The organism is Nonomuraea sp. NPDC003754, from assembly GCF_053605785.1.
The window spans coordinates 1-57,671 of record NZ_JBSGJX010000026.1 but is presented as its reverse complement, the minus strand read 5'-3'; the positions used below and the strand labels follow the sequence as shown (position 1 = coordinate 57,671).

The window sequence follows — 57,671 nt, the reverse complement described above, 5'->3', positions numbered from 1 at the left end:
GCGGCTCGCATCCCGGCGGCACCGCCAACTACCTGGTAGGGCTCGGGCCCACCGCCTATCTGGAGATCATCGGGCCCGATCCCGAGGTGCCGGGCGCCCGGCCGAGGGCGTTCGGGCTGGAGACGCTGACCGAGGCACGGCTGGCCGCGTGGGCGATCCGCGCCGACGACATCGACCGCACGGTGGCGCTGGCCCGCGAGCGCGGGTACGACCCGGGCGAGGTGCAGCCGCTGTCGCGCCGCACACCCGACGGGACGTTGCTGGAGTGGCGGCTGACCCGCTTCGACTCTCCCGCGGCCGTCCGGCCGGTGCCGTTCCTCATCGACTGGGGGACGACGCGGCACCCCGCGGCCTCCGGGCTGCCCCAGCTCACGCTGCTGTCGTTCACGGCCGTCACGCCCGACGTCGCGGCCCTGCGAGCCGAGCTCGAGGCGGTGGGCGCGGCCGTCGAGGTGGAGGAAGGACCGGCGGCCGGGCTGCGGGCCGTCCTGGACACCCCCGAGGGAAAGGTGACGCTGGCGTGAGCGGCCTGCGCGAGTACCTGTCTCAGAAGCGGGCCGCGCTGCCGGCCAGGCGGGCGGCGCAGGGCGGACCGGTGCCGCTGCGGGCGAGCGTCACCGCCGAGGGCCGCAGCGGGGTGCGCAGGATCAGGATCAGGGACTTCCAGATCCTCAGCGACAGCGGGCCCGACTTCGCGGGATACGACCTCGGGCCCGGCTCTCCCGAGCTGCAGGCCGGGGTGCTCGGCAGCTGCGTGACCCACATCTTCCTGATCAAGGCGGCCGAGCTGGAGGTGCCGCTCGACGCGCTGTCGGTGGAGGTGGAGGCGGAATACGATCCGCGCGCCCAGGCGCCCGGCACCACCGACGTCCCGGTGTACCCGCAGAACTTCCGCTACGAGGTGCGGATCGACTCGCCCGCCTCCGACGACGACCTCGCGCGGCTGCACGCCGAGGTGGAGCGGGTGTGCCCGATCCTCAACCTGATCCGCCACCCGCAGGAGATCAAGGGACAGGTGGTGCGGGCGGGCTAACTCCCGCCGGGACGGTTGTCGGCGACCCAGTCGTCGATGATCTCCCACTGGTCGTAGAGCCACCTGATGCGGTCCTGGCGTGACGCGGGGATCTCGGCGGCCGGGACGCGCCACCAGCGCGCCCTGATGCGGGCGCTCACCGGCAGCCGGTGCCACACGTCGCCGATCGTGACGAGGTCGTCCAGCCCGGTGTGCGCGACGAACACCACGTCGGCCGCCGGGCACGCCTCGATCGCGGCGATCGCCCCGCCCGGCCGGGGCGGCAGCAGGTGGTCGAGGGCGGCGGCCCGCTTCGCCTCCTCCGTCAGGCCCTTCTCCTCCAGCCGCCTGATCGCCAGACGGCGGCGGCGCGGGGTGAAGTTGCCGCCCTCGGGGAAGATCACCAGAGCGTCGTCGGCGTCCATGGTGGCCGCCAGGCGCCGGATCTCGTCGATGATCCCGAGCGAGCCCCTCCTGCCGGGGACGAAGGCGTTGGGCAGGCGGTTGACGACCACGTCGAGCGACGGGTCGAACTGCAGGGCCGCCTTCATGACGATCCTCGGCCGCCGCCGGTAGCGGTCGAGCAGGTGGTGGACCAGGAGGAAGGAGTCGCCGGGGCCAGCGTGTCGCGACAGCACGATCACCGGGCCGGTCGGCCGTAGGTCGCCGGGGGGCTCGTCGATCTCCACGCGCAGCCGGAAGACGCGCACCGCCACGCCGTACAGGCGGGACAGGAACCAGTGGATGAGCTGGTAGTGGCGCTCCTGGTGGCGGTCACGGTGCAGGCGCCCGCCGAAGCCGGCCGCCACCCACAACCCCAGGCACGCCACCAGCACCCCGCACTCCAGCACCAGCCACGACACCCCGAACCACAGGAAGCGGACCCCGCGCCGCTGCGGCGGCGGCAGCCGCAGAGAGGCGGCGGCGACCACCGCCAGCCACAGGGGCAGCGTGACGACGGCCGCCACGGCCAGCACGATCAGCAGGGGCACCAGCACGAGCCTGCGGACGAAACGAGGAGGCACACCTCATCCGACCACGCCCGCCAGGTAGCGGGAAGAGGCGGTGTAGGCCCGCTCGATGGAGCGGGAGATCTGCGACAGATCCCGGTAACGCAAGGGGGAGACGGGGGCGTCGAGGCCCGTGGGCAGCACGTGCACCTCCACCGAGCTGGGCAGCGCGGCCATCTCCTCGGCGAAGCGGTGCCTGCGCGCGATCTCGAAGGCCACCATCCCCACCTCCCACGGCCGCCTGGGCGCCGCCAGCGGCCGCTCGATCCTGCCGACCTGCAACACGAACACCCTGCCCGCGCCCAGCCGGACGGCCCTGCCGACGGGAATGCTGTGCACCAGCCCGCCGTCGACGTAGTGCTCGTCGCCGATCCGCACGGGCGGCAGCAGCCCGGGGACGGCGCAGCTGGCCAGCACGGCCTCCACCAGCGGCCCTTCGGCGAACCAGTGGGCGCTGGCCCGCTCGATCGAGGCCGCCACGCACTGGAAGGGGACGGGCAGCTCCTCGATGAGCGCCACGCCGACCAGATCGGTCAGCAGCCGCCGGAGCGGCGCGATCGGGTGCACGTGCGTGCCGGTCCTGGCGAGCGTGGACAGCTGCCGCATCCACGAGCCCGAGAACGCGGTGCGCGCGACGTCGGAGCGCCACAGCCGGGTCAGCCGCTCGACGGCGTCGGACGGCGAGGCGGACAGCAGCACGCCGTTGAGCGCGCCCACCGACGTGCCGACGACCAGGTCGGGCCGGATCCCCGCCTCGTCGAGCGCCCGGAGCATGCCCACCTCGTGCGCCCCGAGCACCCCACCGCCGCCGAGCACGAACGCTGTCCTCACAACCCCGTATCATCGCCTAGCCTGGCTGCCTCTGGCCGCACCGGGCCGGGGTCCGTAGAGTTCTCGGGAGGAGGGTGGCGTCCGCATGCTGAAGCTGCTTGTCGTACTACTGCTGATCATCCTGGTGGTGCTCGTGCTCATGATGATCAGACGGCGTCCCGCGCCGCCCGCGCGGCCGCCCAAGGACAGCCCTCGCGAGATACTCAAGCGCCGCTACGCCGCGGGCGAGATCGACGAGGACGAGTACCTCCGCCGGATGTCGGGCCTCAACCAGGACTGGTGAGTCACGCCGGCGCAGGACCGCCCGGCCGGCGGCCCTGCCAGGCGATCACGCGATCAGGGAATCAGCAGCAGCTTGCCCGTCGTACGGCGGGCCTGCAGGTCCTCGTGCGCCCGCGCCGCCTCGGCCAGCGGGTAGCGCTCGGAGACGTTGATCCTCAGCTCGCCCGCCGCCAGCCAGCCGAACAGGTCGGCCGCCCGCCACAGCAGCTCGTCCCGCTCGGCGATGAAGTGGACGAGCGACGGCCTGGTCAGGTACAGCGAGCCGTTCCTGTTGAGCGCCTGCGGGTCCATCGGCGGCACCGGGCCGCTGGCCCCGCCGTACAGCACCATGAGGCCGCGCGGGCGCAGCGCGGCCAGGCCGCCGTCGAAGGTGGTGGCGCCCACCCCGTCGTAGACGACGTCCACGCCGCGCGGCACGGCCGCGCGTACGGCGTCGGCGAAGCCGTCGTAGCGGAACACCTCGTCGGCGCCGGCCTCCCTGGCCAGCTTCTCCTTGGCGTCGGAGGAGACGGTGGCGAGCACCGTGGCGCCCTTCAGTTTGCCGAGCTGGGTCAGCAGCTGCCCCATGCCGCCGGCCGCCGCGTGCACGAGGATGACGTCACCCGGCTTCACCTCGTGCACCGAGTGCGTCAGGAAGTGCGCGGTCAGGCCCTGCAGCAGCGAGGCCGCCGCCAGCTCGGCCGGCACGCCGTCGGGCACGGGCACCACCCTGGAGGCCGGCACCACGGCCTTCTCGGCGTAGCTGCCCAGCACGTTCACCCACGCGACGGTGTCGCCGACGGCGACGTCGTCCACCCCTTCGCCGACGGCGGCGACGGTGCCCGCCCCCTCGGAGCCGATCGGCGACGGCAGGTCAAGGGGGTAGGTGCCGGTGCGGTGGTAGACGTCGATGAAGTTGACGCCGCTCGCGGCGACGTCGATCAGCACCTCGCCGGGGCCGGGTGAGGGGTCGGGGTGTTCGGCGTACTGGAGGACCTCGGGGCCGCCCTGGGCGTTGATCACAATGGCATGCATGGCTCCAGTCTCCACCTGGCGCCGCCGTAACCTTCGTGCAGGGTCCTGTCGCGCGAGACCGCCACCAGCGCGCCCCGGCAGGCCTCCAGCGCGTGTTCCAGGAGGTCGGGGGGTCTAGGGCTGCTGCTTGAGGCCGCGCATCTCGAAGTCGTCGTAGACCATCTTGAGCGGGTTGTCGCTGCCCTTCGGCACGCGGGCGAACAGCCCGATGTCGCCGGTCGGCAGGCCGGCCGGGTCGTCGACCTGGTGGACCCGCTCCCCGTTGACCCACATGGACAGCCGCATGGCGCCGCCTTCGTCCTCGCAGGCGACCTGGATGTGGTTCTTGTCCCTCGGGTTGAACCCGTCGAGCTTGACCGGGGCGGCCATGTTGCCGCCCGCCGAGTCGACGATGCGCCGGATCCTGGCGTGGCCCGAGGTGTCGAGGGTGAACTCGTAGTAGGTGCCGTCGCCGTCGCCCTGGCCCCTGCACCACAGGCCGAACTCGCCGGCGCCGGACCTGGCCTTGGCCGTCACCCCGACGACCAGCGTGGAGGGCATCATCGGCGTGGGCGAGGCCGAGGGCTCGGGGGAGGCGGGCTTCTCGGTGGCGAACGGCACCGGAGCCGTCGCCCAGCGCTCCTCGTTGTACTCGCCGGCGTCGAGACCGTAGGTGAAGTCGGAGGTGATGTAGCCCTGGCTGTTGTCGGCCTCGCTGTCGTAGGTGCCGTTCCAGCCGCTCGAGGTCGAGGTGAAGTCGTCGGAGAAGAGCATGGGCAGCTCCGGCGGGCCGCCGGGCAGCATCGTCCACACGCCCACCCCCGCCGCCGCCACCAGCGCCACCGCCGCGACGGCGATGCCCGCCAGGACCCTGGCCTTCTTCGCGCCGGTCCGAGGAGGGGGGTGGAGGGCGGTGCCGCCCTCCTGCCAGGCCACCCGCACGGTCTGCACGACCTGCTCGGGGGCCGCCTGGCGGCCGATCAGGTGGTCGAGGATCTGCTGCGCCGTCGGGCGGGCCGCCGGATCCTTCGCCAGGGCGGCCACCACCAGCTCACGCAGGCCGGGCTCGAGCCCGTCGAGAGCGGGCTCGGTGTTGAGCACCTGGTAGATGATCGCGGGCAGCGTCTCGCCGGGGAACGGCGCGCGTCCCGTGGCCGCGAACGCCATCAGGCAGCCCCACGAGAACACGTCGCACGCCGGCGAGACGGGTTCGCCGCGCAGCACCTCGGGCGCCATGTAGCGGGGCGTGCCGATCAGCTCGCCGGTGCCGGTCACGCCGCCGATCTCGTCGAGCGCCCTGGCGATGCCGAAGTCGATCACGCGCGGGCCGACGGGCGACAGCAGCACGTTGGACGGCTTGAGGTCGCGGTGCACGACGCCCGCCGTGTGGATGGCGATGAGCGCGGTAGCCACGCTCACCGCCAGCGCGTCGAGGCTCGAACCGCGCAGCGGGCCCGACTGCCTGACCGCCTCCTCCAGGTTCGGCCCGGGGACGTACTCGGTCACCACGTAGAGCTGGTCGCCGTCGAGCGCCGCCTCCAGCACCGCGGCCGTGCAGAACCTGCGCACCCTGAGCGCCGCGTCGGCCTCCCGGCGGAAGCGCATCCTGAACTGCTCGTGCTGGCTGAGCTCCGGATTGATCACCTTGATCGCGACGCGCTGCCCCGAAGAATCCTCGGCCAGGTGGACCGTGCCCATGCCGCCCCTGCCGAGCACGTTCAACAGCCTGTAGCGTCCGATCTGGTTCACGACCGGTCAGCTTAGCGACATCACGCGCAGATCGGGCAGTCCCGCGGAAGGCGAGACGACCAGCACCCGGCAACCCGCGGCGGTGGCGGCGGCGATCCCCGTCGGGCTGTCCTCCACGGCGACGCAGCGGCGCGGGTCGGCCGCCAGGAGCCGGGCCGCCTCCAGGTACGGGTCGGGGTGCGGCTTGCCGCGCGCGGTCTCCCCGGCGGCGACCACGACCGCGAACCTGTGGCCGAGCGACGGCAGCACCAGCTCCACGATCGACCGCGGGGAGGCGCTGACCAGCGCCGTGGGGACGGCCTCGGTGGCGAGTGCCCGCAGGAGCTCGGCGGCGCCGGGGATGACCCGCACCCCCCGCCTGATGCGGTCGGCGAACGACTCGGTCAGCCGCTCGGCGACCGCGTCGACCGTTTCCCGGTCGGCCGCCGGCACCAGGTGCGCGGCCGTGTCCTCGACCGTGCGGCCGTGGACGTACGGCGTGTCCGCGGGGCCCAGGACGCGCCCCAGCGAGGCGGCGACGTCGACCGTGGCCTCCCACCACAGGCCCTCGGTGTCGACGAGCGTGCCGTCCATGTCGAACAGGACGGCTTCGAAGGGAAGGGGCGCGCGCGGCGTGGAGTCAGACGGCACCCGCGGGATCCTTCGCAGAGGTCGGAGTCGGTGTGGCGGTGCTGCGCGGCGCCAGAAGGACGGGCCGCTCGACCAGGCGGACGGTCACGCGCGTGCCCGGCGCCAGCCGTGCCGCCTCGTGCCCGGGGACGTCGGCGAGGACCTCGCCGCCCTCCACGGACAGCCGCAGCCTGACGGACGCGCCGCGGAAGGAGGCGGCGACCACCTCGGCCCGCCCCTCCTCGGAGGGGGTGACGAGCACCGCCTCGGGTCTGATGAGGACGTCCACGTCGGTGCCCTCCGCGCCTGCCGCGATCGGCAGGAGCTGGCCGAACACCGTCACCCTGTCGCCCGAGACGCGTCCCGGCAGGTGGTTCATGGTGCCGACGAACTCGGCCACGAACGGCGTGGCCGGCCGGTCGTAGACCTCCGCGGGCGTGCCGCACTGCTCCAGGCGCCCGCTCCTGAGCACGGCGACGCGATCGGCGATCGACAGCGCCTCCTCCTGGTCGTGCGTCACGAAGATCGTGGTGATGCCCAGGTCGAGCTGCAGGCGGCGGATCTCCTCCCTGAGGGCGACGCGGACCTTGGCGTCCAGCGCCGACAGCGGCTCGTCGAGCAGCAGCAGGCGCGGCGACAGCGCCAGCGCGCGGGCCAGGGCGACCCGCTGCTGCTGGCCGCCGGACAGCTGGTGCGGGTAGCGGTCGGCGTGCGAGGGCAGGCCGACCAGCTCCAGCAGCTCCAGCGCGCGCTGCCGGCGTGCCGCCTGCGGCGTCTTGCGGACCCTCAGGCCGAAGGCGACGTTCTCGGCCACGTTCAGGTTGGGGAACAGCGAGTAGGACTGGAACACCATGCCCGCGTCGCGCTTGTTGGCCGGCACGCCGGTGATGTCCTTGCCGTCCACCAGCACCGCGCCCGCGTCCGGATGCTCGAACCCGGCCACGCAACGCAGCGCGGTCGTCTTGCCGCAGCCCGACGGGCCGAGCAGGGCGACCAGCTCGCCCGGCTCGATGGTGAGGTCGAGACCGTCGAGGGCGACCGTCTTGCCGAAGACCCGGCGCAGGCCCTGGAACTCAAGCCGAGCGGTCACGGCTTCCTCCCGAGATAGTGAGCAGCAGCAGCCAGGTGAGCAGGAGGCTGAGCACCGAGGCGGCGACGGACAGCTGGCCCTTGGAGCCCGAGATCGTGACGATCCAGACGGCGAACGGCTGGTAGCCGAGGATGCTGGCCACCGTGTACTCGCCGAGGACCAGGGCGAGCGTGAGGAACGAGGCGCTGGCCAGCGCCGAGCGCAGGTTGGGGACGATCACCCGGAACATCACGTGCGGCCACGACGCCCCCAGGTTGCGGGCCGCCTCGACCAGCGTCCGCACGTCCATCGTGCGCAGCCCCGCGTCGAGGGAGCGGTAGACGAACGGCAGGACGAGGACGACGTAGACGAACACCAGCACCAGCGGGAAGTCCTGGTTCTGGATCGCGATCAGCGTGCCCCAGAACGGCGTGGGCGCCAGCACGTCGCCGCCGACCTGGAGGGACCTGCTGACCCCTGCCACGAGCGTGATCGGCGGTACGACCAGCGGCAGTGTGCAGATCACCTCCATGACCGGGCGCAGCCGGGGGGCGGCCAGCCGTACCGTGATCATGGCGGGGAGCGTGAGCAGCAGCACCAGCACGATGGTGGCCAGGGCGAGCCCGAGGGACAGCAGCAGGCTCGTCAGGAAGCCCTCGGCCGTCCACAGCTCCGCGTAGGGGGCCAACGAGAGGCCGGTGCTCTGGTTGTGGACCGTGTACCAGAACGACGCGGCGAGCGGGACGAGGAAGTACAGGGCGGCCAGCGCGAGGACGACCCCCCGCCACAGACGGGGACGGTCCCGGCGGCGGGAGGCGGCGGGCGCGCTCTCGGGGACCGGCGCGACGGGCGCGAGCGCGGTCACGGCGTCCACCTCACTGGAGCCATCGGGTACTCCTTCTCTGCAGCGGCAGGTAGACCGCCATGACCAGCGCCGCGACCAGGACCATGTCGAGGCTGAGCGCCAGGCCGACGTTCTCGAAGCCGGTCTGCACGTCACCGGAGAGAGCCGCGGCGATCTTCAGGGTGACCAGCGGCAGCACGGTGCCCGCGCCCATCGCCGAGGCGGTGGCGTAGGCGGCGAACGCCGACCCGAACAGCAGCACCACGCCGCCGAGCAGGCCGGGGGTCAGCACCGGCAGGGCCACGTACCGCCAGTATTGCCAGGACGTGGCGCCGTTGTTGGCGGCGGCCTCGCGCCACTGCGGGCGCAGGCCGTCCAGCGCGGGCGCGATGACCAGCACCATGAGCGGCACGGAGAAGTACAGGTAGACCAGCACCAGGCCCCAGAAGGTGAACAGCGTGCCGGACGGCAGGCCGAACAGGCCGCTGACCACGCCCGCGTTGCCGAGCGTGGCCACCCAGAAGAAGGCCAGCGGCACGCCGCCGAAGTTGGCCAGCACACCGGAGGCGGTCAGCACGGCCTCGCGCAGCGCCCGTGACCGGGAGGTGACCACGGCCTGGGCGAGAAAGGTGCCGAGCACCGCGCCCAGCACCGCCACCACCGCCGACAGCTTCACGCTGTTGCCGAGCGCGAGCAGGTAGCCGCCCTGCGTGGTGAGCGCCAGGTTGCCGAGCCCCGGCGCGCCCTCGACGGTGAAGGCCCCCGCCACCATCGCGATGGCGGGGATCCCGAAGGCGAGCGCGACGAACGCCAGCAACGGCAGCGCGCCGAGAACGCGCGCCATCAGCCGGCCACAGCCGCGTCCCAGGTCTTGGCCAGGTCCTCCTTGGCCTTGTTGACCTGGGCCTCGGTCGGGAACTTCGGCTCACCCTGGACCGGCGGCAGCTTCTCGGCCAGTGCCTTGTCGATGGTGCCGTCGGCGGTCATCACGGGCATCAGCACGGGACGGGCGCCGCCCTTGAGCCACAGGTTCTGGCCCTCGGGGCTGTAGAGGAACTCCATCCACAGCCGCGCCGCGGCCGGGTGCGGGGCGTCCTTGTTGACGGCCTGCACGTAGTACTGCGCGTAGATGCCGTCGGACGGCACCGCCACCTGGAAGTCGAGACCCTTCGGCAGGAACTGCTCCCGGTATCCGGCGTTCAGGTAGTCCCAGTCGATGCTGATGGGCGTCTCGCCCTTCTCGACCGTGGCGGGCGTGGACTCGACCGGGTTGTAGTTGCCGACGTCCTTCAGCTTCTTGAAGAACTGCACGCCGGGGCCGATGTCGTCGAGCGAGCCGCCGTTGGCCAGCGAGGCCGCCCAGACGCCGGCGAAGGCCGAGCCCGACTTGTTCGGGTTGCCGTTCAGCGCGACCTTGCCCTTGTACTCGGGCTTGAGGAGATCGGCGTACGTCTTGGGGCACGTGGTGATCTTCTTGGCGTCACAGCCGATCGAGACGAAGCCGCCATAGTCGTTGACCCACAGGCCGTTCGGCTCCTTCTGGCCTTCGGGGATCTTGTCCCAGCTCTGCACCTTGTAGGGCGCGAACAGGCCCTCCTTGGCGCCGCTGAAGCCGAATGACTGGCCGAGGTCCAGCACGTCGGGCGCGCGGTCCTGACCCTTGCGGGTCTTCACCGCGTTGATCTCGTCGGCGCTGGAGGCGTCGGGGTTCTCGCTCTCGATCTTGATGCCGTACTTTTCCTGAAATTTCCTGATGATCTCGCCGTAGTTGGCCCAATCGGGCGGCAGGGCGATGACGTGCAGGTTGCCCTCCTTCTTGGCCGCCTCGACAAGCTTGTCGAGACCGCCGAAGTCGGCGGCAGAGGTCGCCGTCGCGGCGTTCACCCCACCCGTCGTCGTCTGCGGCTGGGTGGTCGGAGCGGCGCCGCACGCCGCTGTCACTACCGTTAGAGCTGCGATCAAGCCTGCGATGCGAGGTGCGGACACGTCGCCTCCACTCTCTGGGGTGTGGCTAAAAGGTAGGGGAACTTGTACAAACAAGGCCAGACCCAGTTAGTCGCATAAACGTTGCTATTTCATGAACAGGAGGGGTCGTGAATGGCCGCGCGCTATGAAAAGATCGCCGCTGAGCTGCGTGACGAGATCCTGGCCGGTGTTCACCTGGTAGGGTCCCAGCTGCCCTCGGAGGCCGAGCTCGCTGCGCGCTATTCGGCCGCCAGGGGCACCGTACGGCAGGCCGTGGCGATCCTCGCCGCCGAGGGTCTGATCGGCTCGCGGCAGGGGGCGCGACGCATCGTGCTCGGCGGCGAGCGCAGCCAGAGCTTCGCCGAGTTGCACAGCTTCGCCCAGTGGGCCAGGTCCAAGGGGCACGCGGTGGGCGGCCAGGTGCTCGCCCAGCGCCGGCGCAGGGCGGCGCCGGCCGAGTCGGTCAGGCTCGGCAGCGCCGAGGTGCTCGAGGTGCTCAGGCTGCGCACCCTGGAGGGCGAGCCCGTCCTGCTGGAGCGGACCGTCTACGCCTCGTGGATCGCCTCCGCCGTCGAGGGGCTGCCGAGCGACTGCGAGTCGGTCACGCAGGCGCTGTACGACAGGGTCGGCCTGGTCTTCGCCTACGGCGAGCACCTCATCGACGCGATCGCCGCAGGCACCGAGGACGCCCGCCTGCTCGGCGTGCGGCGCGGCAGCCCGCTGCTGCGCCAGCGCCGGATCACCACCACACAGGAGGGCCGCCCGGTGGAACTGTCGGACGACCGCTACCGGGCCGGCAGTGTCGCCTTCAGCATCCGGAACTCGATCGGCGCCAACCCGCTCACGCGGCTTGCACTCCCATGACATCGAACATATGCTCGATATAGCGCCCGACTTCCCCCGGGTGGCTCAGCAGCAGACCCAGAGCCACGGGGAGAAGAAGCGTCTTGAGCAGACTCTACGGCGATCCGATAGAGGTGTGGACCAGGGAGGGCCAGCCGACCCAGTTCGTCTGGCGCGATCGGCTCTACCTCGTCCGTCGCGTCCTCGACCAGTGGGTGGTGGCCCGTGAATGGTGGAAGACCGGCGAGGCCGACCCCGGCGAGCGCCAGTTCTGGCGGGTCGAGGCCAGCCCCGGGCGTGAGCGCGGCTCCTACGAGCTGCGTTTCGACACCGCCAGCGGAGGCTGGCTGCTGCTGAGGGCGTGGGACTGATGCTCTCCTTCCCGCACCTGCACGTGAGCTCCGCCTACTCGATGCGGTACGGCACCGCCTTCCCCCAGGCCCTGGTGCGACGGGCGGCCGAGCACGGGATGGACATCCTCGCGCTGACCGACCGCGACGGGCTCTACGGGGCGCTCAAGCACGCCCAGGCCTGCATGGACGCCAGGATCTCGCCGGTGTTCGGCGTCGACTTCTCCCTCGACGTCTCGCCCGGCGCGGCCGGAGGGCAGGCGTTCGACCCCGTCCCGCCGCGCGACCGCGCCGCCTACGGGCCGCTGCCCGGCGCCTACCAGCCCGCCTCGCGTTCAGGGAGCCGCGGGCCGGGCGACGGCCGTTCCGCCTCCGGTCCGCGGGAGGCGCGCCCGCGGACCGGGCCCGACGCCGAGGACAGGGTCACCGTCCTGGCCCGCTCCGGCGGGTGGTCCCGGCTGTGCCGCCTGGTCACCGCCGCCCACCACGCAGGCGAGCGGGGCGAGCCGAGGGTGACCCGCGACCTGGTCGCCGCCTGGGCCGCGGGCGCCGGCACCACCCCTGGCACCGGCACCATCCCTGGCACCGGCACCATCCCTGGTGCCGGGCAGCCGGCCGCCGGGCTGTCGCCCGCACCGGCGAGGCGTCAGGGCGGCAGGGAGCGAGGCGGGGCGTTCGGTCCCGACGACGGGCTCGTCGTGCTGCTCGGCCCGAGATCCGACGTGGGCCGCGCGGTGGCCGCCAGACGCGACGAGCAGGCCAGGGCGCTGCTGGGCCTCTGGCGCTCCCAGGTGCGCGGCGTGGTGATCGAGCTGGTCGACCAGTACGGCTACCGCGACGCCACCACCGCCGTCCGCATGCTCTCCCTCGCCGAGGAGTTCGGCGTGCCGGCCGTCCTCACGAACGCGGTCAGGTATCTCGACCCCGCCGACCACCAGGTGGGCGACGTGCTCGACGCGGCGCGCCAGCTCGTCCCCCTCCACCCCCGGCACCTGGAGCGGAGCACCTCCCACGCCTACCTCAAGAGCGGCGACGAGATGCGCAGGGTCGCCCACAAGATCTGCGGCGGCGACCAGTCGCGCGCCAACCGGCTTCTGCACACCACGCGCGCGCTCGCCGAGGCGTGCGTGATCGACCCCAGGCGGCTGCTCGCCCTCCGCAGCGACCCGCCCGACCTGCACCTGCCCGAGATCGGCAGGGACCCGGTCCCCCTGCTGCGCCATCGCTGCGAGGACGGGCTCGACGACCGGGGCCTGCGCGGCTCGAGGCAGGCCCGCGACCGCCTCGAGGCCGAGCTGGCCGTCATCGAGAAGAAGCGGCTGTCCGGATACTTCATGGCGGTCGTCGGCATCACCGACCGGATCAGGCACATGGGCATCCGCTGCGCCATCCGCGGCTCCGGCGCGGGCAGCCTGGTCAACTACCTCATCGGCATCGGCGAGGTGAACCCGCTCCACCACGGCCTGCTCATGGAGCGCTTCCTGTCGGAGGGTCGCGTCGGCCTGCCCGACATCGACGTCGACGTGGAGTCCGCCCGCCGCCTCGACTGCTACAAGGCGATCTACGACATGTACGGCGAGGCGCGCGTGGCCTGCGTGTCCATGATGGAGACCTACCGGGCCCGCAGCGCCCTGCGCGACGTGGGCGGCGCGATGGGACTGCCGCCGCACGAGGTCGACGCCATCGCCAAGGCGTTCCCGCACATCCGCGCCCGCCAGATCACCGCCTCGCTGAAGGACCTGCCGGAGCTGCGCGAGAGCCGGCTCGACGAGGCCGGGCTCGGCAGGGTGTTCGAGCTGGCGGAGAAGCTCGACGGGCTGCCCAGGCACATCGCGCTGCACCCGTGCGGGGTGCTGGTCGGCAACGCCGGCCTGCGCGACCGCACCCCCGTGGAGCGCAGCGCGCTCGACTTCCCGATGTCGCAGTTCGACAAGGACGACGTGGAGGAGGCGGGGCTGCTCAAGCTCGACGTGCTCGGCGTGCGGATGCAGTCGGCGATGGCCTACACGCTGACCGAGATCAAGCGGGTCGACGACGTGGACATCGAGCTCGACGCCGTGCCGCAGGACGACGAGCCGACCTACGACATGATCTGCGCGAGCCGTACGCTCGGCTGCTTCCAGATCGAGTCGCCCGGGCAGCGCGAGCTGGTCGCCAAGCTGGAGCCGCGCACGATGAACGACCTGATCGTCGACATCTCGCTGTTCCGGCCCGGCCCCGTCAACTCCGACATGGTCACGCCCTACCTGGAGTCCCGGCACGGCTGGCGGGCCGCCACCTACCCGCATCCCCGCCTGCGCGAGGCTCTCGCCGAGACCAACGGGGTCGTCGTCTTCCACGAGCAGGTCCTGAAGATCATCGACGTGATGACCGGCGCGGGCCTGTCCGAGGCGGAGAAGGTACGGCGCAGCCTCGGCGACCCCGTCCTGCGCGAGGCGGCACGGCGGTGGTTCCTCGCCAACGTGCTGCCCGGCTACGACCGGGCGACGGTGGAACGGGCCTGGCAGGTGCTCGACGCCTTCGGCGCCTTCGGCTTCTGCAAGGCGCACGCGGCCGCGTTCGCGCTGCCCACCTACCAGTCGGCCTGGCTCAAACGGCACCACGCGGCGGCCTTCTTCGCGGGGGTGCTCACCCACGAGCCCGGCATGTACCCGCAGCGGGTGATCATCGACGAGGCCAGGCAGTGCGGGGTGACGATCCTTCCCCTCGACGTCAACAAGTCGGCCAAGCACTGGACCGTCGAACGCGTCGGCCCCCCGCCGCTGCGTGTCAGCGTCCGGCCCGCCGCTCTGGAGGGCGCGCGGGACGAGGCGCGGGACGGCGTTTCAGGCGGAGTTTCGGGCGGCGTTTCGGGCGGTTTTCTGGATGGCGCGCTGGATGGCGCGCTTGGTGGCGAGCTCGGTGGTGCGGCCGGCTACCGGCGGCGGGTGCGCGACTTCCGGCCCGACCAGCTCGGTCGCGGGTACGGCCTGCGCGTGCCGTTCTCGGCGGTCAGAGGGGTGAGCGAGGCGGAGGTCGACCGGATGGTGGCCGGGCAGCCCTACACCTCGCTCGCCGACTTCTGGGACAGGGCCAGGCCCTCGCGTCCCGTCGTCGAACGGATCGTCCAGGTGGGCGGGTTCGACGCCCTCCACTCGCTACGGCCGGGCGGCCCGCGCTGGCGGCCGGGGGAGCTGACGAGACGTGACCTGATCGCCCAGGTGGGGGTGCTGGAGCGGGCCTCGGTCTCGGGCGTCAAGGCGAGTCCCCGGCCGCCCAAGGGCTACACACCTTCCCCGGGCTCGGGCTTCTCGGGTTCCGGCCGCTCGGCAGGCTCGGGCTCAGGCTTCCCGGGCTCCCCGGACCCGGGCTTCTCGGACTCGGGCTTCTCAGGCACGGGCTTCTCGGGCACGGGTTTCTCGGGGCGGGCAGGAACCGACGGAAGCAGGGCGACGTCCGACGGAAGCCGGGCGACGACCGACGGAAGCCGGGCGACGTCCGATGGAAGCCGGGCGACGTCGTCCTCGGCGGCGCGGCAGGGAAGACCGTCACGCCACAGGGGAAGGCCCTCGCCAAGGGCCGGTACGACCAGACCCACCCCGGCCGAGGACTCCCCGAAGAACGGCCCCCGGCTGGACGGGGCGGTGGCCGAAGGGCAGCCCCGGGCGGGAGAGCCGCTGGCCGTACAGCTGCCCCTGGGGTTCGCCGAGCACATCCAGCCCGGCGAGCTCCCGGAGATGACCGAGACCGAGATGGTCGAGGCGGAGCTGGAGATCCTCGGCATCGACATCAGCCGCCACGTGATGAGCTTCCACGACGAACTGCTCGACGCCATCGGAGTGGTGCGCTCCAAGGACCTGCTCGCCCAGCGCAACGGCGCCGAGGTGCTGGTGGCCGGGGTCAAGGTGGCCACGCAGACCCCTGCGGTGCGCTCGGGGCAGCGGGTCATCTTCACCACCCTCGACGACTCCACGGGCCCCGTCGACCTGACCTTCTTCGAGTCGGTGCAGGGCAGGTGCGCTTCGACGGTGTTCGGGTCGTGGCTGATGGTCGCCAGAGGAGTGATCCGCCGCACGGGTACCCGCGCGATCTCCATGCGGGCCGTCGACTGCTGGAACCTCGTGGACCTGGACGCCGCATGGCGCACCGGCGGCCTGGAGGCGGTCCGAGCGCTCCTCGACAGGCAGCGCCCCGGCACGGAGCACGTCGGCGGGCGCACCATCGAGTACGCCAACGGCTACCGCATCTCGCCGTACTCCGACATCGGCCCCACCCCCGGCGTCGTCACCCCGCCCCGCCAGCTCTGGCACGCCAGTCAGGGCAGCTCAGGCCCCACCCAGGCCGCCTGACCCGCGCTGTCGGCTCCAGGAAACCCTCGAGCCGACGGCGCCCGACCCAGCCGCAGAGAAGCGGTCAGCGTGCCACTCCTCCGGCAGCCGAAGGCTGGTTACTCGAACACGTCCTCGGCGGAGGTCGACACGGCGGCGCGTCGTGTCCAGACGTCGAACTGCAGGAGGTCGGTACAGGAGGCGATCCGTGCCCGGATCTCGTCGGAAACGACGATGCCCCGCGCCTCGAGCAGCGTCAGCAGGAGCGTGGCCTCACCCTCGGTCTTGCCCTTCGCGAGCCCTTCCGCGAGCCCTTCCTCTTTCCCCTTGCCGAAATGCTTACGGGCGAAAGGGCTGGAAACCGGCCAGGTCGAGGTGGACATCAACGCCTCCAGTACGCGTCGTGCCGGGGCCGAAGCCATCTTGTGAGCGTATTCATAGTAACGCGGAGCGTTATCGTCATCGAGATCGTTGAGGCCGGTCAGGAACGCCTCGCCGACCTCTTTCCGGTCGCCGTGTGCCATGACGGACAGGGCGGCCAACGCGGGATCAGCGACCACCTGCCGGGGATCGGTGAGCACCGGAATGTTGTCAGGTGCGTACACGCATGGATCCAGCGTGAGGGTCAGCTTCCCCGCGTTCACTCTTACCGGCCGCCTGAATGTGTCGGCTCTTCGGTCGGGAGTGATAACGATGACGTAGACCGGTTTGTCCAGCTGGAGCCACAAGGTGGCGGCGTATCGCAGCGTCTGGTCGAGCTTCTGCGCCGACAGCCTCGTTTCGATCTCACTGATCACCGTGTACCAGGGGTCCTGCGGTGGGCCGCCGATGAGAACGGTATCGGCTTGACGCACTTTGGAGATGCGGTCGTTGAGCTCGCCGTCCGCGACTCGAATATGCGAGCCGTCGACCAGATGGATGCCGCTGATCATGCTCATCAGCCGGACGGCGATATGTGGATGATCGCGAACCAGGTTGTCGGCCGCGTCATGCTGGGGGCCAGGCATGTCACGTTAAGTTAATGGCCGTCGCGCTATGTGTCAGTGGAACGGTGAATCTTCGTGCATGCCGCCGGGCGGGTCAGGGGATCACGGGAGCCGGGGTGAGGTGGGGCATCGGGGAGGCGGCGGTCTGGAGCCGGGTGATCTCGCGGACCGTGCAGGCGCACAGCAGCGCCGCCACCGCCGTCACGCCGAGTTCCAGCCCGCTCAGCCCCGTCAGCTCCTCCGACGATCCGCGCAGCGGCAGCCGTATCGTCACCAGGGCCAGCGCGGCCAGCCAGCTCGTCCACCAGGCGGCCACCAGGGCGAGCCAGCGTGTTCTGCGGTCGTGCGGCGGGTCGGCGCCCCGCCACACCTGGTCGACCAGTACGGCGGGAGCCACCAGGTTGATCCCGGGCAGCAGCCACGCCGCGATCACCGAACCGGAGGAGGTCGCGACCTTGTTGACGCGGCACGCCCTGACCAGCCAGGTGAGGTAGGCGGAGGCCGAGGCGACCAGTGTGCCCACCGTCAGCAGCATCAGCACGGCGAACAGGGTCACCGCGCCGACCACCGCTTCCGCTCCCGGCGACCGTATATCACCACCCAGAGTGATGATCTCGGCGGCGAGCCGTCCGCCGCGCACCTCGTCGAAGATCACAAGAGCGGTCATGGCGGCGAGCTGGGCGGCAAGGGTCACATAGACCGCCGAAGCCGATCGCTTCGCCGCGGAAGGAGCATGGCGCACGAATCTCTCCCCCCGGGGCACACATGTTGAGGTTCTGCTTCAGATGTATCCAGCCAGACCTCTCGTTAATCAGCTGACCACGCCTGACTCCCATGCCCAGGCCGCGATCTCCACCCTGTTCCTGGCGCCGAGCTTGACCTGGATGCTGCCGAGATGCGTCTTGACCGTCGACAGCGAGACGAACAGCTCGGCGGCCACCTCCTGGTTGGTCCTGCCCCTGGCGACCAGCCGTACGACGTCGAGCTCGCGCTCCGTGAGCGGCTCGTTGAGCGGCTTGGTGGCGCCCATGGCGGGCTGGGCGAGGTGCTGGAGCAGGCGTACGGTCACCGAGGGTGACACCAGCGCGTCGCCGGCGGCCGCGGCCCTGATGGCCTCGATGAGCAGGGTGGGTCCGCTGTCCTTGAGCAGGAATCCGGTCGCGCCCGAGCGGAGCGCGCCGTAGACGTACTCATCGAGGTCGAAGGTGGTGACGATGACCACCCGCATGGGATTCTCGACGCCCGGTCCGGCCAGGATCCTGGTCACCTCGATACCGTCGAGCTTGGGCATCCGGATGTCGAGCAGGCACACGTCGGGGCGCAGCCGCCGGGCCGCCTCGACCGCGTCGGCGCCGTTGGCCACCGCGCCGACGACCTCGATGTCCGGTTGGGCGTCGAGGATCATCTGGAAGCCGGTGCGGACAAGTTCCTGGTCGTCGGCGATGAGCACACGAATCGTCACACGGGCAAGCCTAACTTTCCGATCATTGTGCGATCTGTCCTGTCCGGTGACGTCCAGGAGAATGGCACCGGCCGCGGTGGGGCGGCAGAGGGGAGATCGGCCGATCGGCCGATGGCGATCGGACGCACGGCCGATCCGCCGTCCCCTCTCCCCGCGACAAGGTCTTCTCCATGAACGACGTACTTGCAGGCCGCGCGCTCGCCAAGCGCTTCGGCCAGACGGTGGCGCTGAACGGCGTGGACATCACCATCCAGGCGGGCGAAGCCGTGGCGATCATGGGTCCGAGCGGTTCGGGCAAGTCCACCCTGCTTCACTGCCTGGCCGGGATCATGAAGCCGGACGCGGGTGAGGTGCACCTGCTCGGCCAGCGCATCGACACCATGAAGGAGCGCGAGCGCAGCGCCCTGCGCAGGACCAGGTTCGGGTTCGTGTTCCAGTTCGGCCAGCTGCTGCCCGAGCTTCCCGCCGAGGAGAACGTGGCGCTGCCGCTCATGCTCGGCAACGTGTCGAGGGCCGACGCCGTACGGCAGGCGAGGCAGTGGTTCCCGCCGCTCGGCCTGGGCGGCATGGAGGGCCGCAGGCCGGGCGAGCTGTCCGGCGGCCAGGCGCAGCGGGTGGCGATCGCGAGGGCGCTGGTGAGCAGGCCGGCGGTGGTGTTCGCCGACGAGCCGACCGGCGCGCTCGACCAGAGCACGGGACAGGAGACGATGCGCCTGCTGGTGGAGGCCACCAAGCACAACGGCGCCTCGCTCATCGTGGTGACCCACGATCCGGGTGTGGCCGGGTGGTGCGACCGCACGGTGGAGGTCCGCGACGGCAACCTGCTGCAGAGCGCGGTGAGCCGGTGAACAACCTCATGAGCCTCACCTGGCGCCTGCTGAGGGGTGGCGGGCGCCGCGGCATGCTGGGCACCTGGCTGACGCTGGGCGCGGTCGTCATCTCCACGGGCCTGCTGCTGTTCGCCGTGTCGGCCAACGTGGCCTTCGAGGGCCGCGCGGAGCGGGGGGCGTGGCGCAACCCCGTCCAGGCGACGGGCAGGGCGACGGCCGTCGAGGCGACCAGGAACGACTACGTCCAGGACAAGAAGATCACCGTCGTGGATCTGGCCGCGCTGGACCCGAAGGCGGACGTCCCGCCCGGGCTGCCGCGGTTCCCCGCTCCCGGCGAGGTGTGGCTGTCGCCCGCGCTGGCGGAGCTGAGCAGGCAGTTGCCCGCCGACCGGCTCGCCGACCGCTACCCGAACGTGAAGGGCGTGCTCGGCGACGAGGCTCTCGTCCACCCGGGCGAGCTGGTCGCGGTGGTCGGCCACCGGCCGGGCGACCCCGCCATGACCGCTCCCCGCGGCGAGGCGTGGCAGGACGAGGTGCCGCCGACCAAGGTCGAGACGCTGGCCGGCACGCCGACGGAGGACGCGGTGGGCTACCGGATCCTCGCCCTCATCGCCAGCGTGCTCATGGTGGTGCCGCTGCTGGTGTTCGGCGGCGCCGCGGCGCGGCTGACCGTGGCCCGCCGTGACCAGCGTCTCGCCGCGCTCAGGCTGGTGGGCGCCACCCCCGGCCAGGTCGTGGCGATGACCGTGGCCGAGGCGGTGATCGTCGCGTTCGCCGGAGCCGTGCTCGGCACCGTCCTGTACGGCGCGGCGGTCCCGCTGCTCACCGCCATCAGGATCGGCGGGGGACCGTGGTTCGCCGGCGACCTGCTGCCGGTCCCTCTCGTGGTGGTCGCGGTGCTGCTGGCCGTACCGCTGCTGGTGGGGGTGTCGGCGATCGTCGGCCTGCGCAGGGTCGTGGTCAGCCCGCTCGGGGTGGCCAAGAGGGAGACGCCGCCCGCGATGCGGTTCGTCAGGGTGATCGCCCTGCTCGCGGTGCTGGCCGCGGTACCGCTGCTGAGCACGAACGCGGGTGTGGGCGTGGTCGCGGCGGTGCTCGGCCTGGCGTTCCTGTGCATCAACCTGGTCGGCCCCTGGGTCGTCGCGCTGATCGGCAAGGTCACCGCGAAGCGGGCGAGACGCCCGGCGAAGCTGCTGGCGGGGCGCAGGCTGGTCGACGATCCGCGGGCGGCGTGGCGGACGGTCAGCGGTGTCGCGCTGACGGGCTTCGTGGCCGGTTTCCTCGGTCTGCTCAGCCCGGGTGACGCGCTCGCCGGGCGGGTGAGCGACGAGCGGCTCAGGCTGTCCGCGCCACGGACCGAGGTGGCCCTGGTCGCCGACCAGGCGCGGCGGCGGCTGGAGAAGGCGGGCGTGCGGGCGACGGTGACGAAGGAGAAGACGCTCGTCCTCGCCGCCGTGGGCAGGGCGGACGTGGACAAGGCGCGCACCGCGCTCGACGGGCTCGTGCCCGGCCACTCGGCCACCAGCGAGGCCGACGACCAGCACTTCAGCGCGCAACTCCTCGACGACATCGCCACCGGCACCATCGTGGTGCTGTCGGTGTCGTTCCTCGTGGCGATCGCCAGCGCGGGCATCACGGCCGCCTCCTCGGTCCTGGACCGCCGCCAGACCTACGCGCTGCTCAGGCTGGCGGGCACGCCCCTGGAGGTGCTGGACAGGGCGCGCAGGTCGGAGACGCTGGTCCCGCTCGTGGTGATGGGCGGCGGCTCGATCCTGGTGGGCGCGTTCTGTGCCTCGCCGTTCATGCTGGTCTCGCCGAACATCTCGGGCGCGGTCACGCTGGCGGTGTGCGTCGGCGCCGGGTTCGCGGGCGTGGTCGGCGCGGGCGCGCTGAGCAGGCCGCTCCTGCGCTCGGTGACCGAGGACCCCGCTCCGCGTCCCGACTGAGCGGGACTTAACCCAGCACCAGGTCGCGGACGATCGTCAGGGACCGTTCGTCACGCGGGCCCATCACCAGCAGGTTCGTCACCGGCGAGGCCCGCCACAGCTCCAGCCGCTCCTTGATCCTGCCGGGCGGGCCGACCAGCGAGATGCCGTCGGCCAGCTCGTCGGGGATGGCGGCGAAGGCCTCCTGCCTTCGCCCGGCCAGGTAGAGGGCCTGGATGCGCTCGGCGGCCTCGGCGTAGCCCATCCTGCCGATGATGTCGGCGTGGAAGTTGCGCGTCTTGGCGCCCATGCCGCCGATGTAGAGGGTGAGCATCGTCTTCACCCCGTCGAGCGCGGCCCTGACGTCGTCGGTGACCATCACCATGACCATCGCCGCGACCTCGAAGCCGGCGGGGAACCTCCCGTAGAGATCGGAGATCTTCGAGGGGAAGGTGAACAGCGGCAGCCAACCGTCGGCGATCTCGGTGGCGAGCGCGACGTTCTTGGGCCCTTCGGCGCCGATGTAGACGGGAATGTCCTGGCGCAGCGGGTGCGTGATGAGCTTCAGCGGCTTGCCCAGGCCGCCGGGCAGCGGCAGGGGGTAGTGCGGGCCCTCGTTGGTGACCGGCTCCTCGCGCCGCCACACCTTGCGCATGATCTCGACGTACTCGCGGGTCCTGGCCAGGGGGCGGGGGAACGGCTGGCCGTACCAGCCCTCCACCACCTGGGGCCCGGAGGCGCCGACGCCGAGCAGGAGCCGCCCGCCGGTGAGGTGGTCGAGCGTCATCGCGGTCATCGCGGTGGCCACCGGGGTGCGGGCCGACAGCTGCGCGACCGAGGTGCCGAGCTTGATCCTCGTGGTGCGCGCGCCGTACCAGGCGAGCGGGGTGAAAGCGTCGCTGCCGTAGGCCTCGGCGGTCCAGACCGAGTCGTAGCCGAGCCGCTCGGCCGCCTGGACGACCTCGGTGGCGTCGTCGGCGTGTCGCTGCCAGTAGCCCAGGTTCAGGCCTAACTTCATGCGATACCTCCCGAAATGAGAACAGGTTCTAATATTGTTGAGAGGGGTGTCAATGAGGGATGTTGGGGGAAGTTGAGACCGTGTGCTGATGAAGCGGCTGGGGGGTCTGGCAGTGCTGCTGCTGTTGCTGCCACTCGTCGCCATGCCGGCGAGCGCGGCCGGCCAGTCGCGGCCCAACATCGTGCTGATCCTCGCCGACGACCTCGAGTACGGCACGCTGCAGAACTTCCCCGCCATCACCAGCCACCTGGTCCGGCAGGGAGCCTCCTTCGACCGCGCCATCGTCACCAACTCCTGGTGCTGTCCCTCGAGGGCGTCGCTCCTGCGCTCGCAGTACGTGCACAGCCACACCGTGTGGACCAACACCGCCCCTGAAGGCGGCTTCGACCGCTTCCACCTGGCCGGGCTGGAGAACTCCACGGTCGGCGCCTGGATGCGCGGCGCCGGCTACCGCACCGGCCTCATGGGCAAGTACCTCAACCACTATCCGGGCACCAGCGTGCCCGCCACCTACGTGCCGCCGGGCTGGGACCAGTGGGCGGTGCCGGTCAAGCGGCTCTACGAGGAGTACGACTACACGCTCAACGAGAACGGCAGGCTCGTCGAGTACGGCTGGGACGAGGAGGACTACCTGGAGGACGTGCTCGCCCGCAAGGCGAAGGAGTTCGTCAGCGCGCCCGGCACCCAGCCGTTCTTCCTCTACCTGGCCCCCGTCGCCCCGCACAACCCGGCCAACCCCGCGCGCCGCCACGCCGACGCCTTCCCCGACGCGCAGGCGCCCCGGACACCCAACTACAACCAGGCCGACGTCCACAAGGAGCCGCAGTGGCTGCGCGACCTGCCCGAGATCGGCTGGGCGGGCGAGGAACGCATCGACGAGCGCCACCGGGCGAGGCTGCGCGCCATGCTCGGCGTGGACGACCTGGTCAACACCGTCGTCACCGCCCTGCAGGCGGCGGGCAAGCTCGACAACACCTACATCTTCTTCGCCTCCGACAACGGCTTCCACCTGGGCACCCACCGGCTGCGCCTGGGCAAGACCACGCCGTTCGAGGAGGCCGTCAAGGTGCCGCTGGTGGTGCGCGGCCCCGGCGTCGCGCCCGGCTCCACCATCACCGCCCTGACCCAGCCGGTCGACTACGCGCCCACCTTCGCCGAACTGGCCGGCATCCCGGCGCCCGCCTTCGCCGAGGGGCGCTCGCTGGTGCCCCTGCTGCGCGGGCTCAACCCGCCGAGCTGGCGGCGCAACGCGCTGATCGAGTTCGCCAGGCCGACCAACCAGTCCGCCAACCGGCAGACGCTGACACCCGCCTACGCGGCGCTGCGCACCGCCACGCACACCTATGTGAAGTACGTGACGGGGGAGACCCAGCTCTACGACCTGACCACCGATCCCTACCAGCTGAACAACCTGGCCGCGACCGCGCCCCCCGAGCTGCTGAGCAACCTCCAGGCCCGCCTGGACGCGATGCGGACGTGCTCGGGCGCGACCTGCCGTACGGCCGACGCCTGGGAGCGCTAGGCGGAGCAGGCCACGGCGGCGGGCAGGTCGCCGGCGACGAACGCGCCGGGGGAGACGCCCATCACGGAACGGAACTCGGCCGTCAGGTGCGACTGGTCGTAGTAGCCCGCGTCGGCGGCCAGCGCGGCCCAGCCGCCGGCGGCGGCGCGGGCCAGCACGCCGCGCACCCGGTCGAGGCGGGCGAACCGCTTGGGCGGCATCCCCACCCCGCTGGTGAACAGGTCGCGCAGGTGGCGCTCGCTGACGCCGAGGTCCCTGGCCACCTCGGGGACCCTCGCGTACGGCAGGCGGTCGGCGGCGGCCTGCAACAGCGCGGCCCGCGACAGCTCGGCGGTCGAGCAGGCGGAGAGCCGGTCGAGGAGGGCCGCCTCGACCATGGCAGCCTCGTCGCCAGGAGCGGCCGCCAGTTCCTCGGCCAGCCGGTCGGCCGCGGCGCCCCACAGCTCGCGCAGCGGCACGATCCTGTCGACCAGCTCGCTGACCGGCACGCCGAGCACCGCCCGCGCCCTGCCGGGGCGCAGCCGCACGGTGACGCAGCGGGACAGCTCCTTCGGCGCGAGGTAGGAGGCGCGGGTGCGCGGGCCGAGCACCATGAGGTCGCCGCGCCCGTCGATGGTGGTGCGGAAGGCCAGCACGGCGGCCGGGTCGGGCTCGCGCACGTGCACCTCGCCCAGGCCGCCGGCCGCCGTCTCGCCGATCCGCTCGGCCCGAACGCTCACGCCACCACCCTAGGCGCCGATTTTTCCTATCGGCGGGCGGCTCCCTGACGGGAGCGTAGGAGGCATGATCCTGGTCACGGGTGCCACGGGCACCATCGGAAGTGAAGTCCTCAGGCGGCTGGCCGCGAGAGGCGAGCAGGCGCTCGCGATGACGCGCGACCCCGCCAAACTGAGCGCGCGGGCGGTGAAGGCCGACTTCGCCGACCCCGCCTCGCTGGACAGGGCACTCGAAGGGGTGGACACGGTGCTGTCGCTGACGGCCTTCGGGCGTGAGCTGCCCGAACACGACCTCGCCCTGGTCGCGGCGGCCGGGCGGGCCGGCACGAAGAAGATCGTGAAGATCTCGGCGATCGGCACCGGGGAGACCGACGACGCGAAGGACATCCGCTCCTGGCACCACCATGGCGAGCGGGCCGTCAGGGACAGCGGGATGGCGTGGACGATCCTGCGCCCGGCCGGGTTCGCCGGTAACGCGTTGATGTGGGCCGAGGCGGTCAGGGCGGGCGAGCCGATCCCGAACACGACGGGCTCGGGCGGCCAGGGCGTGGTCGACCCGCGTGACGTGGCCGAGGTGGCGGTCGAGGCGCTGACGGGCGGGGCGCACGACGGCATGACCTACGAGCTGACCGGGCCCGAGGTGATCAGCGTGCCCGAGCAGGCACGCGTGCTCGGGCAGGTGCTCGGCCGGGAGGTGACGACGGTCGAGATCCCGCTGGAGGCGGCCAGGCAGGGGATGCTGGCCTCGGGCGCCGAGCCGCTCCTGGTGGAGGTGGCCATGACGGGGGCCGCGTTCGTCGCGGCGGGCGGTGCCGAGCGGCTCAGCGGCGACGTGGCGGCCGTGCTGGGGCGGGCGCCGCGGCGTTTCGCCGACTGGGTCCGCGACCACCGCGCCGCCTTCGAGTGACCCCGCCGCCGGGCCCCACCCCCGGACCGCGCCGTCGGACCCCGCCGCCCGACCCCAACGCCGGACCGCGTCGCCGGACCGCACCGCTGGACCCCGGAGGGCCAGGCGCCGGGTGGTGGGTCAGGCCGGTGGTGGGTCAGGGGGTCGGGGGCGGTGGTGTGGTGAGGGCCGGGTAAGCGTGCGCCAGGTGGTCGGCGACGGCCTGGGCGGCGCCCCGCCCGTCGCCGGCCGCGGCAAGCTCGTAGATGCGCCAGTGGTCGGCCATGAGCACGTCGGTCCGCCCGGCCGCCTCCACCGCGGCCACCGAGTAGGCGTGGATGGTCTGCCGCAGCGCCCGCATGGTCGCCGCCAGCAGCCGGTTGCCCGACAGCAGCGCCACCCCGAGGTGGAAGGTCACGTCGTGGTCGACGAAGGAGCGGGCGTCACCGGCCCGCTCCATCTGCTCCAGCGCCGCGCGCATGACCTCGAGGCCCTCGGGCGCGTCGACGTGCTGCACCGCCCACTGCTCGATCATCAGGCGGGTGGCGATCACCTCGCCGAGCGACAGCGAAGCCGTACCGAGGTGGAGCCGGAGCAGGTCGGCCAGCGCGCTCTCCGGTCTGGAGGTGAGCACCGCGCCCGCGTCGGGCCCGCGGCCCGCCTGCGAGGAGACCACACCGAGCGTCTCGAGCACGCGCAGCGCCTCGCGCACCGACGAGCGGCCGACCTGGAGCTCCTCGGCCAGCTGGCGCTCGCCCGGCAGCCGGTCGCCGACGGTGAGCCCGTCGTCGGCGATGCGCCGCTCGATCCTGGCGATGACGTCCTCGAAGGTCCGGGGCTTCCTCATATGGTCAGACCATACTATGGTCAGACCATACTTTGAAGGGAGTGCCGTGCGAGTCGCCCTGTTCATCACGTGTGTCAACGACACGCTCTTTCCCGGCACGGGCAAGGCCGTGGTGTCCCTGCTGCGCCGCCTCGGGTGCGAGGTCGACTTCCCGCAGGCGCAGACCTGCTGCGGCCAGATGCACCTCAACACCGGCTACCGGGCCGAGGGCGAACGGCTGGCCCGGCGCTTCGCGGAGGTGTTCGACGGCTACGACGCGGTCGTCACGCCCTCGGGCTCGTGCGCGGCGATGGTGCGCGAGCAGTACCCACGGCTGGGGGTGGCGCCGCCGCCGGTGTACGACCTGTCGGAGTTCCTGATCGACGTGCTGGAGGTGGAGGACGTCGGCGCCGCCTTCCCGCACCGGGTGACCTACCACCCGACGTGCCACTCGCTCAGGGGGCTGCACCTCGGCGACAAGCCGACGCGGCTGCTGCGGCGGGTGCGGGGGCTGGAGCTGGTCCCGCTCCCCGGCGCCGAGGAGTGCTGCGGCTTCGGCGGCACGTTCGCGGTGAAGAACCCGGCGATCTCGGCCGCGATGTGCGCCGACAAGGTCCGCAACGTGATGGACACCGGCGCGGAGGTGCTCTGCGCCGCAGACAACTCCTGCCTCATGCACATCGGCGGCACCATGCGCCGCCAGAAGACGGGGGTGCGGGTCATGCACCTGGCCGAGATCCTGGACGCGCGATGAGCGTCTTCATCGGCATGCCGGGCGACTTCCCGACGAACGCCGCGAAGGCCGTACAGAACTCACAGCTGCGCTACAACCTTCGCAAGGCCACCCACACGATCCGCGGCAAGCGGGCCACCGTGGTCGGCGAGCTGCCCGACTGGCCGGAGCTCCGCGCCGCCGGCAAGGCGATCAAGGACCACACGCTGCGCCACCTCGACCGCTACCTCGTCCAGCTGGAGGAGGCGGTCCAGCGGGCCGGCGGCCACGTCCACTGGGCCCGCGACGCCGCCGAGGCCAACCGCATCGTCACCGACCTGGTCAGGCGGACGGGCGAGAACGAGGTCGTCAAGGTCAAGTCGATGGCCACCCAGGAGATCGGCCTCAACGAGCACCTGGCGGCCGAGGGCATCACCGCGTTCGAGACCGACCTGGCCGAGCTGATCGTCCAGCTCGGCGACGACTACCCCAGCCACATCCTGGTGCCCGCCATCCACCGCAACCGCGCCGAGATCCGCGAGATCTTCCTGCGCAGGATGGGCGACGCGCCCCGCGACCTCACCGACGAACCCGCCGCGCTGGCCGAGGCCGCCCGGCTCCACCTACGCGAACGCTTCCTGCGCAGCAAGGTCGCCATCTCCGGGGCCAACTTCGTGATCGCCGAGACCGGCACCTGCGTGGTCCTGGAGTCGGAGGGCAACGGCCGGATGTGCCTGACCCTGCCCGAGACCCTGATCAGCGTGGTCGGCATCGAGAAGGTGCTGCCCACCTGGCGTGACCTGGAGGTCTTCCTCCAGCTCCTGCCGCGCAGCTCCACCGGCGAGCGCATGAACCCCTACACCTCCACCTGGACGGGATCCACCGAGGGCCAGACCTTCCACCTGGTGCTGCTCGACAACGGCCGCACCACCGTCCTGGCCGACGAGGTGGGCCGCCAGGCGCTGCGCTGCATCCGCTGTTCGGCCTGCCTCAACGTCTGCCCCGTCTACGAGCGCGCGGGCGGCCACGCCTACGGTTCGGTCTATCCCGGGCCCATCGGCGCCATCCTCACCCCGCAACTGCGCGGCCTCGGCTCCGACCTCGACGCCTCCCTGCCCTACGCCTCGTCGCTGTGCGGGGCCTGCCTCGAGGTCTGCCCGGTGGCCATCGACATCCCCGAGGTGCTGGTCGACCTGCGGGCCAAGGTGGCCCACCCGCGCGCCGAGCGGGCCGGCATGCGGGCCGCTGGCTGGGTGCTGGCCAAGGAGGTACGGCTGGCCAAGGCGCAACGCCTGGCCACGCGCTTCCGCAGGCTGGCCCCCAGACGGCTGCCGGGCCCCCTGTCGGCCTGGACCGACACCCGCGACCTGCCGGAGATCCCCGAGGAGTCGTTCAGGGACTGGTGGGCCCGCCAGGAGCGGAGCGGAGAAGGGAAGGCGAGCTCATGAGCGCCCGCAAGGAGATCCTCGACCGGGTGCGCAGGGCCGTGGAGGGCGCCCCCGAGGTGGCCGTCCCCCGCGGCTACCGCACCTCGATACCGGTGGACGACCTGGTCGCCCGCTTCGCCGAGCGCGTCGGCGACTACCGGGCGATCGTCCACGTCGTCGCCTCGGCGGAGGTGCCCGCGCTGGTGGCCGAGCTCACGGCGGGCAGGCGCGTGATCGTCCCGCCGGCCGTACGAGGGCAGGGCCCGCTGGCCGTGGCGCAGGCGGTGGGGGAGGAGGAGCTGCTGACGGCCGACGGCGTGGCCACCGGATGCGCGGTCGCCATCGCCGAGACCGGCACCATCGTCCTCGACGCGGGGCCCGACCAGGGCCGCAGGGCGCTGACCCTGGTGCCCGACTACCACCTGTGCCTGGTGCGGGCGGACCAGATCGTCTCCAGCGTCCCCGAGGCGGTCGCCAGGCTCGACCCCGCACGGCCGCTGACCTGGATCAGCGGGCCGTCGGCGACCAGCGACATCGAGCTCAACCGGGTGGAGGGCGTGCACGGCCCGCGCACCCTCGAGGTGATCGTCAGTACCTGATCACCGCCGAGATCTCCTTGACCTCCGGCGCGAACCACAGCTCGGCGTCGGTCATCGCGGCGGCCCTGGCCAGCGCGGAGTCGGCGCGCTCGCGGACCGGCCCCTCCACGCCCCACCGGCGCAGCTCGTCGGCGCCGGTGGCCAGCTGGGTGCCGCCCGGGCCGATCCACATCAGGTCGGGCAGTTCGCCGGGGGACAGGACGGCGTGCACCCGCCCCTCCCGCAGCGCCCGCGCCACCTGGCCGAAACCCACCGGGCCCGCGTTGTCCCTGTGCCGGTCGAGCAGGTCGGCCCTGCGCCGCTCCAGCCACGTGTCCAGCGCGTTCTCCGCGTCCTGCGTGAACCGGCCGTGGTCGGCGCGGCTGCCGTGCTCCACCATCATCACCCTGTCGGCCGCCTTGGTGCCCAGGTGGTCGCACAGCTGCGAGCGCGACGTCGGCTCGCCCGCCACCACGACCAGCTCGGCGCCGATCCTGCGCACCTGCTCGTCCACCTCGTGCGCCACGACCTGCGCGTCGCGCTCCCAGGTCTCCTCGGCCGCCCGCTCGTACACCTTCTGCGACCAGCCGCCCTGCGCCGTCTTCTGCAGGGGCCACTTCTGCGCCTCGACGGTCGCCACCCGCGGCGAGCCGCCGCCGAACACCGTCAGCTCGGCGCCCGCCTGATCGACCACGACCCGTAGATGCGGGACGTTCTCGCCCCGCGACATCAGCAGCGGCGTCACGTGCGGCAGCGGCGACCAGCGGACCTGCTCCAGCGGCGGCGGCTCGGCCAGCGACTCGGCCAGCACGAGCTCGCCGCCCGCGGCGAACAGCGCCCGCCCGGGGGCCGGCGCGCCCCAGGCATCCTCCAGCGCGTCGAGAGTGTCCCGATCGGCCTCCTCCATGCTGTCCCTGAACGAGCGCCACCGCCGCCGCCTGTCCTCCACGTCCGACCCCGCGAGGTAGACCGAGACGTAGGGGCCATGACGCTCGTACAGCGGACGGATGAAGTCGAGCCTCAACTCACCTCACCACCTCTTCCGCTCGATGCCGACCCCCAGCGCCTCGGCCACCTGCGCGATGGCGGCGAACCGGCAATCGTCCAGTCCGGGCCCGTGCTTGTCGCTTTCACGTCCCAAGGCGTTCTCACCCTTTCAAGCTGCCCGAATCCCGCCCCTACCCGCGCGGCCCTCACCAAACATGACCTTCCGCGGGCGAAGGCCCGGCCGCCGGCCGCCCGGCCATGCGGCCCTCCCGGGGGCGCGAACGGCCCGCGAAACCGGGACTTGTAGGGTTTCGGCACGCCGTTGAGCACTTAGGGGAAAAGTGAGCGTGTTCGACCCTCGCCTTCGCATCACCACCGACCGGCTGACCCTGCGCGCCTTCCATCCCGAGGACGCCGACAGGATCACGACCATCGTCGAAGCCGGTCACCGTTTCCTCCCGCCGGGCGCCCCCGGCCAGGCCGCCGGCGTCGCCGCCTGGCTGGCCACCGGCGTCCACGAGCTCCAGCGCTCGGGCCAGGGCGTCCACCTGGCCATGGTCGACGGCGACGGCCGTATCGTCGGGGCGATCAGCCTGTTCAGGACCCAGTGGAGCGCGGGCATCACCGAGGTCGGCTACGGCGTGCACCCCCTGTACCGCAGCAGGGGCTTCGCCACCGAGGCGGTCCGCGGCCTGGCCGCCTGGGTGTTCGAGACCACCGAGCTGCGCAGGATCGAACTGCGTGCCAACCTCGACAACGGCCCGTCCGTGCGGGTGGCCGAGAAGTCCGGCTTCTCCTACGAGGGCGTGCTGCGCGCCGCCGAGCTCGAGGACGACGGCGCCCACGACCTGGTCGTGTTCGGCCTGCTGCGCGGATCCACCGGATCGCCCAACGTCTTCCCCGAGGACGAGCTGGTCACCCCGCGCCTGCTGCTGCGCAGGCTCACCGCCGCCGACGTGCCCGACCTGACCGCGACCGCCGCCGACGAGATCACCCAGCGGCGCACCAGCGTGCCCCGCGGCTACACCGAGGAGCACGGCAGGTTCTACGCGCTCATGGCGAGCCCGCAGCACCGCATCAGCGGCGCAGGGATCGTCTGGGCGGTCGTCGAGAGGGAGAGCGGCAGGTTCGTCGCCAGCGTCGACCTGAAGAGCACCGAGTGGGGCCACCGCGCCACCGAGGTCGGCTACATGACCGCCCCCTGGGCGCGCGGCAGGGGCTACGCGGGCGAGGCGGTGCTGGCGGTCGCCAGATGGCTGTTCGACAAGCAGGGCTTCCAGCGGCTCCAGCTCCGGGCCGCCGTCTCCAACCTCGCCTCCCAGCGGGTGGCCGAGAAGGCCGGCTTCACGCGGGAGGGCGTGGCGCGCAACGGCGCCGGCAAGGAGGACCTCGTGGTGTACGGGCTGATCCCCGGCGACCTTCCGTGACCTTCCCCGGCCACGCGCGCCCGGGGAGCGTGTCCCTGGACTGACGCCCGCCCCGGACGGAGGATGGCGCGTGACCCGGCTTGCCGTACACACTGGGTCAGGAGGACGGTGAGTCGGATGATCACGGTTATCGGCTGGGACGGATCGCCGCTGTCGGCCAGGGCGACCGACTGCCTGCAACAGGCCACGCTGGTGACCGGTCCCGAACGGGTCCTGCGGCACTTCAAGCTCCCCGTCCCCGGCGGCCAGCTGCTGGCCCTCCTCGACGAGCATCTCGAACAGGGCGAGGGCCCCGCGGTCGTCCTCGCCGACGGCGACCCCGGCTTCTTCGGCGTCGTGCGCGCGCTGCGCGGCCACGGCCTGAAACCGGCCGTCATCCCCGCCAGCTCGCTCATCACGCGCGCCTTCGCCAGGGCGGGCATGAGCTGGGAGGACGCGCTCATCGTCGCGCCCGAGGGGCCGGGGCAGCTCAACAGGGTCGTCAACGCCTGCCGCGCCCACCACAAGGTCGGGCTCATCGTCACCCCCGGCGTCGGCCCCGCCGAGATCGCCAGGGAGCTGGCCCCCACCACACCGCGCACGCTCATCGTCTGCGAGGACCTCGGCGGGCCCGGCGAGCGCGTCACCCACAGCCGCATGGGCGAGGCCACCACCAGGCCGTGGAAGGATCCCGACGTCGTCCTCGTCGTCGACCCGCTCTACCGCGCCGGCGAGCCCGCCTGGGTGGCGGGGGCGGCCCCCGGACCCGACGAGTGGGCCGTCGGCGGCGACCTGCCGTCCGAGGTGAGCGCGTACGTGCTGGCCAAGCTCGGCCCCAGGCTCGGCGACCTCGTCTGGGACGTCGGCGCGGGCTCCGGCGGCATCGCCGTCGAGTGCGCCAGGCTCGGCGCCGCCGTCATGGCCGTCGAGCGCGACGACGAGGCCTGCGCCCGGCTGCGTACCAACGTCATCCGCCAGGGTGTCAAGGTCGCGCTGACCCGCGGCCAGGCCCCGCCCGCGCTCGAGCCGCTCCCCGATCCCGACGCGGTCTACGTCGGCGGCGGCGGCGCCGACGTGATCGTCGCCTGTGCCGCCCGCGTCCCCTCCAGGCTCGTCTGCACGCTCAAGGTCGTCGAGCAGGTGCCCGCCGTCCTCCAGCGGCTGAAAGAGCACGGCTACCGCGCCGAGTGCACCCAGATCCAGGCATCGCGGCTGGTCGTGCAGGCCGACGGCGCCCACGCACTGGCCGCCGAGGACCCCGTCTTCGTCGTACACGCACGCAGAGTGATCTGTGCATGACCAGCGCGCATCGGATATCCTCGCGTGTCTTGTCTACATAAACCCCAGGTCACAGGCGTGGAGATCCCCTTCATGAAGCCGCCGCTGCTGCTCATCGGGCAGGGCTCGCACGACGACACAGGTGCCGCCGAGTTCGGAAGGTTCGTCCACAGGCTGCGTTGCCGCCTGGAGGACAGCTCCGCCGAGGTCTCGGGCGGCTACCTTGCCAAGGCCAAGCCCATGCTGAGCGAATCCGTCGCCTCCCTCGTGGCCAGGGGCCACCACCGGCTGGTCACGCTGCCGCTCAGCCTCAGCCGCATGGAGGACTTCCCCGCGGCCATGGCGCTGGAGCAGGAACGGCATCCCACGCTGATGTACGACCACGGGCGTCCCCTCGGGCCCGACCCGCGCGTGCTGTCCCTGCTGGCCGAACGGCTGGCCGAGGCCGCCGCCGACATGCCCAGGCTGCGCTCCCTCGACGACGTCAAGCCCCGCCTGCGCGTGGTGCCCTCCATCCCCGTCGAGGAGCCGGCCGAGCACATCGAGCCGGCCGAGACCGCGGTCGTGCTGGTCGGCGAGGGCTCGACCGACCCCGCCGCCAACGCCGAGATCCACCGCGTCTCGCGGCTGTTCTGGGAGACCCACGCCTACGACTTCATGACGGTGGAGACCGCCTTCGTCTCCATCACCCCGCCCGGCGTGCCCGGCGGTCTCGAACGCTGCCGCCGCCTGGGCGCCCGCCGCGTCATCGTCGTGCCGTACCTGCTGTTCGCCGGCGGCATGCTGGAGCGCGTCTGGGCGCAGGCACTCGCCTACGGAGCCGGTCACCCCGACCTCGACATCCGCTGCGCCGAGGTGATCGGGGACTGCGAGGTGCTCGCCGACGTGGTCATCGACCGGTACGAGGAAGCACTCGAACTCGCCGAGGGGGTCTCCGCATGACGTTGCAGGACGTGCTCGCCCAGATCACGCCCGCCTCCGCCGCCGCGCTCGCCGACGCCCGCGCCCACCAGAGCCGCCTCACCAAGCCGCCGGGCTCCCTCGGCGCCCTCGAGGAGGTCGCGGTACGGCTGGCCGGCGCGGCCGGCACCTGCCCGCCGCCCATGCCCGAGCCCGCCGCGCTGGCCATCTTCGCCGGCGACCACGGCGTCCACGCGCGCGGCGTCTCCCCCTGGCCGCAGGAGGTGACGCTGCAGATGGTCGGCAACTTCCTGGCCGGCGGCGCGGTCGCCAACGCCTTCGCCGCCCAGGTCGGCGCCTCGGTCACGGTCGTCGACGTGGGCGTCGCCGCGGACCTGCCCGCCGCCGAGGGCCTGCTCTCCCGCAAGGTCGGCTACGGCACCGCCGACCTGTCGGCCGGCCCGGCGATGACCGTCTCGCAGGCCGTCCAGGCGATCGAGGTGGGCATCTCGGTGGCCCGTTCCCTCGTGGCCGACGGCGCCCGCTGCCTGATCACGGGCGACATGGGCATCGCGAACACCACCGCGTCGGCGGCGCTCGTCTGCGCGTTCACCGGCAAGGACGCGGCCGAGGTCACCGGGCGCGGCACCGGCATCGACGACGCCACCCACGCCCACAAGGTGGCGGTCGTCCGCGAGGGCCTGCGCGTCAACGGCCTCACCCCCGCGCCGGAGGCGCCGGAGACCGAAGGAAGCGGCGCCGTCCTGCCGCACGACGCCCTGGAGATCCTGGCCGCCCTCGGCGGGTTCGAGCACGCCGCCATCGCGGGCTTCATCCTCGGCGGCGCCGCGGCGCGGGTTCCCGTCATCCTCGACGGCGTCATCGCCGGGTCCGCCGCCCTGGCCGCCGCCGCCCTCGCACCGGCCGTCGTCGACCACTGCGTGGCCGGCCACCGCTCCGCCGAGCCAGGTCACGCCGCCGCCCTCGACCACCTCGGCCTGCGCCCCCTCGTCGACCTCGAGCTGCGGCTCGGCGAAGGCACCGGAGGGCTGCTCGCCCACCCGCTGGTCTGCGCCGCCGTCCGGGTGATGCACGAGGTGGCGACCTTCGACTCCGCGGGTGTCACGGAGAAGCAGCCCTAGTAATCCGGACCCGGTAGGTTTGCCTCCTGACATACCAATCCTCGCGAACGGGAGATCCGCCGACATGAGCCCCTACCTTCTCGGCCTGCGCCTCTCGGGCCGCCGGGTGCTCGTCGTGGGCGGCGGGCGGGTCGCCCAGCGACGCGTTCCCGCGCTGCTCGAGGCGGGCGCCGACATCACCATTGTGTCGACCAGCGTCACCCCCGCCCTCGACGATCTCATCGCCGCGGGGCGCGTCACCTGGGAGGCCAGGCCGTACCAGGTGGGCGACTGCGACGGTGCCTGGCTCGTCCAGGCCTGCACCAGCGACAGGGCGGTCAACACGGCCATCGCCGCCGAGGCCGAGGCCAAGCGGATCTGGTGCGTGCGCGCCGACGACAAGGACGCCTCCGCCGCGTGGACACCCGCCAGCGGCAAGGTCGACGAGATCTCCATCGCGATCACCGCGGGCGGCGACCCCCGCAGGGCCGCGGGCATCAGGGACGCCGTCGTCAGCGCCCTGCGTGACGGCACCGTCGACGCGCGCCGCAACCGCACCAAACCGGTCGGCGTCGCGCTGGTCGGCGGCGGGCCCGGCGACCCCGGGCTGATCACCGTACGCGGGCGTCAGCTGCTCGCCCAGGCCGACGTGGTCGTGGCCGACCGGCTCGCGCCGCGGGCCCTGCTCGACGAGCTGGCTCCCGACGTCGAGCTGGTCGACGCGGCCAAGGTGCCCTACGGCAGGTCGCTCTCCCAGGAGAAGATCAACGAGCTGCTGATCTCGCACGCCCGCGAGGGCAGGTTCGTCGTCCGGCTCAAGGGCGGCGACCCCTACGTCTTCGGCAGGGGCGGCGAGGAGATGCTCGCCTGCGCCCGCGCCGGCATCCCGGTGACCGTGGTGCCCGGCATCACCAGCGCCGTCGCGGTGCCCGCCGCGGCCGGCGTGCCCGTCACGCATCGAGGGGTGAGCCAGGAGTTCCACGTGATCTCGGTGCACGTGGCGCCCGACCACCCGCAGTCCACCGTCGACTGGCCCGGACTGGCCCGCTCGTCAGGCACTCTGGTGCTCATGATGGCCGTTGAACGTATCGCTTCGATCGCGGAAACACTCATCCGCGACGGACGTTCGCCGGAAACTCCCGTAATGGTGGTACAGGACGGTACTCTTCCGACCCAGCGGGCCGTCACGGCCACGCTTTCCACCGTGGCCGACCGGGTGGCAGCGGCCAAGATCCGGCCACCGGCGATCGTCATCGTGGGCGACGTCGTGCGGATCGGCCAGGAGGTCGAGATGGTTCGAGCGGAGCGCGTGCCGTGAGATCGGCTGGTGACGCCCCCGAGTCCCTGGGGGAGCAGACCCTCAACTTCCGCGCGATCAGGGACGACGACGGTCCCGACCGCGCGGCCGACGACCAGGCGGACATACGGCAGGCGAACGGGGCATCGCCGCCGCCCTCCCCGCCGGACGCCCATGACGCGTCGGCCGCCGACGACCACGAGAACGCGGCGGGGGAGACCTTCTTCGCCTTCGCCCGTCCCGCCCGGCACGACCTGCCCCGGGCGGACGACCACGCCACCCTGGACGCCGAGCCCGCCTTCGACAAGCTGGCACCGATCTCCGACGGCTTCGACGCCTTCAGCCCGTCCCGCCCGGCCCCACCCTCGGCGCCTCACCCGGGATCACCCCCGGCTGCGCATTCGGGATCACACCCGGGATCGCCCCCGGCTGCACGTCCGGCGTCACACCCGGGATCACCTCCGGCTGCGCACCCGGAATCGCTTACGGCTTCGGGCCCGGGATCACAGCCGGGACCGCACCCGGCTGCGCCCCCGGCATCGCGGGCGGCTTCGCGCCTGGATGAGTCGGCGCACCCCATGGAGTTCGACGCGTTCCGGGCCCGGCCGCGAGCGTTCGGTCCAGGGGTCGAGCCCGATCCCGCCGCGTCCGAGCTCCAGGAGGATTCCGGCTCCGCGGAGGATCGTCGTGCCGCCCGCGTCGTGAGGCCTGGCGCCGCAGACCCGACCACCACCGAGTACCCCGCCGAGTCCCTGTCCGCTGACCCGGGCATCGCCGAGTGGCGGCTTGCCGAGGTCTCCATCGGGACACCAGCCGTCGACGAGCCCGCCGAGTCCCCGTCGGCTGAGCCGGGCATCGCCGAGTGGCGGCCTGCCGAGGTCGCCACCAGGACACCAGCTGTCGGCGAGCCTGCCATTGAGGAAGTCCCCGGCCAGGAGTCCACGGCCACCGACTCGGCCGCCGCCGAAGGGACGCCCGCTGGGGCCTCCTCGCCTACTGGCCTGGTTCCGGCCGAGGCCCCTCTCGCCGCTCCTGATGCGGTGGACACGTGGGAGGCGGCTGCCGGAGCGACCGCCTCTGACGAAGCCGCCGCCGCAGCAATGGCCACCGGCGAGGGCACCAGCCTCGAGACGCCCGCCAGCGGCGAGGCCACGGCTGACGACGTTCCTGCCATCGGCGTGGTCGCCACGAGCGCGATACCCGCCGGCGAGATCCCTGCCGCTGCGACTCGCGCCGGCGACACACCCGTCGGCGAGGTGCTCGCTGGTGAGGGCTCCTTCGGTGAGGCGTTCGCCGGTGACAGTCCCTTCGGTGAGACGATCGCCGGGGAGACGCCCGCTGGCGATACTCCCCTCGGCGAGGTGGTCGCCGACGGTGCTTTCTGGGACGAGAACTCCGCCGAAGAGGTGGCTGCCGACGACCAAGCCGTCAGCGAGAGGCCTGCCGCTGACGAGACGCTCGACGAGCGCGGGACCGCCGCCTCCCAGACCGTCACCACCGACGAGATCGCGGATGAGCCAACGACCGAGGCCGGGTCGACGGTCGAGGCTGAGCCGGCGTTCGACGCCGAGCCCCTGACCGAAACCGATTCGGTGACGGAGGCCGACTTCGAGGTCGTCACCGATCCCGAGGCTGTGACCGAGCTCGAGGCGACCGACTGCAAGGAAACCGAGTCCGAGGCCGTAACCGATCCCGAGGCCGTAGCCGATCCCGAGGGCGAGACCGGTTACGAGGGCGGGACCGGTTACGACGGCGGGACCGGCTACGAGGCTCTGACCGGTTTCGAGGCTGTCGCCGAGTTCGAGGGTGCAACCGACCCCGAGGCCGTAACCGATCCCGAGGCTATGGCCGAGTCCGAGGCCGTAACCGACTCCGAAGCCGGGGCCGGTCCCGAGGCTGTGGCTGACACCGACGCTGCGGCCGATCCCGAACCCATGGCCGAGTTCGAGCTCATGGCCGAGCCCGAGCTCATGGCCGAGCCCGAGCTCATGGCCGAGGTCGAGCTCGTGGTCGAAAGCGACTCCGAGGCCGGGTCTGGGGCCGACGACGAGTTGGCCATCGGCGACGGCTCTGCCGTACTCGATGACGAACCTGCCCTCGGTGACGGCACCGCAGTGGAAGAGGACGAGGCTGCCGGGAGGGTCGTCGAGGAGGACCTGCCCGATGTCGCCGCGCAGGCGCTCACCGCCGCCCTGGACGCGCTCAGGGACGCCGTCGCCGGCCTCAGGTTCGGGCTCGACCTGCCGGGCGCCGAGGAGGCGCGCAAGGCGCAGACCGAGATCCTCACGCAGCTGCATGACTACGTGCTGCCGAGGGTGCGGATGAGCACCGCGCCCGCCCTGATCGTCGTCGCCGGCTCCACCGGGGCGGGCAAGTCCACGCTGGTCAACACCCTCGCCGAGAAGAACGTCAGCCGGACCGGCGTGCGCCGTCCCACCACCGGCATCCCCGTGCTCGCCTGCCACCCCGACGACGAGGGCTGGTTCGCCGACGGCGAGCTGCTCGCGGGCCTGCAGCGCATCGAGCGGCAGAGCAGGGAGGCCGCGCCCGACAGCCTCGTGCTGGTCACCACCGAACGGCTGCCGCAGGGCGTCGCGCTGCTCGACACCCCCGACATCGACTCCGTCGTCGAGGAGCACCACGAGATCGCGCGCCGCATGCTCGACGCCGCCGACCTGTGGGTCTTCGTCACCACCGCCGCCCGCTACGCCGACGCCCCCGCGTGGAACCTGCTGCGCCTGGCCAAGGAGCGCGCCGCCAGGATCGCGATCGTGCTCTCGCGCGTGCAGCCCAAGACCAAGGACGTGGTCCTCAAGCACTTCGTCCGGATGCTGACCGAGTACGGCCTGGGCGACGTCGAGCGGTTCGTCATCGAGGAGTCGGCCGTCACCGACGGCAGGCTGCCCCACGGCGACATGACCGAGCTGCGGCTGTGGCTGGCCGAGCTGTCGGTCGACGAGGAACGGCGGGCGCAGGCCGTCCAGGAGACGCTGAACGGCGTCCTCAACAGCTTCCGCACCCGCGTCCCGGCGCTGGCCAGGCACCTGGAGAGCCAGGTAGCCTTCCGCGGCGAGCTGCGCACCGACGTCGACGTCGCCTACTCGGACGCGCTCGCGCACATCGACAACGCCGTGCGAGACGGCAGCCTCATGCGCGGCGAGGCACGCGCCAGGTGGCAGGACTTCGCCGGCTCCGGTGACCTGACCCGCAGCTTCCGCAAGAAGGGCAAACCGGTTCCGACCGAGCGGATCACCGCCTTCCGCGCCGCGCTCCGCACCGCGATCGAGTCGCTCATCACCTCCGCCGCGCATGCGGCGGCTGACGAGGTGGGCGCGCGGTGGCGGCGCCGTACGGAGCTGGGCGCGGGCCTCGACCGGCCCTCGGACGAGCTGGCCCGCCGTACCGGCCGGGCGGTCGCCGCCTGGCAGGACCACGTCACCGAGCTGCTGCGCACCGACGGCGTGACCAAACGGTCGGCCAAGGTCGTCTCGCTCGGCGCCGAGTCGTTCGCGCTGATCTTCATGGTGGGCCTGTTCAGCGCCGACGAGCTGCCCCAGAAGCTGCTCAGGAGCCTGCTGGGCGCCGAGGCGCTGCGCAGCATCAGCACCAAGGCGCTCAGCGACCTGCGCGCCAGGATCGTCATGCTGTTCGACGAGGAGGCCATGCGGTACGTGCGGGCGCTCGACGCCGCCGGCATCCCGGACGAGGCCGCCGCGACCCGCCTCTACCAGGCCACGTACAACCTCGAGGTCGCACGATGAGCATCTACTCCACCACCAAGCCCGGCCTGGGAGCCAGGCTGGCCGCGCTGTCCAAGGTCGTGGAGCTGGGGCAGGGGCGTCTCGACGCCACGCTGCTGGCCGACGCCGTCCACCTGCTCACCAGGGCGGGCGAACGGCTCAAGCTGTCGTCCGACCACACCGTGGTCGCCCTGGCCGGTGGCACGGGCAGCGGCAAGTCCTCGCTGTTCAACGCGATCTCGGGGCTCGAACTGTCGCCCACGGGCGTGCGCCGCCCGACCACCGCCCGCACCCATGCCTGCGTCTGGGGGCAGGAAGGCGCGGCGCCGCTGCTCGACTGGCTGCAGATCCAGTGGCGGCACCGCTTCGCCAGGGCGAGCGCGCTCGACAGGGGCGAGAGCCAGCTGCACGGCCTGGTCCTGCTGGACCTGCCCGACCACGACTCCATCAGAGCCCTCACCGATCCTGAGGCCGACCGGTTGATCGGGGTCGCCGACATGGTGGTGTGGGTGCTCGACCCGCAGAAGTACGCTGACGCCTCCACCCACCGCCGCTACGTCACCGAACTGGCCGGGCACGAGGCGGTCACCGTGTTCGCGCTCAACCAGTCGGACCGGCTGTCCACCGAGGAGGTGGCCGAGCTGGTCATCGACCTCAACGACCTGCTGCGTCGCGAAGGCGTCAACCATCCGTCGGTGGTCCCCACCTCGGCCGTCACGGGCCGCGGCATCGACAGCCTCAAGGGCGTCATCGCCGACGCCGTCTCCAAGCGCAGGGCCGCCATCCAGCGCATCGACGCGGACGTCGACCGCGTCGAACGCCGCCTCAGCCAGGCCATGCCGGTCGGCGCCGCCCTGTCGGCGCCCTCCACCGTGGACGCGGCCCGCCGCGTCGGGCTGACCGACGCGCTCTGCGACGCGGTGGGCGTTCCGGCGGTCGGCGAGGCCATGGAGAGCGTCTACGCCACCCGCTCGGCCTCCTGGATCTCGTGGCCGTTCGCCCGGATCGGCGCGGCCTTCGGCGGAGACCCGCTCAAGACGCTCAAGCTCGGCGACCTGCGCGAGGAGGTCCGCTCGCTGGCCGGAGGGTCGGTCAGCGCCCAGGCGGCCGAGGTCGACAACGCCGTCCAGGCGCTGAGCGACGGCCTCACCGTCGGGATGAACGAGGTGTGGCGTTCGGCCGTGCACCACGCGGCCAGGTCGCGCGCGGCGCAGCTGCCCGAGGCGTTGTCCGACGAGCTGTCGGAGGTCGCGCCGCAGCTGGACAAGGTGCCGGTGTGGTGGCGGCTGCTGCGGCTGTGGCAGTACCTGCTCGTCGTCGCCTTCGTCGCGGGGCTGGCGTGGATGGGAGTGGCGCTGGCGTACGGCGTGTTCTCCGCCGGTCGGCTGCCCGAGCCGTTCGCGCTGTTCGGTGACGCGGCGACGCTGCCGTGGGTGGGGTTGATGACCGCTTCGGTCCTGGGACTGGGGGCGCTGTCCGCGATGGCGTCCAGGAACTTCGTGGCGCTCGGGGCGGCGAACGAGCGAGACCGGCTGGAGCGGGAGATGCGCAGGCGGGTCGCGGGCATCGCGGAGACCATGGTGGTGGAGCCCGTGGAGCGGGAGCTGGCCCGCCACCACGAGTTCTACACGGCGATGAAGGCACTGTCGGGCTGAGGTTCCCGGCTGTCCCCTCCTCCGGATGCTCGAACGCACCGGCCGTTTTTGATCAGTATTCACTGACGCCCATGATCCGTTCCCTTAACATCTGATGTGCCCGTGCTCAGCCGGATATCGACAGGGGGCGACGAATGGTCGCGAAGTCCATGACGGCGGGAAGGGCACGGTGACGCTGGTCGCGGGCCGCTATCGGCTGTTGTCGCAGCTCGGCCAGGGTGGCATGGGCACGGTATGGCGGGCGATGGACGAGCTGCTCCGGCAGGAGGTGGCCGTCAAGGAGGTCAGGCTCCCACCGGACCTCGACGAGGCGTCGCGGGCCGAGCTGGGCGAACGCACGCTGCGCGAGGCGCGCGCCGCCGCGACGCTGCGTTCCCATCCGTCCATCGTCACCGTGCACGACGTGGTCCTCGACGACGGACGCCCGTGGATCGTCATGGAGCTGGTCCACGGCCGCTCTCTCGAGCGGGCCGTACGCGACGACGGCCCCCTGCCGCCGCAACGAGTCGCCGCGATCGGCCTGCGCATGCTCGACGCCCTCGCGGCCGCGCACGCGGCGGGCATCCTGCACCGAGACGTCAAACCCGCCAACGTCCTGCTCACCGACGACGGACGGGTGCTGCTGACCGACTTCGGGATCGCCACCATCGCCGGGGACACCGGGATCACGCAGACTGGGATGCTGACCGGCTCGCCTGGTTACATCGCCCCCGAGCGCCTGCGCGGCGAGGTCGACGGCCCGCTCGCCGACCTGTGGTCGCTCGGCGCCACGCTCTTCACGGCGGTGGAGGGCGTGGCGCCGTTCGCCGGCCCGAACCAGGCCGCGGTGCTGGCCGCCGTGCTGATGCAGGAGCCCACCCCCTTCCGGCTGGCCGGCCCGCTCGCCCCCGTGCTGGCCGCGATCCTGGAGAAGGACCCCGCAGGCCGCTGCTCCGCCGACGAGGCGGCCGGCTGGCTGGAGGCCCTCTCGCGGGACGACACCACGACCAGCCCGGCCCTGCGCCGCAGGCGGACCGCGCCGGGACGCCCGTCTCGACGCCTGCGCAGCAGGGTCCTCATCGGTGCCGCGCTCGCGCTGGTGATGACCGTGGTGGTGGGCGTGGTGATCGTGCCCTACCTGTTTCCGAACGTGATCCGGATCCTCGGCTACGCGCTCGCGCCACCTGTCACCTACTCCGCCGTGCCGAAGTTCCTCCCTACGGCGGCGGCCACCCCGCTGATCGCCCGCGACTTCGAGGCGTGCGACCTGCTGAACAGCAACCAGACGCGCTCATTGTTCGGCGGTGCGATGAAGCGCCAGTTCTGGAGCGACTCCTCCTGCAGCTGGAGCAAGGCCGACGGCGCCAACCTGCACGTCACGGCGTTCCGCCTGCCGAGCGCCTCGGCGGCCGGCCTCTACCACAAGCAGATGGTCGAGCAGATGAAGGACGAGCCGAAACGGAACCCGGGGACCAAGCTCCGCAAGGGGCCGGACGTCGGCGACGAGGCGTTGAGCTATACCCGGCGGAGCCCCTACGGGCTCCCGGTATACCAGAGCTACATCTCCTTCCGTCTGTCGAACGTCGTGGTGGTCATCAACGTCTCGGCCCGGCGGCCAGGCTACGCCACCGCCGATCGGGCGGCCAAGCTCGTCGCCGCGGCCGTCAACAGGCATCGTTAGCGACCGGGTTCGTGGTGGTGTTTCGAGGGTCCCGCCGCTCCGTTGTCCACAGCGGCGTCGCGCCCCGGCGCCTTCGTCCCCAGAACCACGCTCGGCCCGCCGGCCACCCACTCCCGCGCGACACCGTGTCCCCAAGCAGCGGGCACCCGGCCCGCTCCACGGGAGGCACGATGAACGACATCTACATCACGCTCACCGGCAATGTCGCAGCCCCGCCCCGCCAGCACGCCTTCGCCGACGGGGCGCGGGTGACCTCGCTCAGGGTGGCGACGAGGCATCGCTTCTTCGACAGGAAGACCCAGGAGTGGTCCGACGGCGACACCGTGTTCTTCGCGGTCCGCTGCTGGCGCACTCTCGGCGACAACGTGGCCCAGTCCTTCCAGGTGGGGCATCCCGTCGTGGTGTGCGGCAAGCTGCGCATCAGGGAGTTCGGGCCCGAGGGCGACCGCAGGTTCATGCCCGAGATCGAGGCCAGCTCGATCGGCCACGACCTGCGCTGGGGCGTCGGCGCCTTCTCCAAGCCCGAACGCTCGGGCGGCATCGGCACCCTGAGCAGGGAGACGAGGGAGAGCCTCGACGAGTCCACGCAGGACTGGGCGATGTCGGGATCGGCGACCGCCCGCGCGCTCCACGGGCGGCCCGCTGCCTCGCGGGACGCGGAGGAGACTTCCGCGCGGCACGTGGAGGAGGCTTCCGAGCGGCAGACGGAGCAGACTTCCGAACGGCAGGCGGAGCAGACGGCGCGGGACGACGTGGCGGGCTGGCCTTTCGCCCCTGCCGCTGGTCCTGGTCCTGGTGCTGCCTCTGGCCTTGGCCTTGGCCTGGGTCCTGCCTTCGCCGAGACCGGCGCCGGCATCGCCGCAGAGCCGGTCTCCGGGCCTGACGCTGTCTCGGGGCCGGATTCCGTCTCCAGCGCTGAGTCTGTCGATTCCCGGTTCGGGTTCGGCTCTGGGCCGGGCTCGCAGTCCGCATTCGAGGCCGGCTTCCGATCGGGCTCCGCACCAGACGCCCTGCCCAAGTCAGGGTCCGAGGCGGGCTCCAGGACCGGCGCTGATTCCCTCTCCGGGGCCGGATCCGCACGGGGGACCGGGCGCAGGCCCGGTTCGGCCGTCGCCTCGACCGATGGGGACACGACGACGCTCACGCCGGGGGAGAGCGACGACTCGCCCTCGGAGGAGCCCGGGACGGATCCGGGCGAGGGCCACCCCGCCGGGGCGGGGAAGGTGCGCGTCCTGAACCCTCATGACGCCCCCCAAGCGCCGACGGGCCGCGCCCGCCGCGCCAAGGCCGCCTGACCACCCATCCGGCCTCATGTGTCAGGCCCGAGTGCGCCTCGGGCCTGACACCCTTCACCGCACCGCAGTCCGGCCGAATCCGCAGCCCGGCCGAATCCACGGCCCGGCCGAATCCGCAGCCCGACTGGGGCCGCAGCCGTTGAGGCCCTCGAGTGACGGCCCCGTCGGATGAGGGTGCAGATGGCTAGCGGTGCGGTGCGTTGCGCGGATGGATTCGAATCCCGGCGTCCTGCGTGTGGATGAGCTGCCGGGCGTTCTGCGTGGGGATAGGAGCGCACGGGGCTCTGCGGATGATGCGAATTCCTGGCGGTTCTGCGGGCCCGGTTCCTGGCGGTTCTGCGGACCCGGGGGTTAGGGGTGGTGCGAACTTCTGGGGTTCTGCGGATGGATACGAACGCCGGGACTCGGCGCGATTTTCGCCGATGGGCCGTTCATGGCCTCTACGGTTCGGGACCACAGGCGAGGGGAGCAGGTCGACCGGCGCTGCCGCGGATAGGTCGGTTGCGTCGCCGTCATGAGTGCTGACGTCGCCGTGGGGGCTTGGACGGGGTCTCCTGATGTCGGCCGCAATACGCAGTTGCGGGATGCCGACGAGGGAGGAAGGTGATCGAGGACTTACGGGCCGAAGCCGAGCAATCCGCGAGAGCTGCAGCGCGGGCGGACTCCGGGAAGGACGCGGCCATACTCGCGGATTTCGGGACGTGCGCTGCGAAACCGAGGTCGCGGTGGGCGTAGCCGTACGCAGAGAGGATGTCGGGAGGTGGAGGGGGGGCACCGGCCGTTCAGTGGCGTCGCGAGTCGCAGTGCGAGCCGCTGAGAGGGGTTGGCCGATGGTGTTCCGTGTCAGATGGCTAGAGCATCTGTCAGGTCCAGGTCACGCCCCGCACCATGGCTGCTCCTTTCCAGCACGGCCCGCCCGCGGAGTGAGCGGTTCCATTCCCGGGCCACCAGACGCAGATGGCCACCTTGCCCAAGGTAGCGGTTCCCGTCGCGCGACGCACACTCCGCAACTAGTGTGTTACACATCGTTAGTCGGAGAGGGGGCGAGATGGCAGCGACCAGTCACACCTCGATCAAGCCTCGTGACAGTGTGTCCACACTCGCAGGCCGGTGGCCGTTGCTGGCGCAGCGTCGGCCCCTCGTTGCCTACCTCTGCGGGATCGTCGCGCTCGATCTCGTGGCCATCGCGTTCTTCGCGGTTTCCGGCCCCTATCGCTGGTCGGACGTCCTGATGTTCGCCGCGCTGATGGGATGCGGCGCGGTGTGCATCGAGGCGACGCGACGCCTCGGCATGCCCGCGGGCGTCTCCCGCGACCTGCTGTCGGCGTGGTGGCTGCCCGTCGCGCTGCTGCTTCCCCCGATCTACGCGCTGCTGGCGCCGATCCTGCTGCAGATGCTCATGCAGCTTCGGGTCAGGGCGACGGTGCTCTATCGGAGGGTCTTCAGCTCGGCGGCCATCGGCCTGGCAGGTGGCGCCGCTTCGGTGGTCTTCCACACCCTGGTGCCCGACATGGCGGTGCTGTCCAAGGGCGCGGGTGTGCCGATCATGCTGGCGGTGGGATGCGCGGTGCTGTTCGCCGTGCTCAACACCACGCTCATCGCGATCGCCGCCCACACCGCCGACCCCGACACCCGCTGGCGCGACGTGCTGTGGGACAGGGAGAGCGCCATCCTCGACATCGTCGAGCTGTGCCTCGGTGTGATCGTGGCGATCGCGTGCGCGCTCAACCTGGCGCTGCTGGCGCTCGCGCTGCCGCCTGTCGTCCTGCTGCAACGCAGCCTCCTCCACGCCCAGCTCCAGGCTGCGGCCCGTACCGACCCCAAGACGGGGCTGCTCAACGCGGCGGCGTGGCAGCGGGAGGCCGACACCGAGATCGTGAGGGCCCGCCGTACCGGAGAGACGCTGGCCCTCCTCATCATCGACATCGACCACTTCAAGCGCGTCAACGACAAGCACGGCCATCTGGTCGGCGACCAGGTGCTGATCGGGGTGGCGGCGACGCTCCGGAGTCAGCTGCGTGACTACGACGTGGTGGGCAGATTCGGCGGCGAGGAGTTCGTGGTCCTGCTGCCGCGCGCCGACATCACCGAGGCCCGCAGAGTGGCCGAGCGGCTGCGCAGCAGGATCGGCCGCATGGCCGTACCCGTCGACGACGCCTTGATCACCGTGACGATCTCGGCGGGTGTCGCCATCATGAGCATCCACGGCGACGACCTGATCGAACTGCTCGCCGCCGCCGACCTGGCGCTGTACCGGGCCAAGGAACTGGGCCGCGACCGCATCTGCATCCCTGCCGTGCAGCCGGCGCCGCCGTCCGCTCCAGTGGACTCGCCGCCCACTCTCATCGACCCCCCGCCGACCACCCTCATGGACCCACCTCCCGCAGCCTGATCCGTTGAGTGCCATCGGCTGGTCCAAGGTCCAAGGTCCGGGACCGGCGGCCGGATCCAATGCCCGGGGTCTGTCGGTCGACTCCGCGGCCTACCGTTCCTGGGGTCGGCAGGCTGATTCGACGCCACGGGTCACGGGCGGGCGGCGCAAGGGATTTCGCGGACTGGCCTCAGACCCCGGAGTTTTGCGGAGTCGCAGGCTAACCCGCTGGTGACGATTCCCGGTCCGCAGGGACTTTCGTGTGCGGGTGACGGGCGGAGGCCGGTTCCGGCACACCCGAACAAGTGAGCACTCCACGTAATCACATGAACTCTCTCGGTTATGTCGGCATCTAACAGATGTCACGCCGACCACGACAGGGGAGGGACATGTACTACGACGACCACCTGGAAGAGGCCGCGTATCGATCGCGTCGGCAGGAGCAGGAGTGGTCGTGGCAGCGGCAGTCGGAGGCGTCCCGGGGGCGGTTGACGGACGAATGGCCCACACTGCCCAGGACTTCCGGATCCTTCTCGGGGCTTTTCCTGCTCGTGATGGTCGTCTGCGCAGGTCTGGCGGTCGCGGCCGGTTTGGGGTACTCGCCGGCGGAGGTCTGGGCCTGGGTCAGCGTTCGCGTCGAGCGCCTCGTCGGCGCGTGGCTGAACGGTTAGCCGGTCAGGCGACGCGCCCGCCGTACGGCTGCATGGAGATCGCCCAGCCAGTACGGCGGAAGCCGGTTCGCGCACGCCCTAAGCTAGAAGGCATGCCGGAGTACATCTACACGATGCAGCGCGTGCGCAAGGCGCACGGCGACAAGGTTGTCCTCGACGACGTCACCCTGTCGTTCCTGCCCGGAGCCAAGATCGGCGTGCTGGGCCCGAACGGCACCGGTAAGTCGACGCTGCTCCGGATGATGGCCGGCCTGGAGCAGCCTTCCAACGGCGACGCCAAGCTCATGCCGGGGTTCACCGTCGGCATGCTCCAGCAGGAGCCGCCGCTCAACGAGTCCAAGACCGTCCTCGGCAACGTGCAGGAGGGCGTCGCCGAGACGATGGCGATGCTCCACCGCTACAACGAGATCGCCGAGCAGATGGCCACCGACTACAGCGACGAGCTGCTGGAGGAGATGGGCAAGCTCCAGGACCAGCTCGAGCACCGCAACGCGTGGGACCTCGACTCCCAGCTCGAGCAGGCGATGGACGCCCTGCGCTGCCCGCCGCCGGACGCCGACGTGACGAAGCTGTCCGGTGGTGAGCGTCGCCGGGTGGCGCTGTGCAAGCTGCTGCTCGAGGCGCCCGACCTGCTGCTGCTCGACGAGCCCACCAACCACCTCGACGCCGAGAGCGTGCAGTGGCTGGAGCAGCACCTGGAGAAGTACGCGGGCACCGTGCTGGCCGTCACCCACGACCGCTACTTCCTCGACAACGTCGCCACCTGGATCCTCGAGCTCGACCGTGGCCGCACCTACCCCTACGAGGGCAACTACTCCACCTACCTCGAGGCCAAGGCCCAGCGGCTGAAGGTCGAGGGGCAGAAGGACGCCAAGCGCAAGAAGCGCCTGGAGGACGAGCTGGAGTGGGTCCGCTCCAACCCCAAGGCCCGCCAGACCAAGAGCAAGGCCCGTCTCCAGCGCTACGAGGAGATGGCCGCCGAGGCGGACAAGTACCGCAAGCTCGACTTCGAGGAGATCCAGATCCCGCCGGGCCCGCGTCTGGGCACCACGGTGATCAAGGCCGACGAGCTCACCAAGGGCTTCGGCGACCGCCTGCTGATGGAGGGCCTGACCTTCGACCTGCCGCGTAACGGCATCGTCGGCATCATCGGCCCCAACGGTGTCGGCAAGACCACGCTGTTCCGGATGATCACCAGCAGCGAGACGCCCGACACCGGTTCCATCACCGTCGGCGACACGGTCAAGATCTCCTACGCCGACCAGAGCCGTGGCGGCATCGACGCGAACAAGAACGTGTGGGAGGTCGTCTCCGACGGTCTCGACCACATCAAGGTCGGAAACGTCGAGATGCCGTCGCGCGCCTACATCGCCGCGTTCGGCTTCAAGGGGCCGGACCAGCAGAAGAAGGCCGGCGTCCTGTCGGGCGGCGAGCGCAACAGGCTCAACCTCGCGCTCACCCTCAAGCAGGGCGGCAACGTGCTGCTGCTCGACGAGCCGACCAACGACCTCGACACCGAGACCCTGTCCAGCCTGGAGAACGCGCTGCTCGACTTCCCGGGCTGCGCGGTGATCACCTCCCACGACCGGTGGTTCCTCGACCGCATCGCCACGCACATCCTGGCGTGGGAAGAGGGTTCCAACTGGTTCTGGTTCGAGGGCAACTTCGCCGACTACGAGAAGAACAAGATCGAGCGCCTCGGTGCCGATGCGGCCCGCCCGCACCGCGTCACCTACCGCAAGCTCCACCGCGACTGATCCAGCGGCCAGACGGCAGCCCCCTCCGCGACACATCGGTGCTCCCGGAGGGGGCTTCGTTCGTCCCCGGCCGCCCCTGACGTCTGGGGTTTCCGCACGGGCTCGGCGGGGTGCGGTGCTGCTCGCCCTCCGGCCCGTACGGCACGCCCTCCCACGCCCACCCGCCGCCGCCAGCCGCCGCCTGTCCAGGGAGACGGTCATCGGGCGCGCGGGCCGGCCGCCGTTACGCGGCACCGTGGCCATCCCTGGCCTCGTCCCACCGTGACCGCCCTGGCCTCTGCCACGGTGAGAGCTTCGGGCCTCGTCCGGGCCGTGACCACCCCTGGGTCCAACCACCCTGGCCATCCCTGGCCTCGTCCCACCGTGACCACCTCTAGGCTTTCCGCCGTGACCACCTCGGCTGTCCGCCGTGACCGCCTCTGGTCTCTTCCGGCCGGAGGCGGGTCAGCAGCGTCATGGTGGGAAGCGCAGGGACGGTCGGCCGGACCGGACCTCGACCCCGCCACTCCTCGCGCCCCCGGGCATTCCCACGTCGTGCGGCGCCTGAAGACCGATCCTTCCTAGCATGGTGCTCATGGCACGCAAGTCCTCCAGCGCGTGGGAGTGGAGCCGCACCGCGCAGACGCGCAAGGTCATGCTGCAGGCGGCCCGAGAGGTGTTCGGCGAGCACGGGTTCGCCGAAGCGAACGTCGCCGACGTGGTCACCAGGGCTGGCTCGAGCGTGGGCAGCCTCTATCACCACTTCGGCGGTAAGGCCGAGCTGTTCACGGCGCTGTGGGAGGACCACCAGGTCGCCCAGGAGCAGGCGTCGGCCTCCAGGGTCGCCAAGGCGAAGCAGTCCGGCGTGGACGACCCCGTCGACCTGCTCGTCACCGGCTCGCGCGCCTATCTGGAAGGGGCGTGGGATCGGCGCGACCTGGTCAGGCTGTTCATGGACGGCGACGGGCCGCCGGGTTTCGAGCTGCTGCGCCGTACCAGGGGAAGGCAGTGGCTGCGGCAGAACGCGGTGCTGCTCGGCGCGGGCGCCGAGCCGATCGACAGGCTCACGGTCGCGGTGCTGACCTCGGTGATCGGGGAGGCGGCGAGGGAGGTGGCGATCTGTGACACCGAGGAGGAGGCGCGGCAGGTGATCGAGGCAGCGGTGGTGCTGATCAGGCGGCTCGATCCGGTGGCCGGGGTACGGCCGCCCGATGTCGGGGCATGAGCGGCGGACCTATACGGTGTGGGCGTGGTTGAACGATCCCTCGCGCACGCAAGCAAGCACGTCTTCCCCCGGACAGTCCGTTTCGCGGACATCGATTCGCAGGGGCATGTGAACAACGTCCGTTTCCTCGACTATCTGGAGGACGCGCGGTTCGGGATGCTGGCCATCGACGTGCACAAGGAGGGCGGGGAGACGTTCAGCGGCCTGGTGGTGGCCAGGCACGAGATCGACTATCTGCGTCCGCTGTCGTTCCGGGCCGACCCGGTGCTGGTGGAGACGTGGGTGACGGAGATCAGGCCGGTACGGTTCACGCTCGACTACGAGATTCGGGACGAGGACGAGGTGTATGTGCGGGCCCGGTCGGTGATCGTCGCCTACGACGTGGAGAACGCGGCGCCGCGCCGGTTGCGGCAGGACGAGCTGGCCTATCTCCGGCGTTTCACCACGCCCTGAGGGGCGGCACTCGCCACGTTGAGGTGTGTCGTTCTCCGAGCGGAAGGGCGTCACACCTCACCTGAAGGACGCCGCTCCACCTGGAAGGCGTCGCACCGCACCTTACTCAGGAGCGCCATGCCCGGTCTGGGGGCGCCACCTCATCCGAGGAGCGCCACGCCCCGCTGGGGGACGCTACGCCAGCTGGGAGGCGTCGCACCGCACCTTCCTCAGGAGCGCCACGCCTCGCCTGGGGATGCCAGTTCTCCTGAGGGCCCCGCGCCCTGCTGGGGGAACGCTACGCCAGCTGGGAGGCGTCGCATCGCACCTTGCTCAGGGGCGCCTGCCAGGTCTGGGGGATGCCGCCTCTTCTGAGGGGCGCCGCGCCCCCTGGAGGGCCTGGAGGGGCGTCGGGATCTCGGTTCTGGCGGCATCAGGCGGGTTGGCGGCGAGCCTCCAGCGATCGGCCGGTGGCCGGCCTGAGGGGGCCGGCCGTTCTTCGGTCAGGTGGTGTGCAGCCAGGCCGCGGTGTCGGGTGGCAGCATGTCGCCGGTGAGGGTGGCGCTCGACAGGATGACGTGATCGTGTGGCGGCAGCCGTACCGGGTCGGTGCCGCAGTTGATCACGCAGGTGAGCTGTCCGCGGGTGAAGAACAGCGCCCCTTCGGGGGCGTCGAGCCATTCGAGCTCGTAGGGGATCGTCCGCGCCAGGTCGCGGCGGCAGGCCAGGGCCCTGCGGTAGAACTCCAGCGTCGAGTCGCTGTCGCCGGTCTGCGCCTGGACGCTCAGTTCGCCGAACGTCTGCGGCTGGGGCAGCCAGGCGGCCACCCCGTCCGGCGAGAACCCGTACGGCGAGGCGGTGCCCGACCACGGGATCGGCACCCGGCATCCGTCGCGGCCCGGAAGCTTTCCTTCCGACTGGAAGAAGATCGGGTCCTGCCGCGCGTCGGGTGGAATTTCTTTCACCTCGGGGAGGCCGAGTTCTTCCCCCTGGTAGAGATATGCCGACCCGGGCAGCGCGAGCATGACGAGCAATGCGGCCTTTGCCCTGGAGAGTCCGGTTCCGGGGTCGGCGGTGTCGTAACGGGTGCGGTGCCGTACGACATCGTGGTTGGACAGCACCCACGTCGCGAACGGGACGGTCGCGAGGGTGTCGTCGATGACCTTCCTGAACGCCGTCGGCGACCACGGCGCCTGCAGCCAGGCGAAGTTGAAGCTCTGGTGCAGTTCGTCGGGCCGCACGTAGAGCGCCAGGTCGGCGGCGCTGTCGGTCCACACCTCGCCGACGGCCATCCGCTCGCCGGGGTAGGAGTCGAGCAGCTTGCGCCACTCGCGGTAGACGTCGTGCACCTCGGGCCTGCCCCAGACCGGCGAGGTCGACGTGAACGACTGGTCGCCCACGTCGGGCAGCCCCTCCGCCTTGTACAGGCCCATCGCCACGTCGATGCGGAACCCGTCGACGCCCCGGTCCAGCCAGAAGCGCAGCACGTCGAGGAACTCCTCGTGCACCTCGCGGTTGCGCCAGTTGAAGTCGGGCTGCTGGGGCGCGAACAGGTGCAGGTACCACTGGCCGTCGGCCGCCTGCGTCCAGGCGGGACCGCCGAAGGTGGACTGCCAGTTGTTCGGCCGGTCGCGGAAGATGTAGCGGTCGCGTCCCTCGCCCGCCAGCGCGGCCTGGAACCACGGATGCAGCGAGGAGCTGTGGTTGGGGACGACGTCGATCAGCACCCTGATGCCCATGGTGTGCGCGTCGGCCACCAGGGCCTCGAAGTCGGCCAGCGTGCCGAACAGCGGGTCCACGCCGCGGTAGTCCGCCACGTCGTACCCGCCGTCGGCCATCGGGGAGGGATAGAAGGGGGTCAGCCAGATCGCGTCGACGCCCAGCTCCGAGAGGTACGGCAGGCGTTCCCTGACCCCGACCAGATCGCCGACGCCGTCTCCCGAGGCGTCGGCGAAGCTGCGTACGTAGATTTCGTAGACGACGGCATCACGCCACCAGGGGATGTCCATGGGGCGTGTCATGCCCGTTATGCGGGTGAGTTCACCAGGCTCTGCGCTGCCATCACCAGATAGTCCCAGAGGCGGTTCTCCAGCTCCTCCGGCAGCGACAGCTCCTGCACGGCGTCGTGCATGTGCTTGAGCCACGCGTCGCGCTCGGCCTCGCCGATGACGAACGGCACGTGCCGCATGCGCAGGCGGGGGTGGCCGCGCTGCTCGCTGTAGGTCCTCGGACCGCCCCAGTACTGGACGAGGAACCCGCGCAGCCGGTCCTCGGCCGCGGTGAGGTCTTCCTCGGGGTAGAGCGGGCGCAGCAGAGCGTCCTCGGCGACACCCTCGTAGAAGCGGTGGACCAGCCGGCGGAAGGTCTCCTCGCCGCCCACGGCCTCATAAAACGAACCCTCGGTCACGATCTCAGGCTATCCATTCTCTACGGCATGCACGATCACGGCCACCGCGGTCACCGCTGACCGCCCGTCCTCCCACGCTTCTCCAGCGGGACTTCGCCTCCCGCCGTCACGTCAGGGACGTTGACCGCTCCCTTCGACACTCACGAGAAACGTGGCCGATGGACTGCCGATACGGCGCCCAGCTGCGGAACAGACGCGCGGCAGTCTGCCGGCCACGTTTCTCCTAAGTAAGCGCTCACGCGGCCAGCGCGATTCCCGCCCCGTCGAGCGCGGCCTTGACGCGCATGCGGAGCTCGCGCGCCACCTCGGCCTGCCTGGACGGAAGCGTCTTGGCCGAGACACGGAAGATGACCGACGTGTCGGAGATCTGCTCGATGCCGTAGACGGCCGGCTCCTCCACGATCACGCTCTCGCGGTACTCGGGCTCGTCCCACAGCTCGTCGGCCACCCGCTTGAGCAGGTCGCGGACGGCGGGGACGTCGGCGTCGTAGGCCACCGGGACATCGACGTAGGCGCGCGACCAGCCCTGCGACTCGTTGCCGACGCGGGTGATGGTGCCGTTGCGGATGTACCAAACGCGGCCGTCGGCGTCGCGCAGCCTGGTGACGCGCAGCGTGACCGCCTCGACGGTGCCGATGGCGGCGCCCGCGTCGATGACGTCGCCGACGCCGTACTGGTCCTCCATCAGCATGAACATGCCGGCGATGAAGTCCTTGACGAGCTCCTGGGCGCCGAAACCGATGGCGATGCCCAGGATGCCGACGCTGGTCAGCAGCGGCGCGATGGGGATCGTCAGCCGGTCGAGCACGGTCAGGATCGCGGTGCCCATGATGACGATCGAGGCGACGTGGCGCAGGACCGAGCCCATGGTCTCGGCGCGCTGCTTGCGCCGCTCGTTGAGCAGGGCGTCGATGCCGTCGGTCGCCTGCCCCCTGCGCAGGCGACCGGTGATGGCGGCGCTGGCGGTCGCCCGGTTCACGACGCGCGTGATGAGCCGGTGGGTGAGATTCCTCACCACCACGGCGAGCACGAGGATGAGGACGATCGTGATGACGCTGGCGAGGATGGGAGCCCACGCCCCACCAGGCAGGAAGTCACGAAGGCCCTGGCAGAAGATCGTGTCGCTCTCGCATGCCTTGCTGATGTCGTTGACCACTGAAGCGGGGTCGAACGACGCCGTCGGCGTCTGCGTCGGCGACGGTGTCGGCGTGGCAAGCAGGAACACGAGGTGAATCCCCCTCCGGAAGCGGCTCGGCCGGCAATCTACGGACCAACTACGCCCCAAAAGATTACTGCCGGTCGAGCCGGTCGCCGTCACATCACGCCGGGGAAGACGGGTGCGCCGGGCCCCGGGGCCGCGGGGGGCGGGGCCTGGCGAACCGGTGGCGGACGACTCGGAGGGGACACGCACCCGGAAGCATGTCCCGACCGTTTCCGGGAGGGATCCCCCGACCGTCCCGCGGGCGGACCCGAAGGACGCTTCTCCGCGTACGGCACGCCTCGGGGGAGCCGCTGTGCCGTACGAGATCGTGGTGCGGGCGCACGCCCGCGCGCAGGTGGAGGTGCACGGGTACCGGCGGGGTGCCCAGAGTCGCCGCGAACGGCGGACTCTCCGCACCGGACACCCCGCCGGCCCCGTGGGGCCGCGGTCGGGACGGTGAGCCGTGGTGGCTGCGCCCCACCCGGATCACCGCCATGGTCACTCCCCTACCGCGGCGAGCACGCGCGCGACCTTGGTCGCCGCGCCCGCGGGATCGTCGGCCTGGTGCATGGGTTCGCCCCAGGACCAGCAGTAGTACCAGTCGGGCACGCCAGTGGAGGGCTGGCAGGTGACGTTCTCGGCCAGACTTGTCGCGTTCGGGTTGATCACCCTGACGAAGAGGCGTCCGGAGTGCGTCCGAACCATCCTCGCGAGCAATCCGCGAGCATCGAGCTCGGAAACCAAACGCTCCAGGTGCCCGAAGTCGTCGCCCACCCTCTCCGCCTCCCTCTGGCCGAATCGTTGCTGGTGAGAGAAAGATGACTCATGACCATGGGAGGGGTCAACGAGCCCGGACCCCCCTCCGGGAGTGCCCTTGACCCTCGTGGGTTGGAAGAAACAGTCCTCTGGAGGACGATCCTTATCCGTAACCTTCAAGGGACCATTTTCTTCCTGTCACTAATGGTTCATAGTTTTCTTGAGGCAGAGTGCATCCCTCCCGCTACTCTGCGTCAGTACAGGTGCCTTGCGGCTCAGAGAGAGGGGCCGGGATGTCCGGCAGGCAGCACAGGGAAACGGAGATCGCCAGGCGGATCCGGGCGAAGGGTCTGGCCACCGGCCGCTCGTGCGCTCAGATCGCCGAGGAGATCCATGAGACCTGTGGTCCCCAGTTCGGCACGACGAGGATCAAGGGGCACCGCCTGGCCCATGGCATCGCGCTGGCCGACGTCATCGAACAGGTGCGCGCGTTGTTCGAGCGTGACCAGAAGCCGGCGCCGGGCATCGGCGAGACGCTGCTGTCGGCCTACGAGAGCGGCCTGAAACGGCCCGGACCCGAGTATCTGCACTACCTGTGCACCGTCTACCGCGTCGAGCCGATCTCTCTCGGCTACGACGGCCCGTGCATCTGCGGTCACGGTCACCGCATGCCGGGCCTGCGCAGCACCGGCAGCGCCGACGACGACAGGGCCGAGCTTCCCTCCAGGCCGCGCGACCTGTGGCTCAGCCGGGACGGCGGCGGCACGGCGGGCGGCGGCTCCGCGGAGGAAGACGAGAACGTCCTGCGCAGGACGTTGTTAAACCTTCTGGACAAGGCGAGCACCGGCCCCATCGGCGAGCTGCCGGCCGAGATCCTCGGCGCCGTGGAGGGCATCCGGCGGCGCATGGACGAGACGCTGGTGATGGCCACGGTCTCGCCGGCGATGCTCGACCAGTGGGAGGAGGCCACGCTCAGCTTCGGCCGGCAGTACACCAGCACACCGCCGCTGCGGCTGCTGTGCGACGTGCTGCTGGAGCTGAGCGCGGTGCGCGCCGCCATGTCGCGCCGCCAGCCGACGGACCTGGCCGAGCGATTGTGCAGGATGGCCGCCCAGCTGTCCGGGCTGAGCGGCATGATCATGATCAACATCGGCGACCACAGGCTGGCCAGGGCCTTCTTCCGTACCGGGCGCACCGCCGCCGACGAGACGGGCGACCGCGCGCTGCGCGCGTGGATCACCGCCCGGGAGTCGCTGGTGCCGCTCTACTACGGCGACGCCCGCGAGGCGCTCAACCTCGCCAAGAAGAGCCGCGACCTGGCCGGGGCCACCCCCTGCGTCGCACAGGCCATGGCTCCGGTCGTCGAGGCCCGCGCGCTCGCGCTGCTGGCCGGCAACAACGGCAAGAAGGAAGTGGTCGACCAGGCCAAGCGCGCCCTGCAGAAGGCGCGTGATGCCTTCGCTCACATGAAAGCCCACGAGCGGGAGGATGTTGCCTTCGGCTACACCGAGCGTCAGCTCTACTTCTACCAGGGCGACGTACTCACCAAGCTGGGGCAGACGATCGAGGCCGACATGGTGCTGGAACAGGCATTGGAGAAATACTCCGACCACATCCTCGACCAGACGCTGATCAGGTTTGACAGGGCGCAGTGTCGACTCATCGAAGGCGATATCGACGAGGCGTTGGAGGTCGCCATCGACGCGGCACGCCGGCTCAAGCCCGAGTACCGCACCGACTTCCTCCTCCGGCCCGCCGTCGAGTTCGCCAGGTCAGTGGAGGCCAGCGGAGGCAAGGACCTCCCGGCCCTCCAGGAGTTCTACGAACTCATGGGAATCGGGGGAAATAGAGCATGACCTTGGCCATCCGGCGATACTGCTGGTCTGACCTCGACGCGATCTACTCCCTGCACCAGGTGTGCTTAGCCCAGGTGGGCATCGTGCCAGGCGACGGGGTCTACTACGACGACGACTTCCCCCACATCCACCAGGTCTATCTGGGGTGCGGAGGAGAATTTCTCGTTGGCGAGATCGACGGCCGCGTTATCGCGATGGGCGGCCTGCGCCCGCTCGGCGAGGACACCGTGGAAGTGTGCAGGCTGCGCGTGCACCCCGACTACCAACGGCGTGGGTTCGGAGCGATGATGCTGGAGGCGCTGGAGGAACGGGCGATGCTGCTTGGCTTCTCCAGACTGCGGGGTGATACCACGGTGAGCCAGGGGGCGGCACTCGCCCTCTATGAACGGCAGGGCTGGACGGAGCTGTCCAGGCAGCAGGTGGGCGAGCATATTGTGATCTACGGCGAGAAGACCCTCGCATCCATCCTGGCTCCATGACCCGCGGCGCACGGTCCTTTGCCTGACGTCCTGGGGCCGGGCGCGGACGGCTCGTCACTCCTCCATGCCACCTGACGAGGGTGCCCTGATATCTGGTGCCGGGCGCCTGGAGCAAGCGGACCTTGCGGCCACAAGCCCGAACTCGAACCGAGCCGGCGACCGTGAGATTTGGCTCCTGGGTACCAACCAACAGCTGGAGTGCATCTGACTCGCCGTGCTCAGCTAGATCAGCGCAACATACCCCCGGTCAGCGCACCTCTCAGCAGACATTTGGTCAGCCGTGCCTGCTCGGGCTCCCGCGGCCGTCACCAACTACACAGCCGCTATGCACGCGCGGGCGCGAGAGACGACTAGGGCCTGTACGGAGTTGAGATCAGCGGGATTCGCCTGTGCTTTGGTCTGCGATCGTGTAGGCCATCGACATGGCGCGTGGAGACCTCACTGAC

The 57,671-nt window shown here is 71.3% G+C and carries 49 protein-coding genes (1 of these 49 running past the window's edge); 29 read left to right on the top strand and 20 right to left on the bottom strand.

Annotation, left to right across the window (positions count from 1 at the left end):
• Positions 1–524: the 3' portion of a VOC family protein gene (locus ACWEVS_RS28700; protein ID WP_452554085.1), read on the top strand. It extends 91 nt beyond the left edge of the window; 524 of the gene's 615 nt are visible here — the last part of the coding sequence; its start codon lies beyond the left edge, outside the window; its stop codon occupies positions 522–524.
• Positions 521–1,033 carry an OsmC family protein gene (locus ACWEVS_RS28695; protein WP_452554084.1) on the top strand — a complete coding sequence of 171 codons (513 nt, stop codon included), beginning with the start codon at positions 521–523 and terminating at the stop codon, positions 1,031–1,033. Before ACWEVS_RS28700 ends, ACWEVS_RS28695 begins: the two co-directional genes overlap by 4 nt.
• Here ACWEVS_RS28695 and ACWEVS_RS28690 read toward each other — a convergent pair.
• On the bottom strand, positions 1,030–2,037 hold the full coding sequence (locus ACWEVS_RS28690) for a 1-acyl-sn-glycerol-3-phosphate acyltransferase (RefSeq protein WP_452554083.1): 1,008 nt from the start codon (positions 2,035–2,037) through the stop codon (positions 1,030–1,032). The genes ACWEVS_RS28695 and ACWEVS_RS28690 overlap by 4 nt on opposite strands.
• Positions 2,038–2,040: 3 nt before the next feature.
• Positions 2,041–2,853: a patatin-like phospholipase family protein gene (locus tag ACWEVS_RS28685; RefSeq protein WP_449919429.1), complete on the bottom strand. Its 813-nt coding sequence runs from the start codon at positions 2,851–2,853 to the stop codon at positions 2,041–2,043.
• Positions 2,854–2,938: 85 nt separating this feature from the next.
• Here ACWEVS_RS28685 and ACWEVS_RS28680 point away from each other — a divergent pair, with 85 nt between their 5' ends.
• Positions 2,939–3,136 (top strand): SHOCT domain-containing protein, encoded by a 198-nt coding sequence (locus tag ACWEVS_RS28680; protein WP_452414640.1) that lies wholly within the window; start codon positions 2,939–2,941, stop codon positions 3,134–3,136.
• A gap of 53 nt (positions 3,137–3,189) precedes the next feature.
• On the opposite strand, the gene ACWEVS_RS28675 is transcribed toward ACWEVS_RS28680, so the two are convergent.
• The 7 genes from ACWEVS_RS28675 to ACWEVS_RS28645 all read right to left on the bottom strand — a co-directional run bounded on the left by ACWEVS_RS28675 (position 3,190) and on the right by ACWEVS_RS28645 (position 10,283).
• The gene (locus ACWEVS_RS28675) at positions 3,190–4,149 is read right to left on the bottom strand and encodes a quinone oxidoreductase family protein (RefSeq protein WP_354915135.1); all 960 of its coding nucleotides are present in this window, start codon (positions 4,147–4,149) and stop codon (positions 3,190–3,192) included.
• A 114-nt stretch (positions 4,150–4,263) separates the two neighbouring features.
• Entirely contained in the window at positions 4,264–5,877 is a 1,614-nt protein-coding gene (locus ACWEVS_RS28670) for a serine/threonine-protein kinase (protein WP_452554082.1), read from the bottom strand.
• A 6-nt stretch (positions 5,878–5,883) separates the two neighbouring features.
• Complete coding sequence (locus tag ACWEVS_RS28665) at positions 5,884–6,507, bottom strand: HAD family hydrolase (RefSeq protein WP_452554081.1); 624 nt, start codon at positions 6,505–6,507, stop codon at positions 5,884–5,886.
• The gene (locus tag ACWEVS_RS28660; RefSeq protein WP_452554080.1) at positions 6,497–7,576 is read right to left on the bottom strand and encodes an ABC transporter ATP-binding protein; all 1,080 of its coding nucleotides are present in this window, start codon (positions 7,574–7,576) and stop codon (positions 6,497–6,499) included. Before ACWEVS_RS28660 ends, ACWEVS_RS28665 begins: the two co-directional genes overlap by 11 nt.
• Positions 7,560–8,420 (bottom strand): ABC transporter permease, encoded by an 861-nt coding sequence (locus tag ACWEVS_RS28655; RefSeq protein WP_452554079.1) that lies wholly within the window; start codon positions 8,418–8,420, stop codon positions 7,560–7,562. Before ACWEVS_RS28655 ends, ACWEVS_RS28660 begins: the two co-directional genes overlap by 17 nt.
• A gap of 10 nt (positions 8,421–8,430) precedes the next feature.
• On the bottom strand, positions 8,431–9,243 hold the full coding sequence (locus ACWEVS_RS28650) for an ABC transporter permease (protein ID WP_452414637.1): 813 nt from the start codon (positions 9,241–9,243) through the stop codon (positions 8,431–8,433).
• Entirely contained in the window at positions 9,243–10,283 is a 1,041-nt protein-coding gene (locus tag ACWEVS_RS28645) for an ABC transporter substrate-binding protein (protein ID WP_449919451.1), read from the bottom strand. Before ACWEVS_RS28645 ends, ACWEVS_RS28650 begins: the two co-directional genes overlap by 1 nt.
• A 213-nt stretch (positions 10,284–10,496) precedes the next feature.
• On the opposite strand from ACWEVS_RS28645, the gene ACWEVS_RS28640 reads away from it, so the two are divergent.
• From ACWEVS_RS28640 to ACWEVS_RS28630, 3 genes are all read left to right on the top strand, one after another.
• Positions 10,497–11,228 (top strand): GntR family transcriptional regulator, encoded by a 732-nt coding sequence (locus ACWEVS_RS28640; protein ID WP_449919454.1) that lies wholly within the window; start codon positions 10,497–10,499, stop codon positions 11,226–11,228.
• Positions 11,229–11,311: 83 nt separating this feature from the next.
• A complete protein-coding gene (locus ACWEVS_RS28635) occupies positions 11,312–11,578 on the top strand; it encodes a DUF6504 family protein (protein ID WP_354915111.1) in 267 nt (88 codons plus the stop codon).
• A complete protein-coding gene (locus ACWEVS_RS28630) occupies positions 11,578–15,885 on the top strand; it encodes a DNA polymerase III subunit alpha (protein ID WP_452554124.1) in 4,308 nt (1,435 codons plus the stop codon). Before ACWEVS_RS28635 ends, ACWEVS_RS28630 begins: the two co-directional genes overlap by 1 nt.
• A gap of 98 nt (positions 15,886–15,983) precedes the next feature.
• Here the strand turns inward: ACWEVS_RS28630 and ACWEVS_RS28625 are convergent, their stop codons facing one another.
• The 3 genes from ACWEVS_RS28625 to ACWEVS_RS28615 all read right to left on the bottom strand — a co-directional run bounded on the left by ACWEVS_RS28625 (position 15,984) and on the right by ACWEVS_RS28615 (position 18,312).
• A complete protein-coding gene (locus tag ACWEVS_RS28625; RefSeq protein ID WP_452554078.1) occupies positions 15,984–16,871 on the bottom strand; it encodes a hypothetical protein in 888 nt (295 codons plus the stop codon).
• Positions 16,872–16,944: 73 nt separating this feature from the next.
• The gene (locus ACWEVS_RS28620) at positions 16,945–17,517 is read right to left on the bottom strand and encodes a DUF4328 domain-containing protein (RefSeq protein WP_452554077.1); all 573 of its coding nucleotides are present in this window, start codon (positions 17,515–17,517) and stop codon (positions 16,945–16,947) included.
• Between the two features lie 144 nt (positions 17,518–17,661).
• Positions 17,662–18,312 (bottom strand): response regulator, encoded by a 651-nt coding sequence (locus ACWEVS_RS28615; RefSeq protein WP_449919460.1) that lies wholly within the window; start codon positions 18,310–18,312, stop codon positions 17,662–17,664.
• A gap of 170 nt (positions 18,313–18,482) precedes the next feature.
• Here ACWEVS_RS28615 and ACWEVS_RS28610 point away from each other — a divergent pair, with 170 nt between their 5' ends.
• On the top strand, positions 18,483–19,160 hold the full coding sequence (locus ACWEVS_RS28610; RefSeq protein WP_449919463.1) for an ABC transporter ATP-binding protein: 678 nt from the start codon (positions 18,483–18,485) through the stop codon (positions 19,158–19,160).
• A complete protein-coding gene (locus tag ACWEVS_RS28605) occupies positions 19,157–21,088 on the top strand; it encodes an FtsX-like permease family protein (protein WP_452554076.1) in 1,932 nt (643 codons plus the stop codon). Before ACWEVS_RS28610 ends, ACWEVS_RS28605 begins: the two co-directional genes overlap by 4 nt.
• 7 nt (positions 21,089–21,095) lie before the next feature.
• Here ACWEVS_RS28605 and ACWEVS_RS28600 read toward each other — a convergent pair whose 3' ends face one another.
• The gene (locus tag ACWEVS_RS28600) at positions 21,096–22,085 is read right to left on the bottom strand and encodes an LLM class F420-dependent oxidoreductase (RefSeq protein ID WP_452414633.1); all 990 of its coding nucleotides are present in this window, start codon (positions 22,083–22,085) and stop codon (positions 21,096–21,098) included.
• Between the two features lie 88 nt (positions 22,086–22,173).
• Between ACWEVS_RS28600 and ACWEVS_RS28595 the strand changes: the two genes are divergently transcribed.
• The gene (locus ACWEVS_RS28595) at positions 22,174–23,607 is read left to right on the top strand and encodes a sulfatase family protein (RefSeq protein ID WP_452554075.1); all 1,434 of its coding nucleotides are present in this window, start codon (positions 22,174–22,176) and stop codon (positions 23,605–23,607) included.
• Here the strand turns inward: ACWEVS_RS28595 and ACWEVS_RS28590 are convergent.
• Positions 23,604–24,326, bottom strand: a complete 723-nt coding sequence (locus ACWEVS_RS28590; protein WP_452554074.1) for a helix-turn-helix domain-containing protein — start codon at positions 24,324–24,326, stop codon at positions 23,604–23,606. The two genes, ACWEVS_RS28595 and ACWEVS_RS28590, sit on opposite strands and share 4 nt — an antisense overlap.
• 64 nt (positions 24,327–24,390) lie before the next feature.
• Between ACWEVS_RS28590 and ACWEVS_RS28585 the strand changes: the two genes are divergently transcribed.
• Positions 24,391–25,230: an NAD(P)H-binding protein gene (locus ACWEVS_RS28585; RefSeq protein WP_452414630.1), complete on the top strand. Its 840-nt coding sequence runs from the start codon at positions 24,391–24,393 to the stop codon at positions 25,228–25,230.
• Between the two features lie 136 nt (positions 25,231–25,366).
• On the opposite strand, the gene ACWEVS_RS28580 is transcribed toward ACWEVS_RS28585, so the two are convergent.
• On the bottom strand, positions 25,367–26,056 hold the full coding sequence (locus ACWEVS_RS28580) for a FadR/GntR family transcriptional regulator (RefSeq protein ID WP_452414628.1): 690 nt from the start codon (positions 26,054–26,056) through the stop codon (positions 25,367–25,369).
• Positions 26,057–26,102: 46 nt separating this feature from the next.
• Between ACWEVS_RS28580 and ACWEVS_RS28575 the strand changes: the two genes are divergently transcribed.
• The 3 genes from ACWEVS_RS28575 to ACWEVS_RS28565 are packed head-to-tail and all read left to right on the top strand — an operon-like array spanning position 26,103 to position 28,773.
• Positions 26,103–26,789 carry a (Fe-S)-binding protein gene (locus tag ACWEVS_RS28575; protein WP_354915078.1) on the top strand — a complete coding sequence of 229 codons (687 nt, stop codon included), beginning with the start codon at positions 26,103–26,105 and terminating at the stop codon, positions 26,787–26,789.
• Positions 26,786–28,195, top strand: coding sequence for a lactate utilization protein B (locus tag ACWEVS_RS28570; RefSeq protein WP_452554073.1), 1,410 nt, complete (start codon positions 26,786–26,788; stop codon positions 28,193–28,195). Before ACWEVS_RS28575 ends, ACWEVS_RS28570 begins: the two co-directional genes overlap by 4 nt.
• The gene (locus tag ACWEVS_RS28565; RefSeq protein WP_449919487.1) at positions 28,192–28,773 is read left to right on the top strand and encodes a LutC/YkgG family protein; all 582 of its coding nucleotides are present in this window, start codon (positions 28,192–28,194) and stop codon (positions 28,771–28,773) included. Before ACWEVS_RS28570 ends, ACWEVS_RS28565 begins: the two co-directional genes overlap by 4 nt.
• Here ACWEVS_RS28565 and ACWEVS_RS28560 read toward each other — a convergent pair.
• Positions 28,763–29,776, bottom strand: coding sequence for a baeRF2 domain-containing protein (locus ACWEVS_RS28560; RefSeq protein WP_449919489.1), 1,014 nt, complete (start codon positions 29,774–29,776; stop codon positions 28,763–28,765). The two genes, ACWEVS_RS28565 and ACWEVS_RS28560, sit on opposite strands and share 11 nt — an antisense overlap.
• 310 nt (positions 29,777–30,086) lie before the next feature.
• Between ACWEVS_RS28560 and ACWEVS_RS28555 the strand changes: the two genes are divergently transcribed.
• The 14 genes from ACWEVS_RS28555 (at position 30,087) to ACWEVS_RS28490 (ending at position 50,547) form a co-directional block, all read left to right on the top strand.
• Positions 30,087–31,166 (top strand): GNAT family N-acetyltransferase, encoded by a 1,080-nt coding sequence (locus ACWEVS_RS28555; RefSeq protein ID WP_452554072.1) that lies wholly within the window; start codon positions 30,087–30,089, stop codon positions 31,164–31,166.
• Positions 31,167–31,283: 117 nt separating this feature from the next.
• A complete protein-coding gene (locus ACWEVS_RS28550) occupies positions 31,284–32,444 on the top strand; it encodes a bifunctional cobalt-precorrin-7 (C(5))-methyltransferase/cobalt-precorrin-6B (C(15))-methyltransferase (protein WP_452554071.1) in 1,161 nt (386 codons plus the stop codon).
• A 57-nt stretch (positions 32,445–32,501) separates the two neighbouring features.
• Positions 32,502–33,365, top strand: a complete 864-nt coding sequence (locus ACWEVS_RS28545) for a sirohydrochlorin chelatase (protein ID WP_354915060.1) — start codon at positions 32,502–32,504, stop codon at positions 33,363–33,365.
• Positions 33,362–34,465 carry a nicotinate-nucleotide--dimethylbenzimidazole phosphoribosyltransferase gene (cobT, locus tag ACWEVS_RS28540; RefSeq protein WP_452414624.1) on the top strand — a complete coding sequence of 368 codons (1,104 nt, stop codon included), beginning with the start codon at positions 33,362–33,364 and terminating at the stop codon, positions 34,463–34,465. The genes ACWEVS_RS28545 and cobT overlap by 4 nt, the downstream gene beginning before the upstream one ends.
• 64 nt (positions 34,466–34,529) lie before the next feature.
• Entirely contained in the window at positions 34,530–35,762 is a 1,233-nt protein-coding gene (gene cobA / locus ACWEVS_RS28535; protein WP_354915054.1) for a uroporphyrinogen-III C-methyltransferase, read from the top strand.
• Positions 35,763–36,319: 557 nt separating this feature from the next.
• A complete protein-coding gene (locus tag ACWEVS_RS28530; protein ID WP_452554070.1) occupies positions 36,320–39,502 on the top strand; it encodes a dynamin family protein in 3,183 nt (1,060 codons plus the stop codon).
• Complete coding sequence (locus ACWEVS_RS28525) at positions 39,499–41,136, top strand: ABC transporter (RefSeq protein ID WP_452554069.1); 1,638 nt, start codon at positions 39,499–39,501, stop codon at positions 41,134–41,136. Before ACWEVS_RS28530 ends, ACWEVS_RS28525 begins: the two co-directional genes overlap by 4 nt.
• 169 nt (positions 41,137–41,305) lie before the next feature.
• Complete coding sequence (locus tag ACWEVS_RS28520; RefSeq protein WP_452554068.1) at positions 41,306–42,796, top strand: serine/threonine-protein kinase; 1,491 nt, start codon at positions 41,306–41,308, stop codon at positions 42,794–42,796.
• Between the two features lie 170 nt (positions 42,797–42,966).
• Positions 42,967–44,091 (top strand): single-stranded DNA-binding protein, encoded by a 1,125-nt coding sequence (locus ACWEVS_RS28515; RefSeq protein WP_452554067.1) that lies wholly within the window; start codon positions 42,967–42,969, stop codon positions 44,089–44,091.
• Between the two features lie 1,090 nt (positions 44,092–45,181).
• Entirely contained in the window at positions 45,182–46,483 is a 1,302-nt protein-coding gene (locus tag ACWEVS_RS28510; RefSeq protein WP_354915039.1) for a GGDEF domain-containing protein, read from the top strand.
• A 368-nt stretch (positions 46,484–46,851) separates the two neighbouring features.
• Positions 46,852–47,133 (top strand): hypothetical protein, encoded by a 282-nt coding sequence (locus ACWEVS_RS28505; protein WP_449919514.1) that lies wholly within the window; start codon positions 46,852–46,854, stop codon positions 47,131–47,133.
• Between the two features lie 92 nt (positions 47,134–47,225).
• Positions 47,226–48,890, top strand: a complete 1,665-nt coding sequence (ettA, locus tag ACWEVS_RS28500; protein WP_354915033.1) for an energy-dependent translational throttle protein EttA — start codon at positions 47,226–47,228, stop codon at positions 48,888–48,890.
• A 574-nt stretch (positions 48,891–49,464) separates the two neighbouring features.
• On the top strand, positions 49,465–50,094 hold the full coding sequence (locus tag ACWEVS_RS28495) for a TetR/AcrR family transcriptional regulator (RefSeq protein WP_449919517.1): 630 nt from the start codon (positions 49,465–49,467) through the stop codon (positions 50,092–50,094).
• A gap of 24 nt (positions 50,095–50,118) precedes the next feature.
• Positions 50,119–50,547 (top strand): acyl-CoA thioesterase, encoded by a 429-nt coding sequence (locus ACWEVS_RS28490; RefSeq protein ID WP_354915027.1) that lies wholly within the window; start codon positions 50,119–50,121, stop codon positions 50,545–50,547.
• Positions 50,548–51,029: 482 nt separating this feature from the next.
• Here ACWEVS_RS28490 and ACWEVS_RS28485 read toward each other — a convergent pair whose 3' ends face one another.
• The 4 genes from ACWEVS_RS28485 to ACWEVS_RS28470 all read right to left on the bottom strand — a co-directional run bounded on the left by ACWEVS_RS28485 (position 51,030) and on the right by ACWEVS_RS28470 (position 54,908).
• On the bottom strand, positions 51,030–52,535 hold the full coding sequence (locus tag ACWEVS_RS28485; RefSeq protein ID WP_452554123.1) for a glycoside hydrolase family 13 protein: 1,506 nt from the start codon (positions 52,533–52,535) through the stop codon (positions 51,030–51,032).
• Positions 52,536–52,552: 17 nt separating this feature from the next.
• A complete protein-coding gene (locus tag ACWEVS_RS28480) occupies positions 52,553–52,933 on the bottom strand; it encodes a globin (RefSeq protein WP_449919520.1) in 381 nt (126 codons plus the stop codon).
• A gap of 235 nt (positions 52,934–53,168) precedes the next feature.
• Entirely contained in the window at positions 53,169–54,158 is a 990-nt protein-coding gene (locus tag ACWEVS_RS28475) for a mechanosensitive ion channel family protein (RefSeq protein ID WP_354915021.1), read from the bottom strand.
• 474 nt (positions 54,159–54,632) lie between these two features.
• Positions 54,633–54,908, bottom strand: coding sequence for a hypothetical protein (locus ACWEVS_RS28470; protein WP_354915018.1), 276 nt, complete (start codon positions 54,906–54,908; stop codon positions 54,633–54,635).
• Between the two features lie 275 nt (positions 54,909–55,183).
• Between ACWEVS_RS28470 and ACWEVS_RS28465 the strand changes: the two genes are divergently transcribed.
• Entirely contained in the window at positions 55,184–56,746 is a 1,563-nt protein-coding gene (locus ACWEVS_RS28465) for an XRE family transcriptional regulator (protein WP_452554066.1), read from the top strand.
• Positions 56,743–57,225 carry a GNAT family N-acetyltransferase gene (locus ACWEVS_RS28460; RefSeq protein ID WP_452554065.1) on the top strand — a complete coding sequence of 161 codons (483 nt, stop codon included), beginning with the start codon at positions 56,743–56,745 and terminating at the stop codon, positions 57,223–57,225. Before ACWEVS_RS28465 ends, ACWEVS_RS28460 begins: the two co-directional genes overlap by 4 nt.
• Positions 57,226–57,671 lie beyond the last annotated feature (446 nt).

Excerpts from the sequence above, each read along its gene's own strand:
- ACWEVS_RS28680 (WP_452414640.1), top strand. The coding sequence starts at position 2,939 with ATGCTGAAGCTGCTTGTCGTACTACTGCTGATCATCCTGGTGGTGCTC.
- ACWEVS_RS28675 (WP_354915135.1), bottom strand. The coding sequence starts at position 4,149 with ATGCATGCCATTGTGATCAACGCCCAGGGCGGCCCCGAGGTCCTCCAG.
- ACWEVS_RS28650 (WP_452414637.1), bottom strand. The coding sequence starts at position 9,243 with ATGGCGCGCGTTCTCGGCGCGCTGCCGTTGCTGGCGTTCGTCGCGCTC.
- ACWEVS_RS28640 (WP_449919454.1), top strand. The coding sequence starts at position 10,497 with ATGGCCGCGCGCTATGAAAAGATCGCCGCTGAGCTGCGTGACGAGATC.
- ACWEVS_RS28630 (WP_452554124.1), top strand. The coding sequence starts at position 11,578 with ATGCTCTCCTTCCCGCACCTGCACGTGAGCTCCGCCTACTCGATGCGG.
- ACWEVS_RS28625 (WP_452554078.1), bottom strand. The coding sequence starts at position 16,871 with ATGCCTGGCCCCCAGCATGACGCGGCCGACAACCTGGTTCGCGATCAT.
- ACWEVS_RS28620 (WP_452554077.1), bottom strand. The coding sequence starts at position 17,517 with ATGACCGCTCTTGTGATCTTCGACGAGGTGCGCGGCGGACGGCTCGCC.
- ACWEVS_RS28610 (WP_449919463.1), top strand. The coding sequence starts at position 18,483 with ATGAACGACGTACTTGCAGGCCGCGCGCTCGCCAAGCGCTTCGGCCAG.
- ACWEVS_RS28600 (WP_452414633.1), bottom strand. The coding sequence starts at position 22,085 with ATGAAGTTAGGCCTGAACCTGGGCTACTGGCAGCGACACGCCGACGAC.
- ACWEVS_RS28595 (WP_452554075.1), top strand. The coding sequence starts at position 22,174 with ATGAAGCGGCTGGGGGGTCTGGCAGTGCTGCTGCTGTTGCTGCCACTC.
- ACWEVS_RS28585 (WP_452414630.1), top strand. The coding sequence starts at position 24,391 with ATGATCCTGGTCACGGGTGCCACGGGCACCATCGGAAGTGAAGTCCTC.
- ACWEVS_RS28580 (WP_452414628.1), bottom strand. The coding sequence starts at position 26,056 with ATGAGGAAGCCCCGGACCTTCGAGGACGTCATCGCCAGGATCGAGCGG.
- ACWEVS_RS28570 (WP_452554073.1), top strand. The coding sequence starts at position 26,786 with ATGAGCGTCTTCATCGGCATGCCGGGCGACTTCCCGACGAACGCCGCG.
- ACWEVS_RS28565 (WP_449919487.1), top strand. The coding sequence starts at position 28,192 with ATGAGCGCCCGCAAGGAGATCCTCGACCGGGTGCGCAGGGCCGTGGAG.
- ACWEVS_RS28550 (WP_452554071.1), top strand. The coding sequence starts at position 31,284 with ATGATCACGGTTATCGGCTGGGACGGATCGCCGCTGTCGGCCAGGGCG.
- cobT (WP_452414624.1), top strand. The coding sequence starts at position 33,362 with ATGACGTTGCAGGACGTGCTCGCCCAGATCACGCCCGCCTCCGCCGCC.
- cobA (WP_354915054.1), top strand. The coding sequence starts at position 34,530 with ATGAGCCCCTACCTTCTCGGCCTGCGCCTCTCGGGCCGCCGGGTGCTC.
- ACWEVS_RS28530 (WP_452554070.1), top strand. The coding sequence starts at position 36,320 with ATGGAGTTCGACGCGTTCCGGGCCCGGCCGCGAGCGTTCGGTCCAGGG.
- ACWEVS_RS28525 (WP_452554069.1), top strand. The coding sequence starts at position 39,499 with ATGAGCATCTACTCCACCACCAAGCCCGGCCTGGGAGCCAGGCTGGCC.
- ACWEVS_RS28515 (WP_452554067.1), top strand. The coding sequence starts at position 42,967 with ATGAACGACATCTACATCACGCTCACCGGCAATGTCGCAGCCCCGCCC.
- ACWEVS_RS28505 (WP_449919514.1), top strand. The coding sequence starts at position 46,852 with ATGTACTACGACGACCACCTGGAAGAGGCCGCGTATCGATCGCGTCGG.
- ettA (WP_354915033.1), top strand. The coding sequence starts at position 47,226 with ATGCCGGAGTACATCTACACGATGCAGCGCGTGCGCAAGGCGCACGGC.
- ACWEVS_RS28495 (WP_449919517.1), top strand. The coding sequence starts at position 49,465 with ATGGCACGCAAGTCCTCCAGCGCGTGGGAGTGGAGCCGCACCGCGCAG.
- ACWEVS_RS28485 (WP_452554123.1), bottom strand. The coding sequence starts at position 52,535 with ATGGACATCCCCTGGTGGCGTGATGCCGTCGTCTACGAAATCTACGTA.
- ACWEVS_RS28465 (WP_452554066.1), top strand. The coding sequence starts at position 55,184 with ATGTCCGGCAGGCAGCACAGGGAAACGGAGATCGCCAGGCGGATCCGG.
- ACWEVS_RS28460 (WP_452554065.1), top strand. The coding sequence starts at position 56,743 with ATGACCTTGGCCATCCGGCGATACTGCTGGTCTGACCTCGACGCGATC.